This is a genomic window from Streptomyces sp. NPDC014734 (assembly GCF_043083325.1).
In the GTDB taxonomy this organism is placed as follows: domain Bacteria; phylum Actinomycetota; class Actinomycetes; order Streptomycetales; family Streptomycetaceae; genus Streptomyces.
The window spans coordinates 115,343-173,013 of record NZ_JBIBYN010000011.1 but is presented as its reverse complement, the minus strand read 5'-3'; the positions used below and the strand labels follow the sequence as shown (position 1 = coordinate 173,013).

Annotated in this window: 40 protein-coding genes and 1 pseudogene (2 of these 41 running past the window's edge); 26 read left to right on the top strand and 15 right to left on the bottom strand. The window is 73.4% G+C overall.

Annotation, left to right across the window (positions count from 1 at the left end):
• Positions 1-429 carry the 5' end (the start) of a GNAT family N-acetyltransferase gene (locus ACF1CT_RS19570; protein ID WP_391785126.1) on the bottom strand. The gene continues 489 nt to the left of window position 1, outside the view, so the window shows 429 of its 918 coding nt (coding positions 1-429); its start codon is at positions 427-429; its stop codon lies beyond the left edge, outside the window.
• A 282-nt stretch (positions 430-711) separates the two neighbouring features.
• Here ACF1CT_RS19570 and ACF1CT_RS19565 point away from each other — a divergent pair, with 282 nt between their 5' ends.
• A complete protein-coding gene (locus ACF1CT_RS19565) occupies positions 712-1,575 on the top strand; it encodes a serine hydrolase domain-containing protein (protein ID WP_391785125.1) in 864 nt (287 codons plus the stop codon).
• Positions 1,576-1,633: 58 nt separating this feature from the next.
• Here ACF1CT_RS19565 and ACF1CT_RS19560 read toward each other — a convergent pair whose 3' ends face one another.
• Positions 1,634-2,581: an NAD(P)-dependent oxidoreductase gene (locus ACF1CT_RS19560; RefSeq protein WP_391785124.1), complete on the bottom strand. Its 948-nt coding sequence runs from the start codon at positions 2,579-2,581 to the stop codon at positions 1,634-1,636.
• Positions 2,582-2,908: 327 nt separating this feature from the next.
• A complete protein-coding gene (locus tag ACF1CT_RS19555) occupies positions 2,909-3,958 on the bottom strand; it encodes an endonuclease/exonuclease/phosphatase family protein (protein WP_391785123.1) in 1,050 nt (349 codons plus the stop codon).
• Between the two features lie 466 nt (positions 3,959-4,424).
• Here ACF1CT_RS19555 and ACF1CT_RS19550 point away from each other — a divergent pair, with 466 nt between their 5' ends.
• Genes ACF1CT_RS19550 through ACF1CT_RS19530 form a run of 5 tightly spaced genes read left to right on the top strand, consistent with a single transcriptional unit; the run spans position 4,425 to position 8,513 of the window.
• Entirely contained in the window at positions 4,425-5,279 is an 855-nt protein-coding gene (locus ACF1CT_RS19550) for a 3-hydroxyacyl-CoA dehydrogenase family protein (protein WP_391785219.1), read from the top strand.
• Positions 5,276-5,554 (top strand): acyl carrier protein, encoded by a 279-nt coding sequence (locus ACF1CT_RS19545; protein WP_391785122.1) that lies wholly within the window; start codon positions 5,276-5,278, stop codon positions 5,552-5,554. Before ACF1CT_RS19550 ends, ACF1CT_RS19545 begins: the two co-directional genes overlap by 4 nt.
• Entirely contained in the window at positions 5,547-6,656 is a 1,110-nt protein-coding gene (locus tag ACF1CT_RS19540) for an acyl-CoA dehydrogenase family protein (protein ID WP_391785121.1), read from the top strand. The genes ACF1CT_RS19545 and ACF1CT_RS19540 overlap by 8 nt, the downstream gene beginning before the upstream one ends.
• Positions 6,657-6,709: 53 nt before the next feature.
• Complete coding sequence (locus ACF1CT_RS19535) at positions 6,710-7,786, top strand: HAD-IIIC family phosphatase (protein WP_391785120.1); 1,077 nt, start codon at positions 6,710-6,712, stop codon at positions 7,784-7,786.
• A gap of 49 nt (positions 7,787-7,835) precedes the next feature.
• Complete coding sequence (locus tag ACF1CT_RS19530; protein ID WP_391785119.1) at positions 7,836-8,513, top strand: O-methyltransferase; 678 nt, start codon at positions 7,836-7,838, stop codon at positions 8,511-8,513.
• An 85-nt stretch (positions 8,514-8,598) separates the two neighbouring features.
• On the opposite strand, the gene ACF1CT_RS19525 is transcribed toward ACF1CT_RS19530, so the two are convergent.
• Positions 8,599-9,894, bottom strand: a complete 1,296-nt coding sequence (locus ACF1CT_RS19525; RefSeq protein WP_391785118.1) for a carboxymuconolactone decarboxylase family protein — start codon at positions 9,892-9,894, stop codon at positions 8,599-8,601.
• A 404-nt stretch (positions 9,895-10,298) separates the two neighbouring features.
• Here ACF1CT_RS19525 and ACF1CT_RS19520 point away from each other — a divergent pair, with 404 nt between their 5' ends.
• The 10 genes from ACF1CT_RS19520 (at position 10,299) to ACF1CT_RS19475 (ending at position 35,946) form a co-directional block, all read left to right on the top strand.
• Positions 10,299-24,029 (top strand): type I polyketide synthase, encoded by a 13,731-nt coding sequence (locus ACF1CT_RS19520; protein WP_391785218.1) that lies wholly within the window; start codon positions 10,299-10,301, stop codon positions 24,027-24,029.
• Between the two features lie 995 nt (positions 24,030-25,024).
• Positions 25,025-26,395, top strand: a complete 1,371-nt coding sequence (locus ACF1CT_RS19515) for a hypothetical protein (RefSeq protein WP_391785117.1) — start codon at positions 25,025-25,027, stop codon at positions 26,393-26,395.
• Positions 26,395-27,702 (top strand): hypothetical protein, encoded by a 1,308-nt coding sequence (locus tag ACF1CT_RS19510; protein ID WP_391785116.1) that lies wholly within the window; start codon positions 26,395-26,397, stop codon positions 27,700-27,702. The genes ACF1CT_RS19515 and ACF1CT_RS19510 overlap by 1 nt, the downstream gene beginning before the upstream one ends.
• A gap of 3 nt (positions 27,703-27,705) precedes the next feature.
• A complete protein-coding gene (locus ACF1CT_RS19505) occupies positions 27,706-29,364 on the top strand; it encodes a tetratricopeptide repeat protein (protein ID WP_391785115.1) in 1,659 nt (552 codons plus the stop codon).
• Positions 29,365-29,375: 11 nt separating this feature from the next.
• The gene (locus ACF1CT_RS19500) at positions 29,376-30,638 is read left to right on the top strand and encodes a CHAT domain-containing protein (protein ID WP_391785114.1); all 1,263 of its coding nucleotides are present in this window, start codon (positions 29,376-29,378) and stop codon (positions 30,636-30,638) included.
• A 162-nt stretch (positions 30,639-30,800) separates the two neighbouring features.
• Positions 30,801-32,309, top strand: a complete 1,509-nt coding sequence (locus tag ACF1CT_RS19495) for a carotenoid oxygenase family protein (protein WP_391785113.1) — start codon at positions 30,801-30,803, stop codon at positions 32,307-32,309.
• Between the two features lie 189 nt (positions 32,310-32,498).
• Positions 32,499-33,563, top strand: a complete 1,065-nt coding sequence (locus ACF1CT_RS19490; protein WP_391785112.1) for a 2,3-butanediol dehydrogenase — start codon at positions 32,499-32,501, stop codon at positions 33,561-33,563.
• Positions 33,564-33,859: 296 nt separating this feature from the next.
• Positions 33,860-34,063 (top strand): cold-shock protein, encoded by a 204-nt coding sequence (locus tag ACF1CT_RS19485; RefSeq protein WP_327425334.1) that lies wholly within the window; start codon positions 33,860-33,862, stop codon positions 34,061-34,063.
• Between the two features lie 672 nt (positions 34,064-34,735).
• Positions 34,736-35,284, top strand: coding sequence for a TetR/AcrR family transcriptional regulator (locus tag ACF1CT_RS19480; RefSeq protein WP_391785111.1), 549 nt, complete (start codon positions 34,736-34,738; stop codon positions 35,282-35,284).
• Positions 35,281-35,946 (top strand): hypothetical protein, encoded by a 666-nt coding sequence (locus ACF1CT_RS19475; protein ID WP_391785110.1) that lies wholly within the window; start codon positions 35,281-35,283, stop codon positions 35,944-35,946. Before ACF1CT_RS19480 ends, ACF1CT_RS19475 begins: the two co-directional genes overlap by 4 nt.
• 416 nt (positions 35,947-36,362) lie before the next feature.
• Here ACF1CT_RS19475 and ACF1CT_RS19470 read toward each other — a convergent pair whose 3' ends face one another.
• The 4 genes from ACF1CT_RS19470 to ACF1CT_RS19455 form a co-directional block, all read right to left on the bottom strand.
• Positions 36,363-36,887, bottom strand: coding sequence for a signal peptidase II (locus tag ACF1CT_RS19470; RefSeq protein WP_391785109.1), 525 nt, complete (start codon positions 36,885-36,887; stop codon positions 36,363-36,365).
• A 94-nt stretch (positions 36,888-36,981) separates the two neighbouring features.
• A complete protein-coding gene (locus ACF1CT_RS19465) occupies positions 36,982-37,524 on the bottom strand; it encodes an AAA family ATPase (protein ID WP_391785108.1) in 543 nt (180 codons plus the stop codon).
• Between the two features lie 117 nt (positions 37,525-37,641).
• Positions 37,642-38,934: a cytochrome P450 gene (locus tag ACF1CT_RS19460; RefSeq protein WP_391785107.1), complete on the bottom strand. Its 1,293-nt coding sequence runs from the start codon at positions 38,932-38,934 to the stop codon at positions 37,642-37,644.
• A gap of 20 nt (positions 38,935-38,954) precedes the next feature.
• Positions 38,955-40,310, bottom strand: a complete 1,356-nt coding sequence (locus tag ACF1CT_RS19455; protein ID WP_391785106.1) for a glutamine synthetase family protein — start codon at positions 40,308-40,310, stop codon at positions 38,955-38,957.
• Between the two features lie 327 nt (positions 40,311-40,637).
• Between ACF1CT_RS19455 and ACF1CT_RS19450 the strand changes: the two genes are divergently transcribed.
• The 9 genes and pseudogenes from ACF1CT_RS19450 to ACF1CT_RS19410 all read left to right on the top strand — a co-directional run bounded on the left by ACF1CT_RS19450 (position 40,638) and on the right by ACF1CT_RS19410 (position 49,033).
• Entirely contained in the window at positions 40,638-40,826 is a 189-nt protein-coding gene (locus tag ACF1CT_RS19450; RefSeq protein WP_391785105.1) for a ferredoxin, read from the top strand.
• Between the two features lie 3 nt (positions 40,827-40,829).
• Positions 40,830-41,141: pseudogene (locus ACF1CT_RS19445) on the top strand (FAD-dependent oxidoreductase); the annotation flags it as partial.
• A gap of 183 nt (positions 41,142-41,324) precedes the next feature.
• On the top strand, positions 41,325-42,131 hold the full coding sequence (locus ACF1CT_RS19440) for an acetoacetate decarboxylase family protein (RefSeq protein ID WP_391785104.1): 807 nt from the start codon (positions 41,325-41,327) through the stop codon (positions 42,129-42,131).
• A gap of 38 nt (positions 42,132-42,169) precedes the next feature.
• A complete protein-coding gene (locus ACF1CT_RS19435) occupies positions 42,170-43,633 on the top strand; it encodes an aldehyde dehydrogenase family protein (protein WP_391785103.1) in 1,464 nt (487 codons plus the stop codon).
• Entirely contained in the window at positions 43,626-44,552 is a 927-nt protein-coding gene (locus ACF1CT_RS19430) for a 3,4-dihydroxyphenylacetate 2,3-dioxygenase (protein WP_391785102.1), read from the top strand. Before ACF1CT_RS19435 ends, ACF1CT_RS19430 begins: the two co-directional genes overlap by 8 nt.
• An 11-nt stretch (positions 44,553-44,563) precedes the next feature.
• Positions 44,564-45,409: a fumarylacetoacetate hydrolase family protein gene (locus ACF1CT_RS19425; RefSeq protein WP_391785101.1), complete on the top strand. Its 846-nt coding sequence runs from the start codon at positions 44,564-44,566 to the stop codon at positions 45,407-45,409.
• Between the two features lie 28 nt (positions 45,410-45,437).
• A complete protein-coding gene (locus tag ACF1CT_RS19420; RefSeq protein WP_391785100.1) occupies positions 45,438-46,079 on the top strand; it encodes a TetR/AcrR family transcriptional regulator in 642 nt (213 codons plus the stop codon).
• Between the two features lie 741 nt (positions 46,080-46,820).
• Positions 46,821-48,305, top strand: coding sequence for an aldehyde dehydrogenase (locus tag ACF1CT_RS19415; RefSeq protein WP_391785217.1), 1,485 nt, complete (start codon positions 46,821-46,823; stop codon positions 48,303-48,305).
• Positions 48,302-49,033 carry a gamma-glutamyl-gamma-aminobutyrate hydrolase family protein gene (locus ACF1CT_RS19410; protein WP_391785099.1) on the top strand — a complete coding sequence of 244 codons (732 nt, stop codon included), beginning with the start codon at positions 48,302-48,304 and terminating at the stop codon, positions 49,031-49,033. Before ACF1CT_RS19415 ends, ACF1CT_RS19410 begins: the two co-directional genes overlap by 4 nt.
• 22 nt (positions 49,034-49,055) lie before the next feature.
• Here ACF1CT_RS19410 and ACF1CT_RS19405 read toward each other — a convergent pair whose 3' ends face one another.
• From ACF1CT_RS19405 to ACF1CT_RS19375, 7 genes are all read right to left on the bottom strand, one after another.
• Complete coding sequence (locus ACF1CT_RS19405) at positions 49,056-49,628, bottom strand: MarR family winged helix-turn-helix transcriptional regulator (RefSeq protein ID WP_391785098.1); 573 nt, start codon at positions 49,626-49,628, stop codon at positions 49,056-49,058.
• 180 nt (positions 49,629-49,808) lie between these two features.
• Complete coding sequence (locus ACF1CT_RS19400) at positions 49,809-51,518, bottom strand: amidohydrolase (protein ID WP_391785097.1); 1,710 nt, start codon at positions 51,516-51,518, stop codon at positions 49,809-49,811.
• A gap of 232 nt (positions 51,519-51,750) precedes the next feature.
• Positions 51,751-52,731 carry an alpha/beta hydrolase gene (locus tag ACF1CT_RS19395; RefSeq protein ID WP_391785096.1) on the bottom strand — a complete coding sequence of 327 codons (981 nt, stop codon included), beginning with the start codon at positions 52,729-52,731 and terminating at the stop codon, positions 51,751-51,753.
• A gap of 58 nt (positions 52,732-52,789) precedes the next feature.
• Positions 52,790-53,860: a phosphotriesterase gene (locus ACF1CT_RS19390; protein ID WP_391785095.1), complete on the bottom strand. Its 1,071-nt coding sequence runs from the start codon at positions 53,858-53,860 to the stop codon at positions 52,790-52,792.
• Complete coding sequence (locus tag ACF1CT_RS19385) at positions 53,857-54,975, bottom strand: phosphotriesterase (RefSeq protein ID WP_391785094.1); 1,119 nt, start codon at positions 54,973-54,975, stop codon at positions 53,857-53,859. Before ACF1CT_RS19385 ends, ACF1CT_RS19390 begins: the two co-directional genes overlap by 4 nt.
• Before the next feature lie 108 nt (positions 54,976-55,083).
• Entirely contained in the window at positions 55,084-55,767 is a 684-nt protein-coding gene (locus ACF1CT_RS19380; protein WP_391785093.1) for a GntR family transcriptional regulator, read from the bottom strand.
• 112 nt (positions 55,768-55,879) lie between these two features.
• Positions 55,880-56,635, bottom strand: a complete 756-nt coding sequence (locus tag ACF1CT_RS19375) for an alpha/beta fold hydrolase (protein WP_391785092.1) — start codon at positions 56,633-56,635, stop codon at positions 55,880-55,882.
• A 265-nt stretch (positions 56,636-56,900) separates the two neighbouring features.
• On the opposite strand from ACF1CT_RS19375, the gene ACF1CT_RS19370 reads away from it, so the two are divergent.
• Positions 56,901-57,671 carry the 5' portion of a fumarylacetoacetate hydrolase family protein gene (locus ACF1CT_RS19370; RefSeq protein ID WP_391785091.1) on the top strand. 666 nt of this gene lie beyond the right edge of the window, so only the first 771 of its 1,437 coding nucleotides appear in the window; it begins with the start codon at positions 56,901-56,903; its stop codon lies beyond the right edge, outside the window.

The window sequence follows — 57,671 nt, the reverse complement described above, 5'->3', positions numbered from 1 at the left end:
CGGGGACACCACGGCCCGGGTCCTGGTCTGGCCCTGGACGGGGCAGTCGTTGAACGGGCCGTCGTCGGCGGGACCGGTGAGCCGTACGTCCAGACGGCGCGCGCCACGCTGCGCGCACCACGCCTCCGCCCAGTCGCGGGCGGCCCGTTCATGCCCCCGGCCGACGTGGGCCGCGTCGACATGGAGGTCGCGGACACTGCCTGCCGGAGTGCCGTTGTCGTCGCTCACGACCACGGCGACATGGCCCACCCTGCTCCCTTCGCCCGTGATCTCCGCGACGGTCCAGCCGCCGACGGAAGCGCGTGTCCCGTCGATCAGGTGCTCCACCGCTGCGGAGCCGAGCCCTGCGGCCAGGTACGCGGAACGGAGCCGCCGCTCGAAGTCCCTCTGCCATTCCGCTCTGTTGTCAAGGATGTTGAGTTCTGTCATTCGATCACACTAAGGGCTGTCCGTAACCCGCGGTGGACCAGTGTGCGGCGTCGGGCGCGTCGCGAGGCGGAGGGGTGTCCGCGTACTGGATGGCCGCACCGGACGGCGCGACAGTGGTGGGCGGGCGCCCGGTGGCATCGGCCATCGTCCCGCGCGGGCCGACGAGTTGGGCCCCGCTGTAGAGTGACGGGCGTCTCCCGGGAGTCGGGCTTCACCTGCGGGGAGGCGGATCGGGCGCCGTGCGGCATCGCCCCTCTCCCCACGCGTGAAGAGAGGACCCGCATGCCTCGCACACCCACCTGCGTCCTTACCGCGACGGCCTCCCCGTCGACGACCGAGGGACACGCGATCGACCGCTTCGTCGAGATCGGTTCGCTCACCAAAGTCCTCACCGGCACGGTGCTCATGCGGATGTGCGCCGAGGGAACGCTCAACGTCGACGATCCGCTCGGACGCTGGCTCCCCGTTCCCGACACCGGCATCACCCTGCGGCAACTGGCCGAGCACACCTCGGGTCTTCCCCGCCTGCCACCCGGGCTCTCCCGCCGTGACCCGTACGCCCGCTTCACACCGGCCGCCCTGCGGGAGCTCCTTCCGCACCTGGGAAGCATCGCGTCGCGTCCCGCCGGGCAACAGGAGGAGTACTCGAACCTCGGTTACGCGGTGCTGGGAGCAGCCCTGGTCGCCGCGGCGGGGAAGCCGTACGAAGAGCTGTTGTCCGCACACGTCCTCGTTCCTCTGGACATCGACGAAGTCACCGCGTCCCCCGCCGCGGAGAGCCGCCTGGACGCGCCGGGCCGGTTCGGCCGGAGCCGCGCGCCCTGGACCATGAACGGGGCGATCCTTCCCGCGGGCGGGATGTGGGCCACGCCCCGCGCCCTCGCGCGGCTGGTCCCGGCCCTTCTTCTGGAACGACGGCTCGGCGCTCCAGCCCTCTCGTGGCAGAAGGCCGGTCCGCTCCTGTGGCACAACGGCGCCACCCGCAGGGCCTCGGTGTTCGCCGGAGCGATGCCCGACGGGCGATGGGTGGTGGTTCACCGTCTCAACGGGGCGTCCGACGACACCGACGAGCAGGCCCTGCGACTCCTGACGGCGCAGAAACCGGCAGGCGCGCCCGGGCCCACGCGGGAGGACGCAGGGAGTTGACGCGGAAGGGCACGCCGGTCGCCCGGCCCCGGAACCTGCCCGGCCGGGCCGCGATCGGTCAGGGGCGCGGCGACAGCCCGTCGTCCACGGGGACGTCCTCGGCGCGCAGCACGAGTCCGGAGTTCCTGGCCTGCTCCAGGATCAGCGCGGCGAAGTCGTCCTCGACGTGCCCCGCGCCGATGGCACCGGCGACGATCTGGGCGGTGGCCGCGGCGAGCGGCATCGGAACTCCCAGCCCGTGGGCCGCGGTCAGCCCCAGGTCGAAGTCCTTGCGCAGCAGCGGCATGGTGAACGTCGGAGTGAAGTCCAGGTTGATCAGCGCGGGGGACTTGTAGCGGGTGTAGGGGGAGCCCATCACGGAGTTGTTGAGGAAGTCCAGGAAGGCGGCGCGATCGATGCCTCCCTTCTCGGCGAGTACCGTGATCTCGGCGAGCGACTGGGTGATGACACCGAGGAAGACGTTGTGCGCGATCTTGACGAGCCGCGCGGTCTCGTCCTCGCCGACGTAGGTCACTCCGCGGCCCAGCGCCGCCAGCAAGGGTTCCACCCGGGCGAACACCTCGCGGGATCCGGAGACCGCGACAGTCAGTTTCCCCGCGGTGATCACCTTCGGGTTCCCGCTCACCGGGGCGGCGAGGAAGTCGGTCCCGCGTTCCGCGGCCTCCTTCCGGATCAGCGCGGACATCTCGACGGAGACCGTGGAGCTGTCGATCAGCACCCCCGGCGCGGCGGTCGCGGAGGCAAGCACCCCACCGGGTCCGGAGACGACGGCGTGCAGGTCGGAGGAGGCGGAGACCGTGGTGAACACGACGTCCCGGTCGGCCAGGTCGACCGGCCGGTCGACGACCACGGCCCCTCGTCCGGCCAGTGGTTCGGCCTTGGCGCGGGTCCTGTTGCAGACGGCTACGTCGTGCCCCGCGTCCAGCAGCCGGGCGGCGAGATTGAACCCCATGCGGCCGGTGCCGATCCAGCCGATGCGCGGGCGGTCCTGGGCTGTGTACGCCATGTCGTACCTCGTTCCTGGAAGACGGCTCGGCCCGTGCGGCGCCGTCGCTCACCGGCCGGAGGCACGGCGGACGACCGACGGGATGCCGACCGGCGACGGCCTTCGCGCCCGGCGGCGCGAGGACCGGCTCCCCGACACGGGCGGAACGGACGGATGCCCCGCGGACCGCGCCCGCGTGCGCGGGCAGTCGCGAGTCTGCTTCCCCGCGGACGCGTCCGGCATCAGGCACGACTGAAGGCGCCCCGGAAGGGTGACGCCGTCCCTGCTCCGGACGCGGTGCGAAGCCGGGCGACGGCGGGAGACCGGGGCCGCGCCGGGGCGAAGCGCCTACCGGTCCAGTGTGATCCCGGCCGTCACCGGCAGGTGGTCGCTGCCGGTCGGGGGCAGGGTGCGCATCCGGCCGACGGTTGCCGAGCGGGCCATGATCTGGTCGATCCGGGCCAGTGGGAGAGCGGCGGGGAAACTGAAGGCGAGGCCGCGTTCCGCCACGTTCATGCGCGAGGTCAGCGGGGCAAGTCCGCGGTCCTCGACCGTGCTGTTGAGGTCGCCCAGCAGGATCACCGTTCCCAGCGTCTCGGCGGCGACGGCCCTGCCCAGCCGCTCGGCGCTCTCGTCACGCCGGGCGGAGGCGAGGCCGCTCGTCCCGACGCGGACCGAGGGCAGATGCGCCACGTACACGGCGACCTCGCGGGACGGCGTGTGGACCGTGGTCCGCAGCGCACGGCTCCAGGGCTCCTCGATGTCCCGGGGTTTGATGTCCAAGAACCGGGTGCCGGTCAGCGGATGCCTGGACCAGAGCCCGACGGTGCCCCGGACCGCGTGGTACGGATACTCCGGGGCGAGAACCCGCTCGTAGACCGCCGATGCCGGGGACACCAACTCCTCCAGCGCGATGAGATCGGGCGCGGCGTCGGCCAGGGTGCGGGCCGTGCCCGCCGGGTCGGCGTTCTCGTCGCTGACGTTGTGCTGCACCACGACCAGGTCGGGTGTGCCGGAGGCCGTCCCGGGCAGGAGCAGCCCGCCGAAGAGGTACGTCCAGGCCGTGACCGGCAGGAGCAGGGCCACGAGTGCGAGGGCGGACCGTCGCAACAGCGCCAGGCCGAACAGCAGCACGATCACCGGGCCGAGCCACGGCAGGAAGGATTCCAGCAGACTGCCCAGACGGACGACGGAGTTGGGCACGGAGCGGTGAAACGCCAGCAGCCCGGCCGTCAGCAACGCGAGCACGGCGAGAACGCGCCCCCGCGTCCAGGCCGACCGGTCCCGGGCGCCCTTGAGCGTGTTCGAGGCGGCGGTCCGGCACCGAGCCCGCAGGGACGTTCCTGCCGGCACTGCCGGCGGTGCCGCCCCACCGTCCGCCCCCGCATGCTCCGTCATGGCTCCCCTCCCGTTCGGCGACGCCGTGGGCCGATCCTCCCAGGCGAACCGGACGGCGGGGATCGCGGCCCCGCACGAGAACCTCGCCGCCCCGGAAGCCGGCACACCCCGCCCGCACCCGCCCGAGGGCCGGGGCACGAGGGCGGCGAGGACCCGACGGCCGGCACACCCCGTCCGCAGCCGAGCGAGGGCCGGGTACCGGGTACCGGACGCGGTGGTCCCGGGCAACTGCATGGGCACCTCAATCGCCTGCTGGGGCAGCTAGGGGTTGGCCGTGAAGACGGACCCTCATAATCTCTTCGGAGAAGTCGTCCCATTCGGCCGGCGGCTATCAATTCTCCCGTCGCGGATTTGTGAAGAATTCTTCCTGCCGGGTGATACGGGGCCGATGGTCGCGGTCGCCGGCACCGTACTCGTGCAGGGCATGAACAGTCACATTCATTATGGGTGGCAGGGGTTGGTGAATATGCAATCGGATTCGATTGCTGTGCTCGGTGCAGGGGTCATGGGCCGCAGCATCACCGCACTGGCGCTGGGCCGCGGCGTGGACGTCGTACTGGTCGACGTCTCGGACGCTGCGTTGAGGGACGCCCGGACGGACATCGCGCAGCACCTGCGGCACGGGCAGTTCATGGGGGTCCTCCCGTCCGGCCGGACCCCCGGAGCGCTGACGACCACGCTGTCGGCCGAGGACGCGGCGGGTGCCGCCTCGGTGATCGAGGCGATCACCGAGGACGCCTCGGCCAAGGCGCGGGTGATGGCGGAGATCTCGGCCCTGGTCCCGCCCGGCGTCCCGCTGATCACCAATACGTCCGGTATCCCCGTCGCCGAACTGGCGAAGTCGGTGCAACGGCCCGCGGAGCTGGCCGGGGTGCACTTCATGAATCCGGCCTACCTCATCGAGATGGTCGAGGTGGTCCGCGGCCCGCGGACCGGCGACGCCACCATGACCGCCGTCCTGTCCCTTCTGGAGCGGCTGGGGAAGAAGACCGTCGTCGTTCGTGACGCGCCGGGATTCGTCACCAGCAGGCTGCTCCATCCCATGATCAACGAGGCGGCGAGAATCGTTTCCGAGGGCACCGCGAGCGTCGAGTCCGTGGACCTGCTGATGCGCGGCTGCCTCGGCCATCCGACCGGCCCGCTGCGTACCGCCGATCTGATCGGACTCGACAATCTCGCCGACGCTCTTCGGCTGCTCGCCGAGCGGACCGGGAATTCCACCTTCGAGCCCTGTGAACTCCTCATGGAAAAGGTGCGCCGCGGTGATCTGGGGCGCAAGACGGGGCGCGGATTCTACGATTACGGAGAGGTGCTTTCGTGAGCCAGTACCTGGTATCCAGCGCTGAGGGGATCGAGCGGACGATCACGGCGTTCGTGTCGAAGCGGGTCGGGGCGGACGTTCCCGCCGATCGGGACCTCTTCGAATCCGGGCTGGTGTCCTCGCTGTTCGCGATGGAGCTCGTCGTCCACCTGGAGCAGGCGTTCTCCGTGCAGATCCTGGGCGACGACCTCAAACGGGACAGCTTCCGCTCCGTCCGGGCCATGACCGACCTCGTACTGCGGCTGAACGGCGCCGGGCAGGCCGCCGATGCCTGAACCGCTCGCGGACGCCCGGGAGACCGTCGACGACCTGGTCGGTGACCGGGCCGCCGAGTGGGACCGGGCCGGTCTGATCCCCGACGACGTCCTGCGCGCACTCGGGGCCCGTGGCCTGTTGTGCGCGCAGGTGCCGGAGACCTCCGGCGGACTCGGGGCGAGCAGCGCGGTGAACGGCGAGTTCACCGCGTACGTCGGAAGCCGGTGCAGCTCGCTGCGGAGCGTGATGACCTCGCAGGGCATGGCCGCGTGGGCGGTCCAACGCCTGGGCGATCCGCGGCAGCACGCGCGGTACCTGCCGGAACTGGCAGGGGGACAACTCGCCGCGATCGCGTTCAGCGAGCCGGAGGCGGGCAGCGATCTGTCGGCGATGACCACCACCGTCGAACCCGACGGTGACAGTGTCGTCGTCCGGGGCCACAAGGTCTGGACGACCGCGGCCCACTACGCCGACACCATCGTCGTCATCGGGCGCCACGGATCCGGTGCGGCCGCCGTGGTGGTGCCGACGTCGGCTCCCGGCGTCACCGTGACCAGGGTTCCGCGGCCGTCCGGCTGCCGGGCGGCGGGCCACGCGGACGTGCGCCTCGACGGCGTACGGCTGCCGGCCGACGCTGTGCTCGGCGGCGGGCAGCCGTTGATGCTTCTGGTGACGACCGCGCTGGCCTACGGGCGGATCTCGGTCGCCTGGGGCTGCGCCGGGATCCTCCGGAGCTGTCTCGACGCCGCCCGTCGGCATGCCCGGGTCCGGCAGCAGTTCGGCAAACCGCTCGCCCGGCACCAGCTCGTCGGCCGCCACCTGGCGAACCTGCTGACCGACGAGCAGATCGCCACCCGGATGTGTGAACACGCCAGCCGGTGCTGGGACGACGGCTCTCCCGACATGGTCGTCGCCTCCGTCCTCGCCAAGCAGGTGAGCGCCGTCCGGGCCGCGCAGGGCGCGGCGGCGGCCGTGCAGGTCCTGGGTTCGGCGGCCGCGCACGAGGGCCACGTGGTCGAGCGCGCGTACCGCGACGCGAAACTCATGGAGCTCATCGAGGGCAGTACGGAGATCTGCCAGCTGATCCTGTCCGACCACGCCGTGTCCGCACCGGCGAGTTGAGACGGCGGGACCCTGTGCCGGGACGCGACGGCGGGACGAGTCAAGGAGAAACGGTGGCCGAACAGCCCTCGATCGTGAAGTGCCTGGTGTGGGACCTCGACAACACGCTCTGGCAGGGCACCCTGCTGGAGGACGGTGACGTGGAGCTCCCCGCCTTCGTCAGGGAGCTGATCACCGAACTGGACAGCCGTGGCATCCTCCAGTCGGTCGCCAGCAAGAACGACCACGACCAGGCGTGGAAGCGACTGGAGGAGCTGGGCGTCGCCGAGTACTTCGTCCTGCCGCGCATCGGCTGGGGCCCCAAGTCGGACTCGGTGCGGGCGATCGCCGACGAGCTCGGCTTCGCGCTCGACACCATCGCCTTCGTCGACGACCAGCCGACGGAGCGGGCGGAGGTCCGGTTCCACCTGCCTCGGGTCCGCTGCTACGACGCCGAGCGGTTGCCCGAGTTCGCCGCTCTGCCGGAGTTCAGCCCGGTGACGGTGACGGTGGACTCGCGCCGCCGTCGGAGGATGTACCAGGCCGGATTCCTGCGGAAGACGGCCGAGGCGGAGTTCCAGGGGCCCAGCGACGACTTCCTGCGTTCCCTGGACCTGGACATGCGGATCGGGCGTGCCACCGAGGACGAGCTGTCCCGCGTGGAGGAGCTGACGCTGCGCACCAGTCAGATGAACGCCACGGGAGTGCACTACTCCATCTCCGCCCTGCGCGCGCTGCTCGCCGATCCGGGCCACGAGGTCCTGGTGACCACGCTCAGGGACCGGTTCGGGCCGCACGGGGCCGTCGGCCTCCAGCTCGTGGAGAAGCACGCGGACGTCTGGAACCTGAAACTGCTGGCCACGTCGTGCCGGGTGGTGTCGTGCGGCGTGGGTTCGGTGCTCCTCGGCTGGCTCGGCGACCGGGCCGCCCACGCGGGCGTCCACCTCGTCGCCGACTTCCGGCACACCGAGCGCAATCGGATGATGGAGATCGCCTACCGCCTCGCCGGCTTCACCGACGAGCCCTGCGACTGCCGGGCCGGGCTGCCCTCGCCCGCCCAGGAGGACATCCGGCGGCTGCACCTGATTCCGGCCCCCTGCGCCCCGCCGCCCACGATGACGCTGCACGCCGTCAGCCTTCGGAGCGCCTGAGTACGGGCACGCCCCACCGACCGGACCGATCACAGAAGATGGACGACGCATGGCGAACCAGCTAGGTCTCCCGGCCGGGCTCTCGGAGTACATCCGGGAGTCCTCCCTGCGCGAGGACGATGTCCTGAGGGAACTGCGCGGGACGACGTCGGAACTTCCCGCGGGCAGCGCGTTGCAGGTCATGCCCGAGGAGGGGCAGTTGCTGACCCTGCTGGCCGGTCTCACCCCGGCCCGCAGAATCCTTGAGATCGGTACGTACACCGGGTACAGCACCCTGTGCCTGGCCCGCGCGCTCGCGCCCGGCGGACGGGTGGTCACCTGTGACATCACCGACCGCTGGCCGCGGATCGGCGCCGAGTACTGGACCAGGGCGGGCGTCGACGGGCGGATCGACCTGCGCGTCGGCGACGCGCAGGCCACCCTCGGGGCCCTCGTCGCGGTGGAGGGCCCGGGCACGTTCGACTTCGTGTTCATCGACGCCGACAAGCAGCACTACCCGGACTACTACGAGTCGGCGTTGACCCTCGTCGGTGACCACGGCCTGATCGTCGTCGACAACACCCTGTTCTTCGGCAGGGTCGTGGACCCCGACGCCCAGGACCCCGACACCGTCGCGATCCGCGCGTTCAACACCCTGGTGCGCGACGACCCACGGGTGGAGATGTCCCTGGTTCCCATGGCGGACGGCATGACGCTGATCCGCAGGAAACGGCGGACGGAGGGGTGACCGGCCCCTCGGGACCACCGGGCCGGAGGAGAGGCCCGGCCCCTCGGGACCGCCGGGCCCCCTCCGCCTGCCACGGGGGCCGCGATCAGCCGACGACCCTCGGCACGTACGCGGCGTGGGCACCGTCGGAATAGCGGCGCAGTTCGACGCCGTGCACCTCGGCGGGGTAGAGCTGCCGACCGAGGAACTCGATGACCCGGCTGAATTCCGGCGGAAATTTGCTGGCCACGATGACCATGCGGAGTCTGCCGATGGAGAGATTCGCTTCGAGTGCGCGCAGGAACGAGCTCTCATCGGTCGAGAATCCCATTTCCATGAGCAAATGTTCTCCCGTGCTGTTGTACAGCTGTGCCGTGTACTCGAACGACCGCTGAAGTATGTGGAGCGGCCAGTGCCGCGCACCGTTGCCCGCATAGTCGAGTGTTTTACCGAGAGCGTCGCTCGGATTCCATGTGTCGTGCGGCTCCACCACTTCGACGACGGTCGGCACGCCCTTGGAATCGGCGAACAGATGGGTGGCGCTGAAGGAGTAGCCGTCCGTGTCCGGCATGACGTCCGCGGGATTCCTGCGGATCAGCAGCAGCCGGGAGCCGGCGTCATGGGCGCTCGCGGCCGTGGACAGCAGGTCCGGGTAGTGGACGAGGATCTCGTGCAGGGGCGGTTCGGGGTGGGCCGTTGTCGGCGTGAGCAGGGAGAGGCCCGCGCCGTTCTGCAGCACGATGCGCCGGTTCGGCGCCTCGGCGCGCGGCGCCGGCGGGCGTGCCCCCGGTGGGCGCGCGTGCCTGCCCGACCGCGCCTGACCCGGGTCCACCGGCAGCACCGCGGGGCGTTCCAGCCAGGGGTCGATCGGGGCGACGGAGGAATTCAGGATGAAGGCCAGCGTCTTGTACGTCCCGCTGAGGGCCAGCAGTTCGAGGAACTGTTCCTCGCCGTAGCGTTCGGCGAGTTGCTTCCAGGTGCTGTCCGAGATCACGGACCTCGTGTGGAGCTCGTCGACGGCGGTGAGGAGGGCTGCCTCGAAGGGCGTCCACTCGGAGGCGTCCTCCGAGGCGACCCGGGCGATCTCCGTCTCGTCGAGCCCGACGAAGAGCGCCGCGGCGTGGTGGTGTGCCCAGATGTACGCGGCCTGGGAGCGCCAGGCCGTGCGCAGGATGACGAGTTCGCGTTCGCGCGCCGGGAGGACTTCGCCGGCCACGTGCGCCATCAGTGGCTGCATCGCGGGCAGCAGTGCCGGGTGGTTGGCGATGGTCCGCATGACGTTCGGCGGGGGCCTGTCCGCGAGGAGCCCGTTCAGCGACTCCTTCGCCGTCCGGGCGTAGGCCCGGCCGGCCGGTGTGACGGCGAATTCCTCCACGTCCTGCGGATCGATTCTGGGCCGCATTCCCTCCCCCTTGAGCTCGCTCGTGTGTGTCGGCATCTCGGGGACGGGCGATTCGGCTGCGGAAGCCCCACGGGGCCGACGAGGTGCCCACGATAATGCAATCGGAAAGGTTCTCGCACATCGGGGTTCGGGTGCTGACGTATTCGGCATTGCGTCGAGCGGTGGGACTCAGAAGACTTGCATGAGCAAAGACGTAGATGTCGGACCAACGTCTCAAAATCAAAACGAAAGTCATTGGAGCTGTGGGGGTGCCCCTGTAGGATCACGCTTTGTTGATCACGACTTGAACGGCATTCCTGTGCCGGAATCCTGGAGAACGGGCATGTGGTGGCACATGCCCTCTCCCTGCTGAGCCTGCTGAGACGAATGAGTTGGGGAGCGGAGCCGTGAGCCGATCCGAGTCCATGTCCGCCGAGCGCGTCCGTACGCATGACAACGCCATCGCCGTGGTGGGGGTGGCCTGCAGACTGCCGGCCGCGGAGGACCCCCGGCGGTTCTGGCGCCTGCTGACGGACGGGGCGAGCGCGGTGACACAGTTGCCGCCGGGCCGGTGGGGCGACGAGGAGGCGGCCTCGGGCCGTACCGGCCGGGGCGCCTTCCTGGGCGAAGTCGACGGCTTCGACGCCGAGTTCTTCGGGATCTCGCCGCGCGAGGCCCGGTCGATGGACCCGCAGCAGCGACTCGCGCTGGAACTGGGCTGGGAGGTCCTGGAGGACGCGGGCGTCCTGCCGGCCGCGGTACGGGGCGGCGACACCGGAGTGTTCGTCGGTGTGACCGCGGACGACTACGGGGCACTGGACCGGCGCAGGGGACCGGCGGCGGTCGGACACCACACGCTCACCGGCCTGAACCGCGGCATGATCGCGAACCGGGTCTCCTACTTCCTGGGACTGCGCGGGCCGAGCCTGGTGGTGGACACCGGGCAGTCGTCGTCGCTCGTGGCGGTGCACCTGGCATGCGAGAGCCTGCGGCGCGGGGAGTCGACGACGGCGCTGGCCGGCGGCGTACACCTCAACCTGGCGCGGGACAGCGCGATGGCGGCGGACCGGCTCGGCGCCCTGTCCGCGGACGGCCGCTGCTTCACCTTCGACGAGCGTGCCAACGGATACGTCCGCGGCGAGGGCGCCGGGATGGTGCTGCTCAAGCCGCTGGCCGGGGCACTTGCCGACGGCGATGAGATCTACTGCGTCATCGAGGGCGGCGCGGTCAACAACGACGGCCCGGCCGAAGGCCTGACGACCCCCGATCCGGGCGGACAGCGGGCGGTGCTGCGGGCGGCGTGCCGCCGCGCGGGGGTGGACCCGGCCGAGGTGCAGTACGTGGAGCTGCACGGGACCGGCACCCGGGTGGGCGACCCGGTGGAGGCGGCGGCGCTCGGTGCCGTCCACGGGGCGGACCGTCGCGCGGACGATCCGCTGCTGGTCGGTTCGGTGAAGACGAACGTGGGTCACCTGGAGGGCGCCGCGGGCATCACCGGCCTGATGAAGGTCGCCCTGTCGCTGCGCAACGGCGAACTGCCGGCGAGCCTGAACTTCGAACGGCCCAACTCGCGGATCCGCTTCGACGAGTGGCACCTGGACGTGGTGACGGAGCCCCGCCCCTGGCCCTACCGCGACGGCCGGGCGCTGGCCGGGGTGTCCTCGTTCGGTGTGGGGGGCACCAACTGCCACCTGATCGTGTCCGCGCCGGAGCCGGCGCCGCGGCACACGCCGGTGCGCGCGGGTACCGACGACGCCGGCGTCACCGTGCCGTGGCCGCTGTCGGGACGGACCCGGGACGCCCTGCGGGCGCAGGCCACGGGCCTGGCCCGCCACATGGCGGAGAACCCGCACCTCGATCCGGTGGACGTGGGCTTCTCCCTGGCGACCACCCGTACCGCCTTCGACCGGCGCGCCGTGGTCCTGGCACCCGACCGCACGGATGCGCTGTCCGCGCTGTCCGCGCTGGCCGGCGGCGAGTCCGCGCCCGGCGTGGTGCGGGGAGCCGCCGACGTCGAGGGCCGGACGGTGTTCGTCTTCCCCGGCCAGGGTGCGCAATGGGCGGGCATGGGCGTCCGGTTGATGGCGCAGTCCCCGGTGTTCGCCGAGCGGCTCGCCGAGTGTGCCGCCGCGCTGGAGCCCCACGTGGACTGGTCGCTGCCGGAGGTGTTGCGGCAGTCCGAGGGCGCACCGTCGCTGGAACGCGTCGATGTGGTCCAGCCCGCCTCCTGGGCGGTGATGGTGTCCCTCGCGGCGCTGTGGCGGGCGCACGGGGTGGTCCCGGACGCGGTGGTGGGGCATTCGCAGGGGGAGATCGCGGCGGCCTGCGTGTCCGGTGCCCTGTCGCTCCGGGACGCGGCACGGGTCGTGGCACTGCGCAGCCGGATCATCGCCCGCCGACTGGCGGGGGAGGGCGGCATGCTGTCCGTGCCGTTGCCGCGGGCCGAGGTCGAGGCACGGCTGGACCGCTGGGACGGCCGGGTCTCGGTCGCGGCGGTCAACGGGCCCGGCTCGGTCGTGGTCTCCGGCGAACCCGAGCCGCTGGACGCGCTGTTCGAGGAACTCACGGCAACCGGCATACGGGTACGCCGGATCGCGGTGGACTACGCCTCGCACTCGGCACAGGTCGAGCGGGTCCGTGAGGAGCTGACGGCCGCGCTGGGGGACATCGCCCCGTGCCGTCCGCGGGTGCCGTTCCTCTCCACGGTGACCGGCACGTGGCTGGACACCGCAGGCACGGACGCCGGGTACTGGTACCGCAACCTGCGGCACACCGTCGGATTCGAACCCGCGGTGCGGGAGTTGCTGGGGCAGGACCACCGTTTCTTCGTCGAGGTCAGCCCGCACCCCGTGCTGACCGGCGCGATCCAGGAGATCGTCGACGCGGCCGGCACCCGGGCGGCGGCCGTCGGCACACTGCGCCGGGACCTGGGCGGGAAGGACCGCTTCCTGACCTGCCTGGCTGAGCTGTACGTCCGTGGTGCGCCGGTCGACTGGGCGCTGTCGTTCGCCGGGACCGACGCCCGGCGGGTGGCCCTGCCGACATACGCGTTCCAGCGCGAGCGGTACTGGCTCCCGGAGCCCGCCGGCGCCGCCGCGACGCGGGAGGAGACCGCCGCGGCGACCGGGACCGGGACCGGGCAGGCCGTCGCAGCGGACGGGCACGCCGCCGGTCCGGAGCCGACGCGCGGGGCGCCCGACGACGCCTGGACGCGCGCCGCTCTGGCGCGGCTGGTGCGTGCGGAGACGACCGTGGTACTCGGCCACTCCTCCGCGGACCGGGTGAACCCTGCGCACTCCTTCCGGGAGCTGGGCTTCGACTCGGCCATGACGGTGGAACTGGTGACCCGCCTGAAGGCCGCGACCCGGCTGCGGATGGCCGACACGGTGCTCTTCGACCACCCCACGCCCGACCGGCTCGCCGACCATCTGGCCACCGGGCTCGGCACCCCGGCGACCGACGGCGCGCGGCCGGAGCCCGGCACCGCCGGGACGGACGACCCGGTCGTGATCGTGGGCATGGCCTGCCGCCTCCCGGGCGGGGTGACCTCCCCGGAGGAGCTGTGGGACCTGCTCTCGGGCGAGACGGACGCGGTCTGCGGACCGCCCACCGGCCGTGGGTGGACATCCGGGACGCGGGCGACCGCCGGGCCGGGCGGGTTCCTCCACGACGCGGACCGTTTCGACGCGGCGCTGTTCGGGATCTCGCCGCGCGAGGCGCGGGCGATGGACCCGCAGCAGCGCCTCGCGCTGGAGGTGAGCTGGGAGGCGGTGGAACGGGCCGGGATCGCCCCCTCGTCCCTGCACGACAGCCGGACCGGGGTGTTCATCGGGGCGATGGCCCAGGACTACGGCCCGCGGCTGAAGGACAGCTCCGGCGACACGCAGGGCCATCTGCTGACCGGCACCTCGCCGAGCGTCCTCTCCGGCCGGATCGCCTACGCCCTGGGGCTGCGGGGCCCGGCGCTGACCGTGGACACCGCCTGCTCCTCGTCCCTGGTGGCGTTGCACCTGGCGGCGCGGGCGCTGCGGGCGGGCGAATGCTCGCTGGCACTGGCCGGTGGCGTCACCGTGATGTCCGAGCCGGGGATCTTCGTGGAGTTCGCCCGGCAGGGCGGACTGTCGCCCGACGGCCGCTGCAGGGCGTACGCGGAGGCGGCGGACGGCACCGGATGGTCCGAGGGCGTGGGCATCCTGGTGCTGCAACGGCTCTCGGACGCGATCCGCGACGGCCACCGCGTGCTGGCGGTCCTGCGCGGTTCCGCGGTCAACTCCGACGGGGCGTCGAACGGCCTGACCGCGCCGAGCGGCACCGCGCAGCGGCAGGTGATCGGCATGGCCCTGGACGACGCGGGCCTGACGCCCTCGGACGTGGACGCGGTGGAGGGGCACGGCACCGGCACCCGGCTGGGTGACCCGATCGAGGCCCAGGCGCTGCTCGCCGCCTACGGACAGGACCGCGACCACCCGCTGCTGCTGGGGTCGCTGAAGTCCAACATCGGGCACACCCAGGCCGCTTCCGGTGTCGCGGGCGTCATCAAGATGATCCTTGCCGTGCGACACGGGGTGCTGCCCCGGACACTGCACGTGGACGCGCCGTCGTCGCGGGTCGACTGGTCGGCCGGCGCGGTCGAACTGCTCACCGGGCCCGCTCCGTGGCCGCGGGTCGAACGGCCCCGCCGCGCGGGCGTGTCGTCGTTCGGGATCAGCGGCACCAACGCACACGTGATCATCGAGCAGCCGCCGCGGGACCGGCCCGCTGCTTCCGCCGCGCCCGCCCCGGCCGCGCTCCCGGGGCGGGCCGGGCCCGCGGTGGTGCCGTGGCCGGTGTCGGCCCGCACCGAGGCGGCGCTGGAGGCCGGGCTGGACCGGCTTGCCGCGTTCGTCGCCGAGACCGGCGCGACGGCGCCGGACGTCGGCTACTCGCTGGCGACGACTCGCTCGTCGCTGGAGTGCCGGGCGGTCCTGCTGGCCACGACGGGCGGCGCCGCCGCGGACGGCACGCGGGACGGTGCCGAACGGGTGGCCGGGGGCACCGCGGCCGGGGCCCCCGGTCCCGTGGCGCTGCTGTTCGCGGGCCAGGGCGCGCAGCGGCCGGGCATGGGCCGCGAACTGTACGCCCGGTTCCCGGTGTTCGCGGCGGCGTGGGACGAGATCGGCTCACTGCTGGACGGGCTGCTGGACCGGCCGCTGCGCGAGGTCGCGCACGGTGACGACGAGGAACTGCTGCACCGCACCGAGTACGCCCAGCCCGCGCTGTTCGCCCTGGAGGTGGCCCTCTTCCGGCTGGTGGAGTCCTGGGGCGCGGTGCCCGAGGTGCTGATCGGGCACTCGGTCGGGGAGATCGCGGCGGCGCATGTGGCCGGGGTGCTGTCCCTGCCGGACGCGTGCACGCTCGTCGCCGCCCGTGGGCGGCTGATGCAGGCGCTGCCCGAGGGCGGTGCCATGGTCGCGCTGCGGGCCACCGAGGACGAGGTGACGCCGCTGCTCGCCGCCTTCGGCGACCGGGTGGGACTGGCCGCGGTCAACGGCCCGCGGGCGGTGGTGGTCTCGGGTGAGACCGCCGCGGTCGAGGCGGTCGCGGCCCGGTTCGCGGCCGGGGGACGCGGGGCGACGCGGCTGCGGGTCGGCCACGCGTTCCACTCCCCGCTGATGGCGCCGATGCTGGACGAGTTCCGCACGGTCGTCGAGGGCCTGTCCCCGGGTGAGCCCCGTATCCCGATCGTCTCCACCGTCACCGGGAAGGAGATCGACGCGGAGCGGATCCGTACCCCCGACCACTGGGTGGAGCACGTCGGGCGGACCGTGCGGTTCGCCGACGCGGTCGCCGCGGCGGCCGCGTCCGGAGCCCGCACCTTCCTGGAACTGGGACCGGACGCCACACTGTGCGCGCTGGCCCAGGACGTCCTGATCGACGCGGTGGACGCCGAGGCGGTGCCGCTGCTGGACCGCGACGCTGGTGAGGAGTCCGCGGCGGTGACGGCGGCGGCCCGGCTGTACGTCCGCGGTGTGCCGGTGCGGTGGGCCGAGCTGTTCGCCGGGACCGGCGCGCGCCGGATCGCGCTGCCCACCTACGCCTTCCAGCGCGAGCGGTACTGGATCGCCCCCACCGGCACGGGCCCGGGGGCCGGGGCCGCCCCGGCGGGACCGGACCGCATGGACCATCCGTTCCTCGGCGCGGTGGTGGAACTCCCCGGGAACGGTGGTCTGCTGTGCACCGGGTCGCTGTCGGCCGCGGAACGGCCGTGGCCGGCCGGCCGGGCGGCGGCCGACGTGGCCTTCCCCGGGGCCGGGTTCGTGGAACTGGCGATGCGCGCGGGCGACGAGGCCGGCTGCGGCGTGGTGGAGGAACTGACCCGCACCGCCCCGCTGGTGCTGCCCGGACCGGGCGGGAGCGATGTGCGGATCCAGGTGACGATCGGCGGCCCCGGCGATGACGGACGGCGCACGCTGGACGTGCACGCGCGGCCCGCCGACACCCCCGACGAGCCCTGGACACTGCACGCCACCGGCGTCCTCGCCCCCGGCACGCCGACGGCGGCCCGGACCGGGGCCGGACGGGCGTGGCCGCCGGACGGCGCCGTACCGGTCGACCTGGACGCCTTCCACGCGTCCCGGCCCGCTGCCGAATCCGCGCACGGACCGGGGTCCCGGGCCGTCCGGTCGGCCTGGCGGGCCGGCGAGGAGGTGCTTGCCGAGATCGGGCTCCCCGGACACCTGGCCGGCGACGCCCACGCCTTCGGCCTGCATCCCGCGCTCCTGGACGCGGCCTTGTCCCTGGCGTCGCTGACCGGTCCCGACGGCTCCTGCGGCGAACTGTCGCCGACGGCCTGGTCCGGAGTGAGCCTGCACGCCGCGGGCGCGTCGGTCCTGCGGGTACGGCTGCGCAGGACGGGCGAGGACACGGTCACGCTGAGCGCGGCGGACGCCGCGGGCGATCCGGTCCTCTCCGTGGGCGGGGCGACGCTGCGCCCCGCGGCCGACGACACCCCCCGGGCCGTGCCCGATCGGCCGCTGCTGCGCCTGGACTGGCTGCCCGCCCGGGTGCCGGACACCGGCGGGCACGATCCCGCAGCGGCGGGGGAGACGGTGCTGGTTCCGGTCACCGGGCCCGCCGGAGTGCCGGTGCCGGAGGCGGTCCGTACCATCACCGCCTCCGTCCTCGACGTACTGCGCCGGCATCTGGCGGACGAGGACGGCGACGCGGACGGCGCCGGGCGGCCCGCCCGGCTGGTGTTCGTGACCCGTGGTGCGGTCGCCACCGCGCCCGGAACGGCGCCGGACGTGGTGGCGGCCTCGGTGTGGGGGCTGGTGCGGTCCGCCCAGCAGGAGAGCCCCGGAAGCTTCGTGCTGTTCGACGCGGACCCCGCGGACGACGAGGATCCGGCGTCGGCCGACGCGGCGGCGCGACGCGCCTCGTCGGCCTGCGACGAGCCCCAGCTGGCGTTCCGCGACGGTGAGCTGCTGGTGCCGCGCCTGGTGCCCGCCGACGCACCGGACCCGGCAGGGCCCGGTCCGGTGTGGGGCGGCGAGGGCACCGTGCTGGTCACCGGTGGCCTGGGCGGCCTGGGCGCGCTGGTCGCCCGACACCTGGCCGACGGGCACGGGGTCACCCACCTGCTGCTGGCCGGACGCCGGGGCGCCGACACCGAGGGCGCCGACGAGCTGGTGGCCGAGCTGACCGCGCGGGGCACGCGTGTGACCGTCGCCGCCTGCGACGTCTCCGACCGCGCCGCCCTGGCCGCGCTGCTGGCCGACGTCCCGGCCGAACACCCGCTGACCGGCGTCGTCCACGCCGCCGGTGTGCTCGACGACGGACTCGTCGGGGCACTCACCCCGGACCGGCTCGACACGGTCCTGCGCCCGAAACTGGACGGCGCCTGGCATCTGCACGAACTGACCCGCGAGCACGACCTCACCGCGTTCGTGGTGTTCTCCTCGGTCTTCGGTGTCCTGGGCAACGCGGGACAGGCCGCCTACACCGCGGCCAACGCGTTCCTGGACGCGCTGGCACAACGGCGGGCCGCGGAAGGCCTCGTGGGCCTGTCCATCGGGTGGGGGCCGTGGCCGCAGGGCGCCGGTATGTCCACCGGGCTGAGCGCCGCGGAGATGGCGAGGATCGCCCGGTCCGGATTGCCGGTGTCCTCCGTCGAGCAGGGCCTCGCCTGGTTCGACGCCGCGAGCGCGACGCGCGGGGCGTCGGTGGTGGCGGCACGGGTCGACCGGGCCGCTCTGCGGGCGCGCGACACGGTCCCCGCCGTCTTCCGGGGCCTGGTGCCCGCCGCGCCCGCCCGCCGGACCGCGGCCACCGCCCCCCGGGCCCTTCCGGCCGGGCCGACGGGCGACCCGGCCCGTGCCCGTCTGCTGGAGCTGCTGCACGAACAGGTGGTCGCGGTACTGGGACTGAAGGGCCCGGAGGCGATCGGGGCCGGACGGTCGTTCAAGGACCTGGGATTCGACTCCCTGACCGCCAACCAGCTGCGGAACGCCCTGCGTGAACGTACGGGCCTGCGCCTGCCCTCGACCCTCGTCTACGACCACCCGACCCCCGAAGCACTGGCTGCCCACCTGTGGACCGAGCTGGAGGGCGGGGCCCGGGGCGGCCGGGGCGCCGGACCGGACCCGGAGACGCCCCGTGGCCCGGCGGCCGGGGCATCCGGCGCCGAGCCGATCGCGATCATCGCGATGAGCTGCCGGTTCCCCGGCCGGGTGCGTTCGCCCGAGGAACTGTGGGAACTGCTGATGGAGGAGACGGACGCCGTCTCCCCCCTGCCCGCCGACCGGGGCTGGGACCCGGACGTGTACCACCCCGACCCGGAGCGGCCCGGCCGCACCTCCGCCGGGGCGGGGGGCTTCCTCGACGGAGCCGCCGAGTTCGACGCGGAATTCTTCGGGATATCCCCGCGCGAGGCGGCCGCGATGGACCCGCAGCAGCGGATGCTGACGGAACTCGCCTGGGAGGCGTTCGAACGAGCCGGGCTCGACCCGGCCTCGTTGCGGGGAAGCGCGACCGGCACGTTCGTCTCCGCGCTCTCCCAGAGCTACGGGGCGGGAGCATCCGCCGACGCCGACGGATACCAGCTCACCGGGACGCTCCCCAGCGTGCTGTCGGGCCGTCTCGCCTACCTGTTCGACCTGGCCGGGCCGTCGGTGACGGTGGACACGGCGTGCTCCTCCTCCCTGGTCGCGCTCCACCTCGCGTGCCAGTCGTTGCGCTCGGGGGAGAGCGACCTGGCGCTGACCGGCGGTGCGACGGTGCTGGCCGGCCCGGACGTGCTGGTCTCGCTCAGCCGGCACCGGGTCATGGCACCGGACGGGCGATGCAAGGCGTTCGCCGAGTCGGCGGACGGCATGGGCATCGCCGAAGGCGCCGGCCTGTTGGTGCTGGAGAGGCTCTCGGACGCCCTGCGCCACGGTCACCGGGTCCTGGCCGTCGTCCGCGGATCGGCGGTGAACTCGGACGGCGCCTCCAACGGGCTCACCGCGCCCAGCGGTCCGGCACAACAGCGGGTCATCCGACAGGCCCTGGCCAACAGCGGACTCTCCACGTCCGACATCGACGCCGTGGAGGCACACGGGACCGGCACCGCGCTGGGCGACCCGATCGAGGCACACGCACTGCTGGCCACCTACGGCCGGGACCGGGGAGACAACCCGCCGCTGCTGGTCGGCTCGGTCAAATCCAACATCGGGCACACCCAGACCGCCGCCGGTGTCGCCGGTGTCATCAAGATGGTGATGGCGCTGCGCCACGGTCTGCTGCCCAGGACCCTGCACGTCACCGAGCCGTCCTCGCGCATCGACTGGAACACGGGCGCGCTCAGGCTGCTGACCGGGACCACGCCGTGGCCGCCGCTCGGCCGACCGCGACGGGCCGCGGTCTCGGCATTCGGGATGAGCGGCACCAACGCGCACACCGTCCTGGAACAGGCCCCCGCACCCGCCGCCCCGCCCGCCGTCACCACCGCCGCGCCGGGCCCGGCGGACGCCGACCACCCCCGGACCGGAGACCCGGTCCCGGACGGCCCGACGGCCTGGCCGCTGTCGGGCAGGTCCGCCGCCGCGCTGCGCGCCCAGGCCCGAAAACTCCTCACCCACCTGGAGAGCCACCCCGAGCTGCGCCCCCTCGACGTCGGGTACTCGCTGGCGACGACCCGCACCGCGTTCGAACACCGGGCGGTACTGGTCGGCGACGACCGCGCGGCCCTGCACGAGCCCCTGACCGCCCTGGCCCGGGGCACCGCGCACCCCGGGCTGCTGCGGGCGACCGCGTCCGGACGCGGCCCGGTCGTCTTCGTCTTCCCCGGCCAGGACGCGGCCTGGCCGGGCATGGCGGCCGGTCTCCTGGACACCTCGCCCGTCTTCGCCGCCCGCGTCGAGGAGTGCGGCTCGGCCCTTGCCCCGTACATCGACTGGTCGCTCACCGGAGTGATGCGCGGTGAGCCGGACGCGCCCCCGCTCGAAGGGCGGCCCGACGTGCAGCAGCCCGTGCTGTGGGCGGTCATGGTCTCCCTCGCCGCCGTCTGGCGTTCGCTGGGGGTCGAACCGGCCGCCGTGGTCGGCCATTCCCAGGGCGAGGTCGCCGCCGCCTGTGTCTGCGGCGCCCTGTCCCTGGAGGACGGCGCCCGGGTGGTGGCGCTGCGCAGCCGCCTGATCCGCGAACGGCTCTCCGGGAGCGGCGCGATGATGTCCGTGATGGGCCCGCGCGAGCAGGTCCAGGCGGTACTGGACCGGGTCCCCGGCGGCGCGGTGTCGATCGCGGCGGTCAACGGCCCGAGGACCGTGACGGTCTCCGGCGACCCGGCCGCCCTGCACGAGGTCGAACGGGGACTGTCCGCCGCCGGGCTCATGCGCTGGCGGCTGCCCGGCGTGGACTTCGCGGCCCACTCCGCGCACGTCGACCGGATCGAGTCCGAACTGACGGAGCTGCTGGCCGACGTACGGCCCCGCGCCTCGCGGGTGCCGTTCCACTCCACGGTGACCGGAGGCCGCCTGGACACGAAGGAGCTGGACGCCGGTTACTGGTGCCGCAACCTGCGCCGCACCGTGTCCTTCGCCGAGACGATGACGGGCCTGGTCCGCGAGGGGCACGGCGTCATGATCGAGGTGGGCCCGCATCCGGTGCTCGCGGTCGGCACCAGCGAGATCATCGAGGACGAGGGCAGCCCCGCGGTCACCCTGGGCACGCTGCGCCGGGACGACGGCGGATGGGACCGCTTCCTGCGCTCACTGGGGGAGGCCCATGCCCACGGCGTGCCCGTCGACTGGCCCGCCGCGCTGGCCGGCGGCCGCGCCGTGGACCTGCCGACCTACGCCTTCCAGCACGACACCTACTGGACCGCCCCGCCCACCGCGACGCCCCGCGCCCCCGGCTCCGCCGACGGGCCGCTGTGGGAGGCGGTGGACCGGCGGGACACCGCCGCCCTCGCCGCGCTCATCGGCCTCGAAGCCGAGCGCGAGGACGCTCTCGGCGCGGTACTCCCCGCGCTGTCGGCCTGGCACGAGCGGCAGGACCGGCACGCCCTGGTCGGCGCCCTTCGCCACCGCACGGTCTGGACACCGCTGCGCGTCCCCGCCGGCCCGCCCCCGAGCGGCACCTGGCTGGTCGTCACCACCGACGGCGCCGACGACGCGGACGTACGGGACGCCCTTGCCGCGCACGGTGTGCGGTTCCGCCGCGTGGTCCTCGACGGGACCTGCGCCGACCCCGTCACGCTCGCGGCACGACTCGGCGGCCTCGACGGCACGGCCGGAGTGCTCTCCCTCCTCGCCACGGCCGAGGAGGCCGGCGCGGACCGGTACGCGCCGCCCGCCGACCTGGCCCTGACCGTCTCCCTCACCCGGGCCCTCATGGCCTCCGGCCTCCGGCTGCCGCTGTGGACGGTGACCCGGGGCGCCGTCTCCACCGGCCCGGCCGACCCGGTGGGCGACCCGCGCCGGGCCATGACCATCGGACTCGCGCGCACCGCGGCCCTGGAGGCACCCGCGCTGCGCGGCGGACTCGTCGATCTTCCCGAGCGGCTCGACGCGGGGACGGCCGGCCGGTTCGTCTCGCTGCTCTCGCGGGGCCCGGAGGCGGACGAGGCGGCGGTGCGCCCCTCGGGCGTCCTCGTCCGGCGTCTGGTGAAGGCACCCGCACGAACCGGATCGCCCACCACCTGGGCACCGCGCGGGACGACCCTGATCACCGGCGGCACCGGAACCCTGGGCCGCAGGACCGCCCGCTGGCTCGCCCGGCAGGGCGCCGAACACGTGGTACTGCTCAGCCGCCGCGGCCCCGCCGCACCCGGCGCCGCCGCTCTGACGGCGGAGCTGAACGCCCGGGGGACGACCGCCGAGGCGGTGTCCTGCGACCTGACCGACAAGGACGCCGTGGCCGCCGTGCTCGACGGGCTCTCGGCGAACGGCACCCCGGTGCGCTCGGTGGTCCATCTGGCCGGTGACCGCGCTCTCGGCCCCCTCGCCACGGCCGGTCCCGGCCATGTCGCCGACGCGGCGCACGCCAAGGCGACCGGCGCCGCGCACCTCGACGAACTCCTCGACGACACCGCACTGGACGCCTTCGTCCTGGTCTCGTCGGTCGCCGGGACCTGGGGCGTGGGCGACCACGCCGCACAGGCGGCGGCCGGCGCGTACCTGGAGGCGCTGGCGGCGCGGCGCCGCGCCCGCGGCGCCCGCGCGACGTCGGTCTTCTTCGGCCCCTGGGAAGAGGCCCGGGAGCAACTGGGCGAATCCGGCGGCGGACAACTCCTGCGCACCGGGGTCTCCTTCCTCGACGGAGACCTGGCCCTGGCCGGTCTCGCCCAGGCACTCCACGAGGAGGAGAGCGCGCTGACGGTCGCCGACATCGACTGGAAGCGCTACCTCCCCGTCGTCACCACGACGGGCCCCCACCCGTTCTTCGGCGAACTGCCCGAGGCACGGGAGCTCACCCGGCCCGCACCGGCCACCGGTGACAGCGACTTCACGACGCGGCTGCGGAGCCTCCCGGCGGCCGAACGGCGCCGACTCCTCCTGGACCTGGTGCGCGACGAGGCCGCGGCGGCACTCGGCCACCCGTCCGGCGACGCGGTCGCCGAGCGCGCGGTGTTCCGCGACAACGGCATGGACTCCCTCGCGGCGGTCGACCTGCGCAACCGGCTCGCCGCGGCGATCGGCACGACCCTGCCCAGCACCGTCGTTCTCACCCACCCCACCCCGGCCGACCTGGCCGATCACCTCCTCGACCACCTCGCCACCCCGCCGACGCCCGATCACCGCACCGGCGGCCCCACCACGGACCTGGTCGCCCGTCTCCACCGCGAGGCCGTACGGGCCGGCCGCCCGGGCGACGCCGACACCCTGCTGTCCCAGCTCGCCGCCCTGCGGCCCAAGAGCAGCGAGCCTCTCCCTCCCGTCGCGGACCGGCTCACCGCCCACACCTCGGGCCCCCGCCTGGTCTGCGTGGCCCCGATCGTGCCCCTGACCGGACCGGACACCTACTTCGCCCTCGCCCGGGCCCTTCCCGGACACTGGGCCATCTCCTGCCTGACACCCCCGGGCTTCGGCGCGGACGAGGTCCTGCCCGCCACCCGCGAAGCACTCGTGACGGGGCTGGCACAGGCCGTGGCCGCCGGCACCGGCGAGGAGGCGGACGAGCCGGTGATCCTCCTGGGCACCTCGTCCGGCGGCATCCTCGCCCACGCGACCGCCCGCCACCTCGCCGACCGCGGCACCCCCGTGCGGGCCGTGGTCCTCCTGGACACCTACGACCTGCGGACCCCCGCCGCCCGCGGGCTCCTTCCCCACCTGTGGCACGGCCTGTACGAGCGCGAGCACCTCACCGGCGGCTACGACGCCACCACCCTGTCCGCCCACGCCTGGACCGAACAGCTCCTTCGCACCTGGAGCCCCGGCCCCGTTCCCTTCCCGACCCTGCTCCTGCGGGCCTCGGAACCCCTCCCGGCCCCGCCGGGGACGGACACCGGACCGGACGACTGGCAGACCGGACTTCCCCACATCACCACCACCCTCACCACACCGGGCAACCACCTCACCCTCATCAACCGGCACGCCGCCACCACCGCCACCCGCATCACCGACTGGCTCGACGCGCAGGGGGCGCACCCGCCGGAGCCCCGCCCCCGGACCCCGGGCGGGCGCCGTTCCACGCGGTGACGGGCCCGGCCCGCCGGGTCCGAGGCGCGGGCACAGCGGTCACCGGCATGCCCGGCGTCGCCCCGTCACGGCGCGACGCCGTCCCCGGCGTACAGGTAGGCGCCCGGCCGGGCGGGGGGGGGGGGGCCCCCCCCCCCGCCGGCGCCCCCCCCCCCCCCCCCCCCGGGAAAACGGGGGGGGGGGGGGCCCCCGCCCCGGCCCCCCCCCCCCCCGGGGGGCCCCCGCCCCCCCCCCCCGCGCCGCCCCCCCCGCCCCCGCCCGCCCCCGCCCCCGGGCGGCCGGGGGGGCCCCGGGGGGGGGGGCGCCCCCCCCCCCCCCCCCCGCCCCCCCCCCCCCGCGGGATCCGCAGCTTCGAGACGATGGTCTGCAGCGCGACCGGACCGGCGGCCCCGGACGGCTGGAGGACCAGGTCGACGACCGGGTCGTAGTTGACCAGCTTGCCGGTGTCACCGATCGACACGACGACGGCGGGAACGGTCGGCGCCCCCATCGCGAGCAACTGCTGCACGTCGCGTCCGGAGTTGAACGCGCCGATCGACTGCTGAACCTTCGCGAAGTCCTCGGCGCCGAGGAACGCGCGCGTGGCGCGTCCGTAGAGACCCTTGCCGCCGGCCACCTTGTCGGCGATCTCGGCGGCCCGCTCCTCGCGGCTCTTGCGACGCTTCCCGAACATGCCCATGACGGCTTCTCCTTCTCGATGATGTCTGGTGTGTCCCGGGCGGACTCCGTCGTACACACCGCGGAACGTGCCCACGTCGGCATCGGTGCCGGTCGCGGGGCCGACGTGACCGCACCAACGCTCCCGGGGGAGCGGGGCGCGGGTACCCGCCGCGTACGGGGGCTGAGTCCCGCGGCCGGAGCCGTACGAAGGGGCGTCCCGGTCACGGGCCCCCTTCGCGTCGTCGACCCGTCCGACACCGTCGACGCTAGGCGGCCGGGAAGACCTACCGATCTCAGGTTCGCCCGTCCGATTTCGAACGGCGTACCCTTCTCGCATGCCGCCCCTGACCCAGCCGACCGGCGAGCGCCGACCGCGCGCCATGGTCATCGACAGAGCCTGGCGCGGCCTCGGGCCGGGGCTGGAATCGCTGAGCGGGCCGGGCGGCGCACCCCTGACCCGGACGGTCAAGCTGATCGTGCTGCCCCTGATCGTCAGACCCGCGCTGAGCCCCGAACTCGCGACGGACTTCCTCGGGCCGGCACAGGCCGCGCGTCTCGGCGCGCTGATCCGGGAGTCCGGTGCGCGCCTCGGGGCGACGGCACAGTGGTTCACCCTGCTCAAGCGGACCCGCCGGGCCCTGGGCGTGGTGGCGGGCAACCCCCAGGACCTGTACTTCCAGCGGTGTTTCGAACTGGCCGCCGAGCACGGAGCACCCGCGGCCGGTGCGGACGCCCTGGCCAGGGCCGTGGTCGAGGACGTGGCGGACGCGGCAGACGGACGCACGGTGGACGTGCTGAAGGACCACCTCGCCGACGCCACGCGGCGCGCCCGGCTCGACGGAGAGCTCGCCACCGTGTGGGGGAGCCGCAGCCCCGCCCCGGTCGCGGACACGGCCGCGGCGGTGGAACTGGCGACCGAGGTCCTGGAGGCCTGCGGCACACCGGGCGGGGCGAGGAACACGCCTGCGTACGCCTCCATGGTCCGGGCGGAACACGGAGACCTGCTCGGCCGGGCCCTGTGGGCACACACGGACGGCGTCTGGGGCGGCGAGGATCTACCGGCGCACCTGGGACTCACCGGGCGGCAGGTGCCGCCGCGCCCGGAGGTCGGCCGGGGCGCCTCGACGGCCACGCTCCCCGCGCCGCTGGACCGCACACTCTTCGAGCGGCTCTTCGCCGTGCTGCAGTCGTCGGCGCGGCGCGAGGAACTGCCCACGGTGCCGGAACTCGTCGGCCGGGAGGTGGGCCGCAGCTGCGCCCCGCTCGGTCTGCACGACGAGAGCCTGCGCGTGACCGTGTTCCTCGGGGGGCGACTCGCGGTGGGCCTCGACCCGCTCGGCACCGGACAGTGCGCGCTGGGACCGACGACGGCGCACCGGGCCGTCAACAGCCGCTGGAGGCGGGAGGCGTCGGCCCTTCGCGCCCGCAGGATGACCGTCTCCCCCCGCCCCGACCCGGACGGTGGCGCGCTGGACGCCCTCGCCCAGGACCTCCGCACGCCCTGGGCCGCCTACATGCGGCGGCTGTGGGTGCGGCTGCACGGCAGGGATGTGCGCGGCGCCCCGCTGGAGGACGTCGCCTCGGCCTGGGCGGTGCTCGACGGGGTCGCCCGCTCGGTGATGATGGACCACCGGGCCAGGGTGAGGGCGGCGCTGCGGACACTGTCGGCGACCGGGCCGGAAGCCACCGCGCCGAGGAGCGCGTGATGGCACGGGCCCGCGGCGACGTCCACGTCGTACGGGAGGAGGACGGCACGATCCGAGTCGCCCCCGTCCCCCCGCCCGCCTCCCCCGGCGGGACCGAGGAGCGCGGCCACCTCGCCGACGGGCCGGGCCCCGACTTCACCCGAGCCGTTCTCGACGTCGCGGGAGCGGTACTCACCTGGTCCGTCCTCGACCGTCCGGGGCCGCCGACGGCTCAGCTCCACGACGTGTCCCGGGCGCAGCAATGGCTGTGGGCGGTCTACGGCGAGCGCACCGCCGCCGCCGTGCAGGCCTGTGCCGCGGAGGAACGGTCCCTGCGGGTCACGGCGGACCGCACCGCCCTCGCCACCGACGCCGCCCGGCTCGGCCTCGGGCACTGGGCCGCCCGTTGGTGGCCGGCCTCGTACCTGGACGGCATCCCGGCGCTCGAACCCGACGTGCTCGGCCTGGAGCTGGCCGCGCTCACCCACCGCTGCCAGCAGTTGTTCGACGACTTCGGCGACCAGCCCGACGACTGCGCGGCCGAACTGATCCAGGACCACCGGGCCGCCCTCGACCCGCTGACCCGGTGGTGGCGGACGGCACCGCGGCCGACGGACACGACACGCCGTCTGGAGAGCGTCCTGCGGCTGGTCGACGACGCGGCGGACGGCGCCGGGCTCGACGGGCAGGCCCTGCGCCGCCTCCGGTCGTCCCTGGACGGGCGCGATCCCGCCGGTGCGCCGGTCGATCCCGGCTCGCTGTTCGTCCGCCACGACGGTTACGCCCTCGCCGCGGGCGGTCCATTCGGCGCGGGCGGCAGGGTGATCGCCCGGGGTTCGGGGACCAACGACTGGCGTCGCTGCCCGCCCGGCCTCGTCGACGCCTCCGAGACCGCGGTCTCCTGGACCGCTCGCGCACACGGCGCGCGACGGCAGATCGAGGTCGAGGCCGTCGCGCACGGCGCGGCCTCCGCCGCCGCGGTGCCGCTCGTCGCGGAGGTCCGCGTGAACGACGGTCACCGCAACCGCGTGCCCCTCGCCAGGCGGGACGACACGTGGACCGGCCGGACCGGACTCGATCCGGCGGCCGCGGCGACGACGCCCCGTATCGCGGTAGACGTGCTGCTGCCCGGCTTCGACCCGCTCCCCGATCCCGACCGGTCCGGCGAAGCCGGAGACATCGCCGACCGCGACGCGATCCGCGCCCTGGTCCGGCGGCGGCTGACGAGCGCCGCGCGGTCCCTGACCCACGACGCCCCGCCGTACGACGCCTCCCCGGAACCCTTCCTCGCCGAGACCGTCGCCGCCACCGCCGGAGAGGACTACTGACGGATGCGGAACGAGGAGGACGACGCGGCGGCGGGGCTGTACGGAGAACCGTTCGACAGCGGTTTCGCCCTGGCCGGGGAACACCTGCTCGCCGCCGACCTGCCCGCCGCCCACACCGTCTACGAGGAACTGCTCACCGCGACCGAATCCATCGAGCACGTGCCCGGGGTGCCCTTCCTGCGGGCACATCTGCTGTCGGACATCACGAGCGTCCGGCTCGCCGGGACGGACTTCGCGGGGGCGGCGGACGCCGTGGAGCGGGCCCTCGGTCTGCTCCACGACACCACGACGATTCCGCCGGGGCCGCAGGGCCGTCAGATCTGGCTGGAAGTCCTGTTGAAGACACTGCTCGCCAGAGCCGACCTGCTGCGCGGGACCGGTCGCCCGGACGAGGCGCTGGCATGTCTCGACGAGGCGGCGGCCAGGCTGCCCGAGTTCGACGATCCCGAGGGGCTGCGCACCGCCGAACTCGGCCTGAGCCGGGTGCATCTGCTGATGGCGCGCGGCGCGTGGGGCGCGGCCGAGGAACAGGCGTCGGCGCTGTTGTCCACCATGCCGACGGTCCCGTCGCCGATCGCCCTGCGGCTGCTGACCGCCCTCGGCCTGATCTGCGCCTCGACCGGGAGGTTCGACCCGGCCGAGGACTACTTCGCCCGTGCGGAGGAAGGCTGCCGTGCGACGGGGGACGCCGACGAACGGCAGTCGCTGCTCGCGCACCGGGCGTACGCCGCGATGCGCCGGGGCGACCTCGACGTCGCGGAGCGGCTGTACGCCGAGGCGTCCGCGGTCTTCGAGCGGCAACGGCGGTTCGGTGACCTGGCGGTCTGCGAACAGGCCCGCGGCTTTCTCGCCGGTCTGCGCGGCGACGCCGTCGGGGCCGAGGAACTGCTCGGGGCGGGTCTGGCCCGGTTCCAACGCATCGGCGCGTCGATCGCCGCCGCCGACACCGGTCTGCTGCGCGCCCAGCACGCCTATGACCGGGGCGACATCACCGAGATGAAAAGGCTGGCGCAGGAAGCCCGAGACGCGTACCAGGAGGGCGCGGTGTACGAGCGGTGCGCACAGGTCGACCTCATGCTCGCGAGAACCCTGGAGGACAACCTGAACCGGACGGACCACGGCGAACACGAGACCCGGTCCCTCGACACCGCGCTCTCCCTGGCGCTTCCCGCCGCGCTGGCCCTGGAGGCGGCACGCCACGACTTCGCCACGGCCCACGCGCGCAGTCAGTGGCTGCAACTCGCCGACGAGGCCATGCGGCTGGTCTTCCGTCTCGCGGTACGCCGTCAGGATCAGGGACTCCTCTTCGAACTGGTGGAACACCGCTGCGCCGGCGCCTCGCTGGCACTGGGGCGCACGCCACGGTCACAGGCGCCCGGCGCGAGCTCCGGGGCCGCCGTGCCCGTCGAGCACGCCGGGTCGGTCTTCCCGGACGCGGCCATGAAGACATACGTGCGTGCCGACGGCCCGACGGCGCTCGGGGGCGCGGTTGCGGAGGCAGCCGCCTCCGTCGGCCTGCGCGTCGCGCCGCCGCCGAAGGTGCGGATGTCGCCGGAATCCGGCCGCTTCGCCCTCCAGGAGTACATCGAGGCGGCCGAATTCCGCTATCACCGACGGATCGTGAGCGAGGAGGAGGTGCCGTTCTGGTCGCCGACGACCTGACGGGCCGCCCGGTGGTCCAGATACGGCTGGCCGATGCCGGTGATCTGTTCATGACCTGGATCTGGACCAGTGGGGCCCGGGGGTTCGGTACCGGCCACGGGCCCGGTGACGAGGTCGACCGGGCGGTGCGCGCGCTGGCCGCCGCGCTGCCCGGGGCCGGTGGGGGAGCGGACGGGATACGGCGGGCGCTCACCTCGGGAGCGATGGCCGACCGCCCGGCCGAGCACCGGCTCGCGCGACTGCTGGCCGATGCTCTGTGGCCGGAGGAGCTGACGGCACAGATACGCCACGTATCGGCGCGCGCGGGCCGTCCGCTGGTGCGGATCCAGCCATCGCCCGGAGTGGCCCAGGTTCCGTGGGAACTGCTCGCCGTCGACGGCGACGTCAGGCTCATCGATCTGGCGGACGTCGCGACCGCCGCGCCGGTGTCGTTGCGTCCGCGGAGACCCGCCGCGCCCCCGGCGTCCGGCGCGCGGCAGGCAACGGGCGCCGGCCCCGACGCGGTCGTTCTCGTCCTCGACCCCAGGGTGCCCGGGTTCCGGGCCGACTCCCCGCTCGGTTCGGTCCTGGGGCCGCCCGGCTCGGACCCGCGGCTGATGTCGTTCGTCCGGAGCCGGCTCGACGCGGGCGCCGTCGTGCCGTCCGTGTCCTCCCCGGAGGAGGCCTTCCGCCGTACCGACCTGGACCGGGAATGGCTGAGCGCCGTGCTCCGCGAGGGTGCACGGCGGCTGATGTACGTCGGGCACGTGAGCGCCGCACCGGTCGAGGGCGGGCAGAGCGAGGACGGCGCGCTCCATCTGTGCTGCGGTCCGGGAAGCGTCGGCCTGACCGGAACGGTCCGTACGCATCGGCCGCTCTCGGCCAAGGACCTCCTGCTGGGCACGCTTCCCCTGCGCGCGGACGGCGAGCCGGGCGCGCGGATCTGGCCCGCGCCGCCGCGAGTCGCGCTGATCGGCTGCGAGAGCGGCGGCGATCTGAGGTTCGCCGAGCCGTTCGGCCCGGCCGCTGCGATGATCCACAACGGAGCCGAACTCGTCACCGCCACCCGCTGGGTGCTGCCCACCAACGTCGCCTTCCACCGGCTGGCCGGTCTGCCCGGGACCGTACGCCCGCTGTCGGAGGCGATCATCGCCGTCGACGCGGCCCACGAGCACCGCGACCCCGTGCACCGGCTCGGCGGCTGGCAGCGCGAACAGCTCGACCACTGGCGTGCCGACGGCCGGATCGAGCACTCGCCCCTGATGTGGGCCGCCATGACCTGCATCGTCGTATGACAGGCGAACCTCCCGCCGGGCCCCGGTGACCCGTCGGGGGGTGGTGACGGCACCACCCCCCGACGGGCCCCAGGCCACCTGACGTGTCGCCGTCCGCGCAGCAGACTTCTGCCCAGCCCCGGCGAGGATGCGCCCGGGCCCGACCACGGACGGGGAAGAGCGATGGCCAGTCACACACGCCGAAGGATCCTCCGGGGAGCGGCACTCACGGCCGCCGGCAGCGTCGTCGGAGGCTACGGCCTCGGCCACTACGCCACCGCGGCCCGGGCCGCGGTGCGCGGCACGGCGGCCGGAGGCGAGGAACCGTCCCCGTTCCTGGAGGGAGCCTTCGCCCCGGTCACCGAGGAACTCACCGCGTTCGGCCTCCCGGTGACCGGACGGGTACCCCGCGACCTGGACGGCCGGTACCTGCGCACCGGCCCCAACGCGCTGGGCGTCGAGGACCCGCGCGCCCACCACTGGATGATCGGCGACGGCATGGTGCACGGGGTCCGGCTGCGCGGCGGCCGCGCCGAGTGGTACCGCAACCGGTGGGTGCGCTCCTCGCGGGTGGCACGGAAACTGGGCGAGCCGTACCCGGGCGAGGTGCCGCCGGACGACTTCGCCTGCAACACACACGTCATCCCCTACAAGGGGCGCGTCCTGGCCCTCCAGGAGAGCGGCCCCCTGCCGTACGAGCTGGACGGCGAGCTGAACACGCTGCGCCCGTACGACTTCCGCTCCACCCTGGAGGGCGCGTTCACCGCGCACACCAAGTACGACGCGGCGGCGGACGAACTGCACGCGGTGGCGTACTACCCGACCTGGGACCACGTGCGGCACCTCGTGATCGACCGGACCGGCCGGGTGGCACGGACCACCCGGATCCCGGTGGCGGACGCCCCGATGATGCACGACTTCGCCCTCACCGGGAAGTACGTGGTGATCGTCGACGTGCCGATCACCTTCGACATGGCGGCCGCCGGGGCAGGGGCGCCCGTTCCGTACGTCTGGAACCCGAAGCACCCCATGCGGGTGGGGGTGATGCCGCGTACCGGCGGATCCGCCCGCTGGTTCGAGATCGACCCCGTGTACTACTCGCACACGCTCAACGCCTACGACCAGGGCGACACCGTCGTCATGGAACTCACCACCATGCCCGCGCCCTTCTACGCCGCGGGCCGGGGCAACGGCGGCCCCTCCTCGACCGGCACACCCGCGCTCGACCGCTGGACGATCGACCTGCGCGCGGGCCGCGTCCGCAGCACCCGGATCGACGACCTGCCGCAGGAGTTCCCCCGTGTCAACGAGGGCCTGGTGTCGCGGCGGCACCGGTTCGCGTACACGGTGAGCGCGGCGGAGATGTGGCGCGCCTACGAGACGGTCGACGGAGTTCCGCCGGACGACAGGTTCACCAATTGTCTGGTGAAGCACGACATGCTGCGGGGCAGCAGGCAGACGCACCGCTTCCCGGACGGCGCGGCGGCCGGGGAGCCGGTGTTCGTGCCGCGCCGCGGGGCACGGGACGAGGACGACGGCTACCTCCTGTCCTATGTGCACGACCCCGGCCGCGGCGCGAGCGACCTGGTGATCCTCTCCGCGCAGGACCTCACCGCACGCCCCCTGGCCCGCGTTCACCTGCCGGGCCGGGTACCGCTCGGATTCCACGGGAGCTGGGTGCCGGACGCGTGAGGCGGACCCCGCCGCGAGACGCCTGCCGGGAGGTGCGCGCGGTGCGAGGGGGACCGGAGCGAGCGCCCGACCGTATTGGACCGTATGGTCGAGGAATGACGGGAATGCGCCGTGCGAGGCACACACCTCACTCCGCGGCGGGCCCGACACGAGGTGCGAGCGGAACACAGACGAAGGAGCCGGCTCAAAGTGAAGGCTGCACGCTACTACGACCGCGGCGACATCCGTATCGAGGACATCCCGGAGCCCACGGTCCGGCCGGGCACGGTGGGCATCGATGTCGCGTACTGCGGGATCTGCGGTACCGACCTGCACGAATACCTCGACGGACCGATCTTCGTCCCGCCGGGCGGTCACCCGCACCCGGTCTCGGGCGAGTCCGCCCCCGTGACGCTCGGCCATGAGATGTCAGGCGTCGTGTACGCGGTGGGCGAGGGCGTCGACGGCGTGAAGCCGGGCGACCGGGTCGTCGTCGAGCCCTACATCCTGCGTCCCGACGTCGACACCGGCGAGAACAACCCGACCTATCACCTCTCGCCCGACATGAACTTCATCGGGTTGGGCGGCTGCGGCGGCGGGCTCGCGGAGAAGATCGTCGTGGAGCGCCGGTGGGTCCACCCGGTCGGAGACGTCCCGCTGGACCAGGCGGCCCTCATCGAGCCGCTGTCGGTGGCGTACCACGCGTTCCAGCGTTCGGGCGCGAAGGCGGGCGACTTCGCTCTCGTCGGCGGCGCCGGCCCGATCGGGTTGCTCACCTGCGCGGTGCTCAAGGCGATGGGCATCGAGGTCGCGGTCACCGAACTCAGCTCGCTGCGTCGGCAGAAGGCGCTGGACACCAAGGTCGCCGACCACGTCATCGACCCCGCGGCCACCGATGTGGCAGAGGAGGTCCGGCGTCTCACCGGCGGCAGGGGTGCCGACGTCGCGTTCGAGGCCACGTCCGTCAACGTCGTCCTCGACACACTCTTCGACGCCGTCAAGCCGGGCGGTGTCATCACCGTCATCTCGATCTGGGGCAAGCCGGCGTCGCTCGACATGCAGAAGCTGGTCCTCAAGGAGATCGACCTGCGCGGCACGATCGCCTACGTCAACTCCCACCCGCAGACGATCAAACTCGTGCAGGAGGGGCGCGTCGACCTTGCCCCGTTCATCACCAGCACCATCGGCCTCGACGACCTCGTCACCGAAGGCTTCGAGACCCTGATCCACCACAACGAGACGGCCGTCAAGATCCTGGTGGACCCCCACCTCTGACACACCGGCCGTCCCGCACGGGCGCCGGGGCACCGGCGTCCGCACCCGGGGCCGCGACCCGGTCGGACGGTACGGCGGTAGGAACGTCCGGGGGCGATCGCCGGGATCTGTGCACGAGAAGGGCCGTTGCTCTCTGGCGGTGATCGATTCCGGAGTGTAGCCTCACGAGGAGATGTCGTGGTTCGCAGGACCTGCCCGCGCCCTTGGTGCGGGCGTTTCGCTGTGCGGTGCGTGACCAGGGCGATCACCTCCGGGTCCGCGCGGTGCGGACCCGATGCCGACTGAGAGGTACGAGCATGGCCAGCGGAACCGTGAAGTGGTTCAACGCCGAAAAGGGTTTCGGCTTCATCGCGCAGGACGGCGGGGGCCCCGACGTCTTCGCGCACTACTCCAACATCAACGCCTCCGGCTTCCGTGAGCTCCAGGAGGGCCAGGCGGTCACCTTCGACATCACGCAGGGCCAGAAGGGCCCGCAGGCCGAGAACATCACGGCCGCCTGAGGCGAGCCCGCAGGCGGTGTGTGGAACGACCCGGCGCCCCCCGGGCCACACGGAACGCCGTCGGCTGATCCCGGGGCCCTGAACACGTCGCCCCGCCGAGCACATCGGCGGGGCGACGTGCTGTGAAGCGGCCGGTATCCGGGCCCGCTCCAGTCGTCCGCCCACGGTGCGCGGACGGCCGACGAACTGCACGCCCGGCCGTCCGGGCGCCACGACGGCAAGGCGCACACCACCCCGGCCATCGCCATGGGGCGGGCCCGCGCCTTCATCCGGCGGGACGGTGCGGCGACGAGGCCCGCAGGGCTGATCTCTCGTCACTGGGACGCGAAAACAACGGACTTGACGGCTAACACCGTTAGCCCTACCGTGGCGCCATGCGGCTAACGGTGTTAGCCGCTTCGATCGGCCGCCATGACGAGAGGGCTGCAATGAACACGGTCACAGCGGGCGGGGCGCCCCGTGCGGCGGTGCCCCGCCCCGCCTCCGCCGAGCCGTACGGACGGACACGGACGTTCCCCCGGGGGGCCTCGACGGTCACGGGGGAAAGGGTGCCGACCGTCGGTCCTCGCCGCCCTCGTGCCTCTCGACGGCCCCCGGCCCCACCCCCCGTTCGGACACCGGCTTCCGGACCGGGACGACCCACCGGCACCGCGATCACACGGGCGGATCACGATGACTGACCGCGCGCGTCAGATCATGGCCGTTGCCCGGGAACTGCTCGACGCCGAGGGCCCGGACGCGCTGTCGATGCGGCGCATCGCCGAGCGGGTCGGCATCCGGGCGCCTTCCTTGTACAAGCACTTTCCCGACAAGGCCGCCGTCGAGGCCGGGCTCCAGGTGCAGGGGATGACCCGGTTGGCGGAGGATCTGGAGGCCGCCGAAGCCGGGATCGGCGCCGAACCGCCCCTGCTCGTGCTCGCCGGCGCCTATCGACGGCACGCTCTCGCCAGTCCGCACCTGTACCGCATCACCCATACGCGGCCGCTCGCCCGCACCGCTCTCCCCGAGGGACTCGAAGACCGTGCGGCGATGCCACTGGCCCGCGCGGTGCACGGCGACATCGACGTCGCGCGTTCCCTCTGGGCGTTCGCGCACGGCATGGTCCTGCTCGAACTCGACGGCCGCTTCCCGCCGGACGCGGACCTGGACGCCGCCTGGCGTACCGGCTGCGAGGCGTTCACGCAGACAGTCCGCAACAAGTCCCGGGGGGACATCGCATGACCACAACGGTTACGGAGCCCGCTGCCGGCGTCATCACCGCCCGCACCGCCGGCTACGCACACGCCGCGGCATGGATACTGGGGCTCGCCGTCGCCTGGGGGGCAACCCCCGAAGCCGGTGACACCTACGCCGAGATCACTGCCGCGTACGCCGACCGGCCGTTCCGGGCGGTGGCCCAGGCGCTGCTCGTTCACGGTGTGGCGGCCGCCGGGCTCATGGTCGTCGGATCCGGACTTGTCGACTGGGCCCGCCGTACCGGCAGCACCGGGGCCCGCCAGGCCGGATGGGCCGGATGGGCCGGGAGGATCGCGGGGGCGCTCGCATGCGTGCAACTCGTCCTGGAACTGATCGCGGTGACCGGGGCCGGTCCCTCGGCCTCGGGCAGGACCGGCGCACTGTTCGAGGCGGTCCAGCGCGTGGACGGTGTCAAGATGCTCGCGCTCGCGGCGCTCGCCGCGGCCGTCTGCGCGGCGTCCCGGCACGGCGCACTGCTGCGGCGCCGGGAGATCGTCCTGGGCTGGGTCCTCGCCGCCACCATCACCGCGTCCGGCATCGGTTACCTGTTCCTGTCCACCGCCTTGACCCCGACGGCGTTCCTCTCCCTGCCCGTGCTGCTGATCTGGATCGCCGTACTCGGCACAGCACTCACACGCCGGCCCTGAGCGCGAGGATCGCGGGGGCCGGACCGGCGGGCACCGGCCCCCGTCGGCAGCCCGCCCGAAAGCGGCCTGAGCCACGGCGGGTCCCGCTGGCCGTGGCCGTCCGGCCCGGCAACCGGCGCCGGTTGGCGAGGAGCGGGGATCCGGGTGCCAACGCGGACGTCACCGTCCGGCAGTGCCGTTCGGTATCGTCGGTGGGCGTCTTCACCACGTGGTCACCGGCCCCGACGTCTGCTTCGGCGAGTCCGTCGAATCCGGCAACACCGGGACGGAGGCGGCGTGTTGATTCCCGGAGGGTTCCGGTAGGGCATCCGGCGGATGCCCGGGCCGCTGTGGGCGTGATGTTCGTTTCGATTCGTCGGGCCGTTGTGGATTCACCCGCCGGTCACGGCTCGGCCCGTCGGCCGTGACCCGATGGCTCACACTCCGGGAACCCGGTCGGATTCCTTGTCCGGGGCCTTGGCGAGTTCCACACCACGCAGGCTGAACAGCATCAACGTGACGCATCCGCAGGCGAGCGCGATGTCGGCGACGTTGCCCACGAACGGGCCGTAGTCGATGAAGTCCACCACACGTCCGCGGGCCGGGCCGGGCTCACGGAAGAGCCGGTCGCCCAGGTGGGACATCGCACCGCCGAGCAGCGCGCCAAGTACGAGCGCCCAGCCCGCGGAGGCGAGGCGGCGGGCGATGTAGAGGATGCCGATCACCGCCGCCGCGGCCGTCAGGGTGAACACCCAAGTCGCCCCGGTGCCCATGGAGAACGCGGCACCGGCGTTGTACAGCAGCCGGAAGTGGATCAGGGAGGGGATCACGGTGATGCGCTCGTTGTCGGACAGTGCGGAGACCGCCCACCACTTGGTGAGCTGGTCCGCGAGCAGGACCACCACCGCCAGCAGGAGCATCACGCCGTACAGCCGCCTCGAACCCCGTTCCCACCGCGTCATGTTGGCCTCCGTGCGTAGCGATCTCCGAACCAGGATTCCCCGAGGTTATCGGTCTCCCTCCGTGGCCGGGCACCGGCCGGCCGGCGGGGGACGGTCACACGAGCGACGGCCACCGGTCGGCGGCCCACTCCAGCCAGTCCCGCCATCCGGGAGGCGGCCCGTCGACCTCGCTCCCGGCGAGTTCCGCGGCGTCGGGTTCCTCGAACAGCGACCTGTGGCGCAGAAGGTCCGCCTCGTCCATCGGGAAGGTCCCTTCCGCAGTCGCCGACCGGCGACGGGCGATCCGGGTTCGCTGGGTCTCCGGGTCCACCGGCAGGTACACGAGGCGGCAGGACGCGCCCACGGACGCCACCAGCCAGCGGATCGCCGACCTCTCGTCACGGGACCAGCATCCGAAGTCCAGGACCACGTCGGTTCCCAGCTCCAGGGCTTCCAGGGCGAGGTGGAGCAGCCGTCCTTCCAGCACATCGCGCTTTCCGCCCGCCTCCGCCTCGCCGAAGAGCGGAATCATCCACTCGTCCGGCGTCAGCCGCAGCGCGCGGTGTTCCGCGGCCAGCCGCCGGGCTCGCGTGGTCTTTCCGGCCCCCGGCAGACCGACGGTGAGGAACAACGTCGTCGTGTCCCCGGCGAAGGACATGGCGCCACCTCCTGACGACATCACCTGCCGGAACCGACCCGATGTCCGCGCCCGGGGCGGTGACCCGCACCGTATCCCCCTGCGCGTGCGGTGCGGGACGGACGGTTCTGCGGGGGGTCAGGCGAGGGTGACCTCGACGGGCAGTCTCTTGACGCCGTTGACGAAGTTGGAACGGACCCGGGGGACGTCGCCGGTCAGGCGGATGTCCGCCAGGCGGGGGATGAGCTCCTCGAACATGACGCGGATCTCGGTGCGGGCCAGCAGGTTGCCCAGGCACAGGTGGGGGCTGCCCTTGCCGAAGGTGACGTGGTCGTTGTCCCGGCGGGTGACGTCGAAATCGTAGGGGTTGCCGAAGACCTCCTCGTCGCGGTTGCCGGAGGCGAACCACATGACGACCTTGTCTCCCTCCCTGACGTGCTTGCCGCCGAGTTCGACATCGCGGGTGGCGGTGCGGCGGAAGTGGTAGACGGGGGAGGCCCAGCGCAGGAACTCCTCCACCGCGGTGGGAATCAGGGAGGGGTCCTCCTGGAGGCGGGCGAGCTGCTCGGGATGCTGGAGGAGGGCCAGCATCGAGTGCGTGATGGTGTGCCGGGTCGTCTCGTTCCCGGCGACGACCAGCAGCAGGAAGTAGTTGTCGAAGTCCCGGGGGGAGAGCGGCACACCGTCGCGGGGAGTCTCGTTGACCAGCGTGGAGACGAGGTCGGTGCCGGGGCCACCGCGTCGCCGCCGGGCCAGTTCGCGGCCGTACTCGAACACCTCCAGTGCGGCGGGCGAGCGGAACGGCAGGTCGCGGTACCTCTCGCTCTCCTCGCTGTCCAGGAGTACGTCGGCGTAGTCGGGGTCGGTGTTGCCGATGATGCGGTTGCCCCAGTCGATGAGCCGCTGATTGTCCTCGGGGGGCACGTCGAGGAGGCGGGCGAGGACGTTGACGGGGAAGTCGGCGGAGATGTCCTCGACGAAGTCGAAGGAACCCCTGGACAGGGCCGAGTCCAGGGTCGTGACGGTCAGGCCGCGCAGGAAGTCGGCGTAACCGTTGATGACGCCCGCGCCGAACTGCCGCCGCAGCAGGCCGCGCAGCGCGCGGTGGCGGACGCCGTCCAGCTCCAGGATCGAGGCGCGTCTGCCGATCTGGTCGTCGTCCACCTCCTCCAGGTTGACGAACCTCGTGGAGGTGAAGGTCTCGGCGTCGCGGTCGACGCGGGTGATGTCGGCGTGCCGGGTAAGTGCCCAGAAACCGGAGTGGGGGGCCTGTTCGGGCTGCCAGTGGACGGGGTCCTCGCGGCGCAGGGTGTGGAACATGCGCCAGGGGGTCACGCCGTCGGTGCAGTTGTCGAGGTCGGCGAGGTCGATGCCGGCAAGGGGGAGCGGCTCGTGCACGGCCTCGGTCGCGGAGCGGGATGTCGTGGTCATGGGGTGTGCCCTCCTCGGCGTCACAGGTGGTAGGCGTACTCGGTGAACTCCCAGTCGGTGACATGGCGGTGGAAGCGCGCGACCTCGTCGTGCTTGTACGCGAGGTAGGAAGTGGTGAAGTCCTTGCCGAGCACCTCGGTCAGCGAGGTGTCCGCCTCCAGCGCGTCGAGGGCGTCGGGCAGGCTCCTCGGCAGCACGGCGGACCCGACGGCGTCGTAGCCGTAGCCCTCCAGGGGGGCGGGTGGCTCCTCGCCGGCCAGGACCCCCAGCAGCGCCGCCGCGAGCGTTCCCGCGATCAGGAGGTAGGGGTTGGCACCGGCGTCGCCCAGGCGCAGTTCGAAACGCGTGGCCGGGCCGCGCTCCGGGGGAATCCGGACCATGGCGCTGCGGTTGTCGAGGCCCCAGTCGATCAGCCAGGGCGCGAGCGTGTCGGGGCCGAACCGCTTGTAGGAGTTGACGGTGGGGTTGGCAAGTGCGGCGAGCGCGGGCGCGTGGGCGAGGACACCGGCCACCGCGTGGCGCGCGGTGGCGGACAGGCCGTGGGGCGCCGTGGGGTCGGCGAAGGCGTTGCCGTCCTCCTCGTCCGCGCAGGACAGGTGGAGGTGGAACCCGGAGCCGCCGGCGGAGTTGAAGGGTTTGGCCATGAAGGTGGCCAGCCGGCCCTCCTTGCAGGCGAGTTCCTTCACGGCGGCCTTGAAACGGAAGGCGCGGTCCGCGGCCGACAGGGCGTCGGAGTGGGTCAGGTTGATCTCGAACTGCGAGCCGTCGTACTCGTGGTTGCCGCTGCTGACACCGATGTCGAGATCGCGCAGTGTCCGCAGGGTGCGCAGCAGGTGGTTCTCGGGGTCCGCGCGCAGGCCCGCGGTGTAGATGACGCCCCGGGCGTCGCTGTAGCGCTGCCAGCCCCGCGGGTCGTCCGGGGCCGGGTCGCACAGGAAGTACTCCAGTTCCGGGCCCACCACCGGGCGCAGGCCGTGCTCGCCGCACCGGGCGATGACGGCGCGCAACAGGTCGCGGGGGGATTCCGGCGCGGGCAGCCCGGTGGCCGGGTCGGTGACGTCGCCCAGGCAGGTGGCGACCCCGGGTTCCCAGGGAAGGGCGGTCAGGGTGTCCAGATCGGGGTGTACGCAGATGTCGGGCAGGCCGGCGTCGAGGCCGCCGGGGACCCGGACCGTGTCGCCCTGGGGGCTGGTGTGGTACACGGCGCGGCAGAAGGCGAGCCCGTGGTCGCAGGCGGCGGGCAGGTGGTCGAGCAGGACGTCCCGGGCCCGTTCGGTGCCGATGAGGTCGGGATAGGTCACCCGGACCACGTCGATGCCCTCGGCGGCCAGCCGTTCCATGCGGTGGCGGACGGGCGGGGTGTCGGATGCGCTCACCGGTGTCTCCTCGGGGAAGGGGGCGCCCGCAGGGGCTCGGGACGCCGGGGGAGAGGGGAGGGGAGAGCGGCCTCGGACTGCGGGGCGCAGCGGGCCGCGAACTTGTTTGAGGGCAAACGGTATGGAGGGTCGTCACTCCACCGCAAGGGTTCCGGGCCAGAAATCTATCCACCTGGATAGCTATTGACCACCGGTCCGCTCGTTCCTATCTTATTTGGAGTCAAACGAGTTGGGGGCTGTCAGCACCCCCTCCGGCCGGGCCCGGCCCGCGTGATCCGGGCCCCTCTTCCCCTCTCCGACGCTCCCTCAGCACCAGGAGGACCGGCCATGAAGGTCGTCGTCGACATGAACAAGTGCCAGGACCACGGCCAGTGCGTCTTCGCCGCCCCCGACGTCTTCGGTCTGGACGGCGCCGGACGCCTCGTCCACGTCCCCGACCCCGACGACGCGCTGCGCGACGAGGTCGAGGAGGCCGCCGACGTCTGCCCGCTCCAGGCCATCCGGATCGAGGACTGAGGCGTGGGCGCGACCGTCGTCGTGGCCGGTGCCTCCATGGCCGGCCGGCGCGCCGCCGAACCACTGCGCGCCGCAGGCCGGCACGGGCCGATCACCCTGGTCGGGGACGAACCCCACATGCCCTACGACCGGCCCCCGCTCTCCAAGGAGGTGCTGGCCGGCCGGGCGTCGTTCGACTCGCTCGCCCTCCGGCCCCGTGCCACCGTCCACGACGTGCGGTGGCGGCTGGGCACCCGCGTCGTCGGAGCCGACCTCGGCCGCGGGGTCGTCCACCTCGACGACGGCGGGGCACCGCACTACGGCGCGTTCGTGCTCGGCCTCGACGACGTGCGGGTGCTCGACGGCGAACCGGAGGGGGACGTACTCGTCGGCTACCACCGGGCGGGCCGCCTGGTCGGGGTCGTCGCCCTCGGCGGACCGGCCGCCGCCGCTGCCGCCGCCCGCCACCGTGCCGAACTGCCGAAACCGCCCGCCCTCACCGCGTAAGGAACCCCTGCCATGACCACCGTCCGCGGATTCTTCCACCCCAGGACGGCGACGGGCGCCTCGTCGCTGATCCCCTCGCCGCCGTGGCACTACTCCGGCGACCTGCTGACCATCGAGTACCGCACCGATCCGGACCGGGTGCGCGAACTGCTGCCCGAGCCGCTCGGGCTCGCCGACGAGGACCCCGGCGCGGTCGCGCTGATCTGGGCCGACTGGCAGTCCTGCTCCGCCTCGGGGCACGAACTCCTCGACCCGGTGCTCGCCCAGTACAAGGAGGCGTTCGCGGTCGTCCGCTGCACGTACCGGGGGCGGACCTACACCCGCTGCGTGTACATCTGGGTCGACAAGGACTTCGCGATCGCCCGCGGACTGCACCAGGGCTATCCGAAGAAGCTCGGCTCCATCCACCAGACCCGCCCGCACCCCTACGGGCCCGCCCCCCGCATCGGGGCCGGGGCCCGCTTCGGAGCGACCCTCGCCGCCGCCGACCGGCGCCTCGCCCAGGCCGTCGTCACCCTGCGCGAACCCTCCCCGACCCATGGCTTCGTCAACGGCCATCCGATGGCCCACCACCGCCTGCTGCCCTCCGTGGAGACGGGCGGGGGCCTCGCCCTGGACGAGCTGATCGAGTCCGGCGCCGCCTCCTTCGAGGGCGGACAGGCGTGGGTGGGCGACGCCGACCTGGAGCTGTTCGCCTCGCCCACCGAGGAACTGGCCCGGCTGGAGATCCGCGAGCCGATCGCCGCGTACTACCGGCAGGTCGGTGTGGTGTGGGACGGCGGCCGGCTGCTGGAGTCGAACACCTCCGGCACCCAGTGACCCCACCGGACCGCACCGACCGAAAGGAGCCCGAGGACATGAGCGCACACCTGACGACCGTGGCCGGAGTCGCCGTCGACACCCGGCACTTCATCGGCGGCGAACGCGTCGCCTCCGCCGAGACCTTCACCGACCTCTCGCCCATCGACGGCAACACCCTCGCGGAGGTCTCCCGGGGCACCGCCGCGGAGGCCGCGGCGGCCGTCGCCGCCGCCAAGGCCGCGTTCCCCGGGTGGGCCGCCACCCCGCGCGCCGAGCGCGCCCGCATCCTGCGGGGCATCGCCGACGGGGTCGACAAGCGCGTCGAGGAGCTGGCCGCGGTCGAGACCGCGGACAACGGCGCCCTCCTGCGCTCCCACCGCCGCGGCGTCATGCCCCGCGTCGCCCACAACTTCCGCTTCTTCGCGGACCGGCTGGTCGGGCTGGACCACGGGGACTTCACCACCCGCGGCCACACCAACCACGTCAGCTGGGACCCGGCCGGCCCCTGTGTGCTGATCACCCCGTGGAACGCACCGCTGATGCTGGCCACCTGGAAGGTCGCCCCGGCACTGGCGGCAGGCAACACCGTCGTCCTCAAGCCCGCCGAGTGGTCCCCGCTGACCGCCTCCCTGCTCGCCGACATCGCCACCGGGGCCGGACTCCCCGCCGGCGTCCTCAACGTCGTCCAGGGCCACGGTTCCGAGATCGGGGAAGCCCTCACCTCGCACCCGGACGTGCGCCGCATCAGCTTCACCGGGTCCGTGCCGACCGCCCGGCGCATCGCCGCGTCCGCCGCCGCCAACCTCACGCCGCTCAGCCTGGAGCTCGGCGGCAAGTCCCCCCTGCTGGTCTTCGCCGACGCCGACCTGGACCTTGCCGTCGACCTCGCCGTCGAGCAGTACGACAACGCCGGCCAGGTGTGCCTCGCGGCGACCCGCATCCTCGTCGAGGCATCCGTCGCCGAGGAGTTCACCCGCCGTCTCGGCGAGAAGGCGGCAGGGCTGGAGCAGGGCGACCCGAGGCACGAGACCACCGACATCGGCCCCAACATCCACCCCCGGCAACTGGAGAGGATCGACGGCTTCGTGCGGCGGGCTCTCGCGGCCGGTGCCCGCGCGGTCGTCGGCGGACACCGGGGCGAGGGGCAGTACTACGCCCCGACCCTCCTCACCGATGTCGCTCAGGACTCCGAGATCGTCCAGGAGGAGGTCTTCGGCCCCGTCCTCACCCTGCAGACGTTCACGGACGAGGACGAGGCGGTACGCCTGGCCAACGACACCCGTTTCGGCCTCGCCGCCACCGTCGCCACCGGCGACGCCGAGCGCGCCGCACGGGTCGCCGCACGGCTCGTCGCCGGAACCGTCTGGGTCAACTGCTTCTTCGTCCGTGATCTCCGGGCGCCCTTCGGCGGCTCCCGGCACTCCGGCGTCGGACGCGAGGGCGGCACCTGGAGCTTCGACTTCTACTGCGACGTGAAGAACACCGTCACCGCACCGAAGGGGTTCGAGGACCATGGGTGAGATCGTCGGGGCGGGCCTGCTCGCCCATGTCCCCACCATCGTGCTCCCCGAGGAGACCCGGCTGGAACTCAACGAGGGCAAGGAGGTCACCCTCGTCACCGGCCTGAGGCAGCTGCGCCGGGAGGTCTTCGAGCGCGACGACTACGACACCGTGGTCGTCCTGGACTCCCACTGGGCCACCACCGTCGAGTTCGTCGTCACCGCGCAGCCCCGCCGGGCCGGCCTGTTCACCTCCGAGGAACTGCCGCGGGGCATGTGCCGCATGCCCTACGACTTCCCCGGCGACCCCGAACTCGCCGGCAACATCGCCTCGTTCGCCGACCGGCACGGCACCTGGATCACCCCGATCGACGACGAGTACCTGCCGGTCTACTACGCCACGATCAACCTGTGGAAGTACCTCGGGGAGGGCCTGCCCGGCAAGCGCTGGGTGTCCATCGGCGTCTGCCAGACCGGCGACATGGAGGACCATCTGCGCCTGGGCCGCGCACTGGCCGACGGCATCGCCGCCACCCCCGGCCGTCGTGTGCTGCTGATCGCGTCCGGCGCGCTGTCGCACACCTTCTGGCCGCTGCGCGAGCTGCGCGACCACGAGGCGAGCGACCCGGTGCACATCTTCACCCCCGAGGCCCGCGAGGCCGACCGCCGGCGCATCGACTGGTTCGAGCGGGGCCGCCACGACAAGGTCCTCGACACCATGGACGAGTTCTGGAAGTACAGGCCCGAGGCGAAGTTCTTCCACTACCTGATGATGGCCGGTGCCCTCGGCGGGCACGCGTGCACCGCCAGGGGCCGCCGGTACGGCGCGTACGAGAACTCCATCGGCACCGGCCAGGTCCTCCTCTGGTTCGACCGCCCCGAGGGCGGCTGGACCGGCGCCCGCCCGCACATGTCCGCCACCCCGCAACCGACCGTCTAGAGAGGTCCGTCATGCCCGAGTACCGCCGTGTCCTTCTCGACGGCGCCGCCGTCCAGGTCACCGTCGACGGGGACGAACTGGTCTCCGGGGACGGGCGCCGCGTCGGCGCCGCCGACGCGCGGCACCTGCCGCCGGTCCTGCCGTCCAAGGTGATCGCCGTCCACCTCAACCACCGCAGCCGGGTGGAGGAGTTCCGCATCGGCCTGCCGGACACCCCCACCTACTTCCACAAGCCGACATCCGCGCTGAACGCACACGGGGGCGCCGTCGTCCGGCCCGAGGGCTGCAAGTGGCTCAACTACGAGGGGGAGGTCGCGATCGTCATCGGCAGGACCGCGCGCAACATCTCCCCGGCCGAGGCGGGCGAGTACATCGCCGGCTACACCGTGGCCAACGACTACGGCCTGCACGACTTCCGCGACACCGACGCCGGGTCCATGCTCCGGGTCAAGGGCTCCGACACCCTGTGCCCGCTCGGCCCCGGCCTGGTCACCGACTGGGACTTCCGCGGCAAGCGACTGCGCACCTACGTCAACGGACGGGTGGCGCAGGAGGGTTCGACCGACGAGATGACCTGGGACATGCACTACCTCGTCGCCGACATCGCCCGCACCATCACGCTGTACCCCGGCGACGTCCTGCTGTCCGGCACCCCGGCCAACTCCCGCCCGGTGCGGCCGGGCGATGTCGTCGAGGTCGAGGTCGAGGGGCTCGGAAGACTCACCAACCACATCGTCACCGGCCCCACGGCCGTCCGCACCGACATCGGCGCCCGGCCGACCGAGTCGGAGGAGGTCCTTTCCACCGCGCTCGGCGGCGACTGGGAGTTCCGTGGCATCAGGCCGCCGAAACGCTGACCGGAGTGCCGCCGGTAAGGTCGTCGGCATGACCGACCCCGGGAACCCCGACGGCGGGCGCCGCGGCCGCAAGCGCGTCACGCACTACGGCACGGGACGGATCGCCCTGCTGGACGCCGCCGTCCGGGTGGTGGCCCGCGGCGGTCTGCGCAAGCTGACCTACCGGGCCGTCGCCGAGGAGGCGGGAGTCACCCACGGGCTGGTCGTCCACCACTTCGGATCCCGCGACGCGCTCATCGAGGAGGCCGTCGACCACGCACTTTGTGCCTCGCTCCGTGTCAGCGTCCTGGACGGCGGCACGGGCAGGGCGCAGGACTTCGCCGCCGGACTCGGGGAGATGGTCGAGTCCGGGCCGGACGTCCAGGCGTTCCAGTACGAGCTGATGCTGGAGGCCCGGCGCAGGCCGGAACTGCTGCCGAGCCTGCGTGCCCTGTACGAGGAGTACTTCGCCGCCGCCCGGCGCGATCTCTCCCGGATCCTCTCCCGGCCGGTCGAACCGGCCCTGTCCCGGCTGGTCTTCGCGGCGCTGGAGGGGCTCGTGCTGCACCAGCTCGTCTTCGGCGAACGCGCGGTGACCGACGAGGCGCTGGCGCAGCTCGGAGCGCTGCTGGACGGGGCTGCCCGGGGCGCGGCGGAGACCGGGGCCCCCGAGGACGCGGCAGGGAGCTGAGCCACCCCGGCCGCCGGTGCGAGGGGGTGGCCGGTCACCCGGATCACCGGGGCGCGGGGGATTCTCCGGCGGCTCGGTTCCCCACGCCCCGCCCCTTGTCGAACGGATAGTTCGCGCACCACGATGAGGCAATTCGTTTGGCTCCAAACAAACTCGCTCCTCCCCTCTCTCCTGGCAGGTGATCCGAGTGGACAGCGATACGGTCTCCACGGAGCGGACCGTACGGGACGCCCCCGCCGCCGCCGTACTCAAGCCCAACGCCCTGGGATGGTGGTCCCGTTCGCCCTGTTCGGCAAGGACCCGGTGGTGCACCTGTTCTCCTGGTTCCGCGGCCTCGCGGTGCTGGCGATGATGCTGCTCTACCTGCTGGCATCCCTCTCGGTGATCGTCTTCTTCCGCCGGGAACGCCATGACTCCCGGCCGTGGAACACCCTGATCGCCCCGGCCCTGGGGGCACTGGGACTCGCGGGCGCGGTCCGGCTGATTCCCGCCAACTTCACCACGCTGACCGGAGGGGACCCGGGCACGGCCGTCGGGCTGGTGGTGTCGGTCCCGCCGGTCATGTCGCTGGGGATCGGCGCCGATCGACTGCGCCGCCAGAACGCCGCCCCCGGAAACCGACTGACGCCGCCCCGCGCCGGTCCACCGCCCGCGCCACGCGCACCCCGGTCACCACCCCGCACCCACCTTCCGCCCCGGCTCCACCGCACAGCTCGCACCGTGACGAAACGAGGATTCACCGTGGATGGCACCCTTGACGACTGGATCCGCAGGGCCGGGACACTCCGGTTGCCCGGCGGGCACGTCATCGACGGCCGCGAACACGGCTCGGACGACACCTTCGCCGTTCTCTCCCCGAGAGACGGCCGGGTACTCGCCGAGGTCGCCGACGCGGGCACGGCGGAGGTCGACCTCGCCGTAGCGGCGGCCCGGCGGGCCTTCGACAGCGGTCCCTGGCCGCGGTGGGCGCCCGCCGAACGCGGCCGGATCCTGCTGCGCGTCGCCGACCTGATCGAAGAACGGCGGGCGGACCTCGCCCTCACCGTGAGCCTGGAGATGGGCAAACCGATCAGCGACGCACACGACATCGAACTGCGCGCCCTGATCGCCACCTTCCGCTGGTACGGGCAACTCGCCGACAAGCTCACCGACGGGTCCCCGCACACCGCACCCGACGCGCTGGCCCTCGTCACCCGCGAACCGGCGGGCGTCGTGGGCGCCGTCGTGCCGTGGAACTTCCCCCTCACGCTCGCCGGGTGGAAGGTCGCCCCGGCGCTCGCCGCCGGCTGCACGGTCGTGCTCAAGCCGTCGGAGTACTCGCCGCTGTCGGCCCTGCGACTCGCCGGGATCGCCACCGAGGCGGGTCTGCCGCCCGGGGTCCTGAACGTCGTCAACGGCGACGGACCGGTCGTCGGCCGGGCCCTCGGCCTCCATCCCGACGTCGACGTCCTCGCCTTCACCGGCTCGACCGCCGTCGGCCGCCACTTCCTGCGCTACGCCGCCGACTCCAACCTCAAGCGGGTCTGGCTCGAACTGGGCGGCAAATCACCCAACATCATCCTTCCCGACGCCCCCGACCTGGAGCGGGCCGCCGCCACCGCGGCCTGGGGGATCTTCTTCAACCAGGGCGAGATGTGCACCGCGCCCTCCCGGCTGCTGGTGCACTCCTCCATCGCCGAGCGCGTTGTCGAGGCGGTCGTCGAACGGGCCCGCGCACTGCGGGTCGGGGACCCCCTCGACCCGGCCACCGAGATGGGGGCACTGGTCGCAGAAGGACACCTCGACCGCGTGCTCGGCCACATCCGGGCCGGCGTCGAGGCAGGCGCACGACTGCGCACCGGGGGAGAACGCGCGCTGCCCGGCACCGGGGGCGCGTACCTCCGGCCCACCGTCTTCGACCGCGTCCCCGCGGACAGCGCCCTCGCACGCGAGGAGATCTTCGGCCCGGTCCTTTCCGTTCTCGCCTTCGACGACCTCGACGAGGCGGTGGCCCTCGCCAACGCCACCGACTACGGACTCGCCGCGGGGTTGTGGACCTCCGACCTGTCCACCGCCCACAAGGTCTCACGGGCACTGAGAGCCGGCACCGTCTGGGTCAACTGCTACGAGGAGGGCGACCTCACGGTGCCCTTCGGAGGCATGAAGCAGTCGGGCAACGGCCGGGACAAGTCCGTCCACGCCCTGGAGAAGTACACCGAACTGAAGACCACCTGGATCCAGTTGTGACGCACCCCCAACGCCCCCTCATCGCCGTCCCGGCCCGCTTCTCCACCTCGGCCTCGGCCCTGCGCCACGCGGCCGAGGCCAACGCCCGCGCACTGATCGAGGCCGTCTGGCGGGCGGGCGGCGAGCCCGCCACCCTCCACCCGCACGCCCCCGGCGGCTCCTGCGACCCGGCCGAGGTCAACGCCCGGCTCGCCCGCTTCGACGGCGTCCTGCTGCCCGGCGGCGGGGACCTGGCACCCCACCGCTACGGGGCCGGCGAGGTGCACGGGAGCGTCTACGACGTGGACGACGAACAGGACGCGTTCGACCTGGAAATCGCCCGGCAGGCACTCGCGCTGCGGCTGCCACTGCTGGCGATCTGCCGCGGCCTCCAGGTGGTCAACACCGTCATGGGCGGGACACTGCACCAGGACATGGGCGGACCGGGCCGGGACCACCGGCACGTGCGGCACCCGGTGTCGCTCGCCCCCGGATCCGCCGTGGCCGCCGCGACCGGAGCCGGCAAGGCCGAGGCGTCCTGCTACCACCACCAGCACGTCGACCGGCCGGGGGACGGACTCGTCGTCACCGCGCGGGCCGACGACGGCACGGTGGAGGCGGTGGAGGCGGCCGGGGCCGGCGGCTGGTTCGTGGCAGTGCAGTGGCATCCGGAGGACACGGCACGCGAGGACCCCGCCCAGCAGCGCCTGTTCGACGCACTGGTCGGGGCCGCGCGCGACGCCCGCTGAGCGGGGGCCGCGCCGCGGCGGTTCAGCCCTTGGACCGTCGGCCGCCCCGCCGCGGCGCGAGTTCGGCCCCCTCCAGCAGCGACCTGCGGCGGTCCTCGCCGTGCTCTTCCACCTGAAGGACCACACGCCGCAGCCCGTCCGCGAGGTCGCGGCACTCCGCGGCGGTCAACTGCGAGGTCACGAAGGCCTCTTCCTCGTTGAACGCGGGAAAGACACGGCGCATGAACTCCTCGCCCTCCGGGGTGAGGGACAGCAGCACGAGCCGCCCGTCGGTGGGGTGGCCCGTCCGCCGCAGCAGCCCGCGCGACTCCAGGGTGCGCGAGACACCGGTGAGGGTGCCCTTCGAGATGCCCGCCTCCTCGGCGACGTGCCGGGTCTCCGATTCACCCCACACCCACACCACCCACAGCACCACGAACGCGGTCCAGGTCAGGTTCGAGCCGCGCAGCACGGAGTTCTCCAGGTGGTGGCGCACGGTGGAGGCGGCCCGGTAGATGTTGGCCACGGCCACCATCTGCTCCCGCCGGACGGGTATGCCGCCCAGCTTGGCCTGCGCGAGCTTCTCCGCTTCGGTGATGGACCGCTGGCCGGGCAAGCGTGCTCCCTGAGTCGGCTGGACAGCACCGGACGGCCCGTCGGCCGGTCCGGTCGTTCGGGAACGAATTGTACGGGCGGCCACCGCCGCGGGGCCGGGAGGCCGCCGCACCCCCCGACGGCGGCAATCCGCCCGCTCGGGCCCGCCCGGCGGCCCGCGGAGCCGTGATCGTGCCCGCTGTCACTCCGAAGCGTTGTCGCGTGCGAACACGATCCGCCCGTCGAGAACGGTGAGGTCGATGTCGAGCCCGGGGATGTCGTGCGGGTCGGTGGCGCGCAGATCGCCGCCGAGAACGCACAGGTCGGCGACCTTGCCGGGTTCGACGGTGCCCTTCCAGGACTCGGCGAAATCCTGCCGGGCGGCGTTGACCGTGTAGGCGCGAAGCGCCGTCTCCAGCGGGACACGCTGCCCCGGGCCGCTCACCCGGCCGGTGGCCTTGGACTCGCGCAGCATCATGGCGGCCACGCCCCGGCGCCAGTCGGGGGCGGTGATCGGGGCGTCGGAGCTGGCACAGACCGCGATGCCCGCCTCCGTCGCCGAACGCACCGGCCACTGGTAGTCCGAGCGCTCGCCTCCCACGACGTCGTCCATCAGATCGGCGATGGTCCATTTGATGGCCGGGTTCATGTTGACGCCGTATCCGTGCGCGGCAAGTTTCTCCAGGCTCTCAGGGGAGGCGAAGTCGCCGTGGATGACGTAGTGCCGCGCGTCGGGGCGCGGGTGGGCACGGTCGGCGGCGACGAAGGCGTCGGCCACGGCGTCGATCGCCCGGTCGCCGGTGACGTGCACCCCGAGCTGGTACCCGGCGGCGTGGGCGACCCGGATCATCTCGGCGAGTTCGGCCTCCTTCAGGCCGGCGTCCGCGCCGTGCACGCACAGTCCGCCGTGACCGCCGCCCGTGTACGGTTCGCGCATCCAGGCGGTCTCGTTGGGCGGTACACCGTCGGCGAACACCTTGACACCGATGACCGCCAGACGCGCCGGGTCCACGTCGTCCGGTACGGCGAGGCCGCGCAGGCCGTCGGCGACGTCGGACGCCGAGCCGCCCATCGGCGCGGGCAGCAGCAGCACCCGTACGCGCGAGGCGAGCTGCCCGGCCCGGGCCAGCTCGACGTATGCCTGGAGCGTTCCGGTGTCGAGGCCGCCACCGAGGATCTCGGCGCCGCCCGGGCCCAGCCCCGGTTCCGTGTAGCTCGTGATGCCCTCGGCGTGCAGCGCCGCCACGGCGGCCCGGATCGCCGCCTTGCGCTGCGCCACGGTCGCGGGCGGGACGAGTCCCTGCACGAGTGCCTGTGCCGCCTCCTTGAGGATGCCGGTGGGCTCCCCGGCGGCATCGGTCTCGATGACCCCGCCGGCCGGTGGCTCGCTGCCGCGCGTGATCCCGGCGCGTTCGAGCGCCCTGGAGTTCACCCAGGCCATGTGGCCGGAGAAGTCGGTGAGACAGACCGGGTGGTCGGGGGCGACGGAGTCCAGGTCGCCGCGCCCGGGCCGGCGGGACCCGTCGGCCCGGCATTCGGCGAGGTAGCCGACGTCCCATCCGAGGCCGGTGATCCACTGCCCGGCCGGTGTCGTGGCCGCGGCCCGGCGCACCGCCCCGGCGATGTCCGCGATCGACCGGACGTCCGGATGCCCGAGGCTCAGCGCGAACGGCGGCCGGGTCAGCGCCCATGCCGCGCCGTGCAGATGGGAGTCGTTGATCCCCGGCAGCACGGTCCGCCCGGCGAGGTCGATGACGCGTGTGTCCGGTCCGGCGAGTGCGCTGATCTCCGCGTCGCTCCCCACGGCGAGGATCCGGCCGCCTCCCACGGCCACCGCCCGGGCGACGGAGAACGCGTCGTCGATGGTCAGCACGTCGCCGCCGGTCAGGATGAGGTCCGCTGTCGTTGGCATCGACGACCTTTCTTGCCGAGGAAGAAAATGGAAGGGACGGCGGGGGACGCGCCCGGGCGGGGCGGGCCGGCGCGCCGACCGCGGTGGCCGCCGGGGCGGTGCCGCCCTGCGGCGCCGTCGGCCGCCCGCATATTATTTGAATCCAAACTTTATGCCGGGGTGCCGGGACCGGCAAGGGGTTCCGGCCGCCCCGGCGTCGTCCGGTCGGGACACGTCGACGGCCCGACGCGGGTCAGAGGCCGAGTACACGCCTGAGCCATGACAGGCGTGCCGCCAGGGCGGCCCGGGTCACCTCGTGCTCGGGGGCGAACACGTCGAACCCGTGGAACGCCCCCTGCCAGATGTGCAGTTCGGCCCGGCCCCCGGTGGCCCAGATGCGCGAGGCGTAGGTCACGTCCTCGTCGCGGAACAGTTCCGCGCTGCCCGCCTCGACGAACGCGGGCGGAAGGCCCGACAGGTCACCGGCCCGGGCGGGGGCGGCGTACGCGGACACATCGGCCGCGCCGCCGCCCGCCCTCCCGCCGAGCAGCGCCCGCCACCCCAGCAGGTTCATCGCGCGCTGCCAGGTGCCCAGGCCGTCGTACTGGTGGCTGGAGACGGTGGTGTTCCTGTCGTCGAGCATCGGGCACAGCAGCAACTGCCCCGCCGGGCGCGGCCCGCCCCGGTCGCGCGCCAGCAGGGCCACACCCGCCGCGAGGCCGCCTCCGGCGCTTCCGCCCATGACGACGACGCGCCCGGGGTCCACGCCGAGTTCCGCGGCGTGCTCCGCCATCCAGCACAGACCGGCGTAGCAGTCCTCGACCGGGGCCGGGTCGGGGTTCTCGGGGGCGAGACGGTACTCGACGCTGACGGCCACCACACCGAGTTCCTCGACGAGACCGGCGAGGCGCGCCGTGTCCTGGTGACGGTGACCGCTGATCATGCCGCCGCCGTGGATGTTGTAGAGCCCCGGGACCGGGCCCTCGGGGCGTCGCGGACGCAGCACGGTGATGGCGAGGTCCGGGGCGCCGTCCGGCCCGGGAACCGTGAGCTCCTCGGCGTCGATCTCCCGTCCGCCGATGACCTCGGCGACGGACGGCACGGGGACGGCCGAGGCGGAGGCGCGCATCGCCTCGACCGTTCCGGGAGACGGGGCCGCGGCCCCTCTCCCGTGGAGCATGGCTTCGAGCACGGCGTTCAGAGCCGGGTCGAAGGGAACCGGGACGACGGGCATGGTTCTCCTGTTCTCGCGTGGGCGGATCAGCGGGGGGCGGCCGAAGGCGCGGTCGCGGTCACCCCGGCGGTGCGAAGGCGAGCGCCCGCGCCGGATTGGCGACCATGATCAGGCGGATCGCCTCCTCGCTCACCCCGAGGCGGCGCAGGGCGGGCAGGAAGTACCGGGGGATGTAGTCGTAGCCCTTGCCGCCGTACTTCTTGAGCTGGATCTTCTGGCACACGTCGTGGCCGAGCAGGATCTGGTCCGCGTATCCGCGCTCGACGAGTTCGGCGATGCCCCGGGCGACCTTGTGGTCGCTGGTGAGGAACAGGTGCCCCCAGGGGCTGCCGGGCGAGGCCAGGAAGTCGAACTCGACGAAGACGCCCCGGGCGAGGACGCGTTCGCCGAACGCCGGGTCCGCGAGGATCTCCGTGCCGTGGCCCAGCACGACGTTGGACGGCGCGACGCCCTCCTCCGCGAGGATGTCGAGCACCCGGAACTTCTCCTCGCCGACACCGCCGACGTGGAAGGTCACGGGGGCGCCCGTCAGCCTGCCGGCGCGTCCGCTCGCGCGCACGCTCTTCAGCTCGTTGTCGGTCAACGGCACGGAGTCCGCGCCGACCTCGCCGATGACGCCCGACCGGATGCCGGTGCCGTCGGCCCCGATGACGATGTCGCGCACGATGGTGTCGGCGAGTTCGTCGACGTCGCGCCCGTCCATGTCCGCCGGGTGGAACGCGGGGGTGTACCAGCCGCCGCCCATGACGACGTGGAGCCCGCTCGCCCGGGACAGCCGCAGCAGCGACGCGGGGTCCCTGCCCAGGCCGGCGGGGGAGACCTCGACCACGGTGCCGCCCCCGCAGTGGGCGAAGGCCAGCACTTCGGCGAGCATCTCGTCGAAGTCGTCGAGCCTGTCGTTGTCCGCGTTCGGCCGTCCGTGGCGGGTGCGTGCGAGGGTCGCGAGCGTCAGCGGCTCGGCGGCCTCGGGCGCGTCCTCGCCCGGGCGGTGGAACCGCGGCGGCCGGCGCAGGTCGACGAAGACGTGCTCGTGCATGAGCACCGGTCCCAGCGCCGACGGGTCCACGGGGCCCGCGACGGTGAGCACCTTGCCGGCGATGTCCGGGATCTCGAAGGGGTGGCGGCTCACCGGTCCGCCCCCGGGGCCGGGACGGTGAGCAGCCGCCGCGGGTTCGTCACGGTGACCGTCTCGACGAGGGCCTCGTCGGCCCCGAGCATTCTCAGGTACGGGACGAACTGCCGGAGGACGAAGCCGTATCCGCCGCCGCCGTGGGCCAGCAGCTGCGACTTGGCGCGGACGCCCTGGGACAGCAGTACTCGTCCGGCGTGGCCCCGGCGGGCGAGTTCGAGCACGGCCGCGGCGACATCCTGGTCGTCGCGGACACTGAGCACCGAGGGCAGTCGGCCGATCCCGTCGAACTGCACGAACACCCCCCGCTCCAGGAGCGGTTCGAGGGCGTCGGGGCGCGGGGCGAGCGCGTCGCAGTGTCCGACGGCCACACGGGAGAGATCCGCGCCCTCCCCGGCGATCAGATCGAGCGCGCGCCGCTGGGTTTCGGGGTCCTCGCAGCGGTCGACCGACAGGGGGGCGCCGGTGGCGGCCGAGGCCCGTGCCGCCGCGACGAGGAGGGCGCGCTCGGCGGGTTCGCGCGGATCCAGCTCCGGCAGTGCGCCGATGATCCCCGCACGCACGCCGTCCACGCCCTCGGTGAGGTCCCGGACGATCTCCTCGGTGAGGCGCCCCGGATCGCGGTCGGCCGGCCCGTCGGTCCAGGCCGGGTGATGGCGCCCGCTCCCCATCACGATGTTGAGGCCGGTCGCCGCCGAGATCCGGCGCAGACCGGCCGGACGGCGGGCGAGCGGGGCGGTGGTGGCGTCCACCAGTGTGCCGCCGCCGGCGCGGGCGAAGGCGGTGGCCTCGGCGGCGGCGAGTTCCTCGTCGTCGAGCAGCCAGTCGTCCCTGTTCGGCGCCCCCATGCCCACCTCGCCGAGCAGTTCCATGGTGAGCGGGGCCCGGTAGAACCGCAGCCGTTCGGCGCGGGTGGGGCGGGCCCGCCCGGTGGTCGCCCAGGACTCGGGGGTGTCGTGGCGCGGGGCGAAGTCGCCCAGGAGGTGTTCGCGGGGAAGCACCGCGCCGAGCGCGTCCGGTGCGACCTCGCCGGTGACGGTGACGACCGTCTCCCGCGGTGCCCGCGCGCCCCCCGGCGGGTGTGCCGCGGCTGTGGTCGGGTCAGTGGTGGACATACGGTCAACGTAACAGATGAGATCTGTAATCGTATATGATTCTGCGGTGAAAAAGCCCCACCGCCCGCGAGGGGTCGCGGTGCGGCGGGACGCGGAGCCGGAGCCGGTTCAGTCGGCCTGTGGCGTGCCGTGGGCGTCGTGCAGCGCGTCGGCGGTCGCGATCTTGTGGGCGCAGGCGACCCGTTCGACCTCCCGCGCCGTGGCGCCCGTCTCGATCAGTTCCAGCAACCGGTCGTGTTCCGTGACCGAGCGGCGGGCCCGGCCGGGGACGTAGGTGAACGTCGAGCGGCGCATGTGATCCAGCCGTGCCCACTCCGCCTCCAGCAGCGAGACCAGGTGCCGGTCCGGGCAGTGCTCGTAGAGGGAGAAGTGGAACTCCCGGTTGAGGGCGGTGAAGGACGCCGGATCGAAATCCTCCAGCGCCTTGATCATGCGGGTGTTGATCTTCCGCGACCGCTCGATGTGCCGCGCCGTCATGTGCGGCGCGCAGATCGCGGTCGCGTACCCCTCCAGCCGGGCCAGTACCTGCAGCGAGTGCTCCACCTGCGTGGCGTCGAAGACCGCCACCCGTGCGCCGATGTTGCGCACCACCTCGACGAGCCCGTCCGACTGCAGTCTGCGCAGCGCCTCGCGCAGCGGGATCGTGCTGACCCCGGTCTCCCGTGCGAGCTGGCTGAGGACCAGCCGGAAGCCCGGGCCGTAGGTCCCGTCCAGGATCCGCGAGCGCAGCAGCTCGTAACTGACCTCGGCTTTCGACCCCTTGGCCCCGGTCTGCTTCTGCGTGGTGCTCATCGCTGTCCCCTCGTCCTGGTCCGGCCGGCCGCGGCGCGGCCCCGGAACTGTACGCGGTCGACGGCCGGTGGCGCGTCGACGCCGTCCGCGGCGCGTCCGGTCCTGCGCGCGGTCACCGGGCGAGGACCTCCAGCACCGTGCGACGGAAGGCGGCTCCGGTCAGGGCGTCCAGATGGCCGCCGGGCACCGAGGTCAGCTCCGCCCCGTCGACCAGGCCGACGATACGCTCGATGCCCCGGGTCAACACATCGTCCTCGCCGACGACGAAGACCGGTGGTGTCGGCCCGGCCCAGCCGCGCGGGGCGAAGGGGGTGCTCCGCAGCCCCTCGACGCACAGGGCGAGGCCGGCCGCCCGCTCCCCGTGGGCGCGCACCATGCCGGCGATCGCCGAGGTGAACGGATCGGCGGGTTCGGTGCCGTCGGCGACCGCGCGGCGCAGCGCTCCGACGTCCACCGCCTCGAACGGTTCGGCGGGGCCGAGCCCGCCGAGAACGGCCCGGCGCACCCGGCCGGGCGCCGCGTCGGCCAACTCCCACAGCAGCCTCGCGCCCAGGGAGTAGCCGACCGCGTCGAACGCTTCGGCGCCCGCCTCGTCCAGCGCCGCCAGCAGCGTCGCGGCCAGCGACGGTGCGTCCGCCCCGGCCGCCGCGGAGGGCGCGGGGCTGTCCCCGTGCCCGGGCAGATCGGGCACGATCACGGCCCGTCCGGCATCGGTCAGCGCCCCGACGATCCCGGTTTCGACCCAGTCCCTGTTCCCGTCGGAGCCGAAGCCGTGCAGGAGCAGCACCGGCGGCGCGTCGGCCGGCCGGTCGGGGGCGGATGTTCCGGGAGCGAACGTGCGTACGTACGGACTGGTTCGACCTTGCATCGGGTGCGCACTCCTCACAGGGGATTTCGTTGTTCTCGGCACTGCCCTCCGCTGACGCGACTGTCTTCGCAGTGCCTCTTTCATTCTAGATCATGCATGATAGCGTATACGATTATTGAGGCGGTCGGCCACCGCGACGCACCAGGTCCCCGGTGCGGGGAAACGCCGCCGCCCGTGCCGGACGGCCCCGCTCACACCGGTGGCGACCGGCCACCGCCCCTCCTCGACAAGCGCCTGACGTCGCTCACGCCCCAGGAGAAATCCCATGCCGCACCCGCTGGGAACCCAGCCGTCGAAGATCATCGCCGTCCACCTCAACTACCCCTGCCGGGCGAAGGAGCGCGGTCGCGTCCCCGACCGGCCGTCCTACTTCCTCAAACCCCCCTCCTCCCTCTCCGGCACCGGCGACGCCCTCGTACGTCCGGCCGGCTGCGAACTCATGTCCTTCGAGGGCGAGATCGCCCTCGTCATCGGCCGCCGCGCGCACCGGGTCACCCCCGAGCGGGGCTGGAGCCACGTCGCCTGGGTGACCGCGGCGAACGACGCCGGCGTGTACGACCTGCGATACGCCGACCACGGCTCCAACCTGCGCTCCAAGGGCGCCGACGGCTTCACCCCCCTCGGCCCCCGGCTGCTGGACGCCACCCGGCTCGACCCCGCCGCGCTGCGGCTGCGCACCTGGGTCAACGACGAACTGGTCCAGGACGCCGACACCGGCACGCTGCTCTTCCCGTTCGGCACACTGATCGCCGACCTCTCCCGGCTCGTCACGCTGGAGCCGGGCGACGTCATCCTCACCGGGACCCCGGCCGGCGCCTCCGTCGTCGTGCCCGGCGACGTCGTCGAGGTGGAGGTCCGCGGCCGGGACGGCGAACCGTCCGGCGGCCGACTGCGCAACACGGTGACGGACGCCGCCCACGACCTTGCCGAATGGGGCGCCATGCCCCGCGTCGACGCCGCACTGCGTGCCGACGCCCGGGGCCCCGGCCACGTCGCCGGACCCGCCCTGGACCGGGACATCGCCGACGCGCTGCGC

Coding starts and splice junctions, on each gene's coding strand:
- ACF1CT_RS19555 (WP_391785123.1), bottom strand. CDS start 3,958: ATGACGGAGCATGCGGGGGCGGACGGTGGGGCGGCACCGCCGGCAGTG.
- ACF1CT_RS19505 (WP_391785115.1), top strand. CDS start 27,706: ATGCGGAACGAGGAGGACGACGCGGCGGCGGGGCTGTACGGAGAACCG.
- ACF1CT_RS19480 (WP_391785111.1), top strand. CDS start 34,736: ATGACTGACCGCGCGCGTCAGATCATGGCCGTTGCCCGGGAACTGCTC.
- ACF1CT_RS19525 (WP_391785118.1), bottom strand. CDS start 9,894: ATGCGGCCCAGAATCGATCCGCAGGACGTGGAGGAATTCGCCGTCACA.
- ACF1CT_RS19520 (WP_391785218.1), top strand. CDS start 10,299: ATGTCCGCCGAGCGCGTCCGTACGCATGACAACGCCATCGCCGTGGTG.
- ACF1CT_RS19380 (WP_391785093.1), bottom strand. CDS start 55,767: ATGAGCACCACGCAGAAGCAGACCGGGGCCAAGGGGTCGAAAGCCGAG.
- ACF1CT_RS19485 (WP_327425334.1), top strand. CDS start 33,860: ATGGCCAGCGGAACCGTGAAGTGGTTCAACGCCGAAAAGGGTTTCGGC.
- ACF1CT_RS19565 (WP_391785125.1), top strand. CDS start 712: ATGCCTCGCACACCCACCTGCGTCCTTACCGCGACGGCCTCCCCGTCG.
- ACF1CT_RS19430 (WP_391785102.1), top strand. CDS start 43,626: ATGGGTGAGATCGTCGGGGCGGGCCTGCTCGCCCATGTCCCCACCATC.
- ACF1CT_RS19425 (WP_391785101.1), top strand. CDS start 44,564: ATGCCCGAGTACCGCCGTGTCCTTCTCGACGGCGCCGCCGTCCAGGTC.
- ACF1CT_RS19440 (WP_391785104.1), top strand. CDS start 41,325: ATGACCACCGTCCGCGGATTCTTCCACCCCAGGACGGCGACGGGCGCC.
- ACF1CT_RS19540 (WP_391785121.1), top strand. CDS start 5,547: ATGCCTGAACCGCTCGCGGACGCCCGGGAGACCGTCGACGACCTGGTC.
- ACF1CT_RS19515 (WP_391785117.1), top strand. CDS start 25,025: ATGCCGCCCCTGACCCAGCCGACCGGCGAGCGCCGACCGCGCGCCATG.
- ACF1CT_RS19530 (WP_391785119.1), top strand. CDS start 7,836: ATGGCGAACCAGCTAGGTCTCCCGGCCGGGCTCTCGGAGTACATCCGG.
- ACF1CT_RS19495 (WP_391785113.1), top strand. CDS start 30,801: ATGGCCAGTCACACACGCCGAAGGATCCTCCGGGGAGCGGCACTCACG.
- ACF1CT_RS19400 (WP_391785097.1), bottom strand. CDS start 51,518: ATGCCAACGACAGCGGACCTCATCCTGACCGGCGGCGACGTGCTGACC.
- ACF1CT_RS19450 (WP_391785105.1), top strand. CDS start 40,638: ATGAAGGTCGTCGTCGACATGAACAAGTGCCAGGACCACGGCCAGTGC.
- ACF1CT_RS19510 (WP_391785116.1), top strand. CDS start 26,395: ATGGCACGGGCCCGCGGCGACGTCCACGTCGTACGGGAGGAGGACGGC.
- ACF1CT_RS19465 (WP_391785108.1), bottom strand. CDS start 37,524: ATGTCCTTCGCCGGGGACACGACGACGTTGTTCCTCACCGTCGGTCTG.
- ACF1CT_RS19375 (WP_391785092.1), bottom strand. CDS start 56,635: ATGCAAGGTCGAACCAGTCCGTACGTACGCACGTTCGCTCCCGGAACA.
- ACF1CT_RS19470 (WP_391785109.1), bottom strand. CDS start 36,887: ATGACGCGGTGGGAACGGGGTTCGAGGCGGCTGTACGGCGTGATGCTC.
- ACF1CT_RS19560 (WP_391785124.1), bottom strand. CDS start 2,581: ATGGCGTACACAGCCCAGGACCGCCCGCGCATCGGCTGGATCGGCACC.
- ACF1CT_RS19475 (WP_391785110.1), top strand. CDS start 35,281: ATGACCACAACGGTTACGGAGCCCGCTGCCGGCGTCATCACCGCCCGC.
- ACF1CT_RS19395 (WP_391785096.1), bottom strand. CDS start 52,731: ATGCCCGTCGTCCCGGTTCCCTTCGACCCGGCTCTGAACGCCGTGCTC.
- ACF1CT_RS19460 (WP_391785107.1), bottom strand. CDS start 38,934: ATGACCACGACATCCCGCTCCGCGACCGAGGCCGTGCACGAGCCGCTC.
- ACF1CT_RS19550 (WP_391785219.1), top strand. CDS start 4,425: ATGCAATCGGATTCGATTGCTGTGCTCGGTGCAGGGGTCATGGGCCGC.
- ACF1CT_RS19385 (WP_391785094.1), bottom strand. CDS start 54,975: ATGTCCACCACTGACCCGACCACAGCCGCGGCACACCCGCCGGGGGGC.
- ACF1CT_RS19435 (WP_391785103.1), top strand. CDS start 42,170: ATGAGCGCACACCTGACGACCGTGGCCGGAGTCGCCGTCGACACCCGG.
- ACF1CT_RS19420 (WP_391785100.1), top strand. CDS start 45,438: ATGACCGACCCCGGGAACCCCGACGGCGGGCGCCGCGGCCGCAAGCGC.